The 57,671-nt window shown below is 70.3% G+C and carries 54 protein-coding genes (2 of these 54 only partly in view); 29 read left to right on the plus strand and 25 right to left on the minus strand.

Annotated features, from left to right (window positions below; all coding sequences use genetic code 11):
- Together DEJ06_RS10175 and DEJ06_RS18595 are read left to right on the plus strand one after the other, a co-directional pair.
- A protein-coding gene (locus DEJ06_RS10175) for a hypothetical protein (RefSeq protein ID WP_181437343.1) crosses the window boundary here: on the plus strand, positions 1-642 show its 3' portion. 579 nt of this gene lie to the left of the window's left edge; only the last 642 of its 1,221 coding nucleotides appear in the window; its start codon lies beyond the left edge, outside the window; the stop codon is at positions 640-642.
- A complete protein-coding gene (locus DEJ06_RS18595; RefSeq protein WP_258372433.1) occupies positions 635-1,129 on the plus strand; it encodes a DapH/DapD/GlmU-related protein in 495 nt (164 codons plus the stop codon). Before DEJ06_RS10175 ends, DEJ06_RS18595 begins: the two co-directional genes overlap by 8 nt.
- 79 nt (positions 1,130-1,208) lie before the next feature.
- Here DEJ06_RS18595 and DEJ06_RS10185 read toward each other — a convergent pair whose 3' ends face one another.
- The 4 genes from DEJ06_RS10185 to DEJ06_RS10200 form a co-directional block, all read right to left on the minus strand.
- A complete protein-coding gene (locus tag DEJ06_RS10185; protein WP_111039210.1) occupies positions 1,209-2,438 on the minus strand; it encodes an oligosaccharide repeat unit polymerase in 1,230 nt (409 codons plus the stop codon).
- 285 nt (positions 2,439-2,723) lie between these two features.
- On the minus strand, positions 2,724-4,991 hold the full coding sequence (locus tag DEJ06_RS10190) for a glycosyltransferase (RefSeq protein ID WP_181436773.1): 2,268 nt from the start codon (positions 4,989-4,991) through the stop codon (positions 2,724-2,726).
- Positions 4,992-5,005: 14 nt separating this feature from the next.
- The gene (locus tag DEJ06_RS10195) at positions 5,006-5,584 is read right to left on the minus strand and encodes an acetyltransferase (protein ID WP_111039212.1); all 579 of its coding nucleotides are present in this window, start codon (positions 5,582-5,584) and stop codon (positions 5,006-5,008) included.
- Positions 5,585-5,662: 78 nt separating this feature from the next.
- Entirely contained in the window at positions 5,663-6,808 is a 1,146-nt protein-coding gene (locus DEJ06_RS10200; protein WP_181436774.1) for a glycosyltransferase family 4 protein, read from the minus strand.
- A 111-nt stretch (positions 6,809-6,919) separates the two neighbouring features.
- Here DEJ06_RS10200 and DEJ06_RS10205 point away from each other — a divergent pair, with 111 nt between their 5' ends.
- From DEJ06_RS10205 to DEJ06_RS10225, 5 genes are all read left to right on the plus strand, one after another.
- Positions 6,920-8,185 (plus strand): glycosyltransferase family 4 protein, encoded by a 1,266-nt coding sequence (locus DEJ06_RS10205; RefSeq protein WP_181436775.1) that lies wholly within the window; start codon positions 6,920-6,922, stop codon positions 8,183-8,185.
- Entirely contained in the window at positions 8,182-9,210 is a 1,029-nt protein-coding gene (gmd, locus tag DEJ06_RS10210) for a GDP-mannose 4,6-dehydratase (protein WP_110864285.1), read from the plus strand. Before DEJ06_RS10205 ends, gmd begins: the two co-directional genes overlap by 4 nt.
- Positions 9,210-10,181 (plus strand): GDP-L-fucose synthase, encoded by a 972-nt coding sequence (locus DEJ06_RS10215; protein WP_111039215.1) that lies wholly within the window; start codon positions 9,210-9,212, stop codon positions 10,179-10,181. Before gmd ends, DEJ06_RS10215 begins: the two co-directional genes overlap by 1 nt.
- Positions 10,182-10,216: 35 nt before the next feature.
- Positions 10,217-12,037, plus strand: coding sequence for a DUF4012 domain-containing protein (locus tag DEJ06_RS10220; RefSeq protein ID WP_111039216.1), 1,821 nt, complete (start codon positions 10,217-10,219; stop codon positions 12,035-12,037).
- A gap of 379 nt (positions 12,038-12,416) precedes the next feature.
- Complete coding sequence (locus tag DEJ06_RS10225; RefSeq protein WP_110864288.1) at positions 12,417-12,980, plus strand: hypothetical protein; 564 nt, start codon at positions 12,417-12,419, stop codon at positions 12,978-12,980.
- Between the two features lie 69 nt (positions 12,981-13,049).
- Here DEJ06_RS10225 and DEJ06_RS10230 read toward each other — a convergent pair whose 3' ends face one another.
- Positions 13,050-13,514 carry a VanZ family protein gene (locus DEJ06_RS10230; protein WP_084740580.1) on the minus strand — a complete coding sequence of 155 codons (465 nt, stop codon included), beginning with the start codon at positions 13,512-13,514 and terminating at the stop codon, positions 13,050-13,052.
- Positions 13,515-13,773: 259 nt separating this feature from the next.
- Between DEJ06_RS10230 and DEJ06_RS10235 the strand changes: the two genes are divergently transcribed.
- The 3 genes from DEJ06_RS10235 (at position 13,774) to DEJ06_RS10245 (ending at position 20,360) form a co-directional block, all read left to right on the plus strand.
- Complete coding sequence (locus DEJ06_RS10235; protein ID WP_111039217.1) at positions 13,774-14,103, plus strand: hypothetical protein; 330 nt, start codon at positions 13,774-13,776, stop codon at positions 14,101-14,103.
- A 101-nt stretch (positions 14,104-14,204) separates the two neighbouring features.
- Entirely contained in the window at positions 14,205-14,534 is a 330-nt protein-coding gene (locus DEJ06_RS10240) for a hypothetical protein (protein ID WP_258372434.1), read from the plus strand.
- 318 nt (positions 14,535-14,852) lie between these two features.
- On the plus strand, positions 14,853-20,360 hold the full coding sequence (locus tag DEJ06_RS10245) for an Ig-like domain-containing protein (protein WP_146245830.1): 5,508 nt from the start codon (positions 14,853-14,855) through the stop codon (positions 20,358-20,360).
- An 86-nt stretch (positions 20,361-20,446) separates the two neighbouring features.
- Here DEJ06_RS10245 and DEJ06_RS10250 read toward each other — a convergent pair whose 3' ends face one another.
- The 3 genes from DEJ06_RS10250 to DEJ06_RS10260 form a co-directional block, all read right to left on the minus strand.
- Complete coding sequence (locus DEJ06_RS10250) at positions 20,447-21,178, minus strand: SOS response-associated peptidase (protein ID WP_110864292.1); 732 nt, start codon at positions 21,176-21,178, stop codon at positions 20,447-20,449.
- Between the two features lie 107 nt (positions 21,179-21,285).
- Positions 21,286-21,915: a hypothetical protein gene (locus tag DEJ06_RS10255; protein ID WP_111039220.1), complete on the minus strand. Its 630-nt coding sequence runs from the start codon at positions 21,913-21,915 to the stop codon at positions 21,286-21,288.
- A gap of 3 nt (positions 21,916-21,918) precedes the next feature.
- Positions 21,919-22,614 carry a hypothetical protein gene (locus tag DEJ06_RS10260; RefSeq protein ID WP_111039221.1) on the minus strand — a complete coding sequence of 232 codons (696 nt, stop codon included), beginning with the start codon at positions 22,612-22,614 and terminating at the stop codon, positions 21,919-21,921.
- Between the two features lie 236 nt (positions 22,615-22,850).
- Here DEJ06_RS10260 and DEJ06_RS10265 point away from each other — a divergent pair, with 236 nt between their 5' ends.
- The 3 genes from DEJ06_RS10265 to DEJ06_RS10275 are packed head-to-tail and all read left to right on the plus strand — an operon-like array spanning position 22,851 to position 24,661.
- On the plus strand, positions 22,851-23,276 hold the full coding sequence (locus DEJ06_RS10265; RefSeq protein ID WP_071404380.1) for an organic hydroperoxide resistance protein: 426 nt from the start codon (positions 22,851-22,853) through the stop codon (positions 23,274-23,276).
- Between the two features lie 10 nt (positions 23,277-23,286).
- Positions 23,287-23,673 (plus strand): YchJ family protein, encoded by a 387-nt coding sequence (locus DEJ06_RS10270; RefSeq protein ID WP_027465017.1) that lies wholly within the window; start codon positions 23,287-23,289, stop codon positions 23,671-23,673.
- 34 nt (positions 23,674-23,707) lie between these two features.
- Positions 23,708-24,661: an SDR family NAD(P)-dependent oxidoreductase gene (locus DEJ06_RS10275; RefSeq protein ID WP_111039222.1), complete on the plus strand. Its 954-nt coding sequence runs from the start codon at positions 23,708-23,710 to the stop codon at positions 24,659-24,661.
- A 31-nt stretch (positions 24,662-24,692) separates the two neighbouring features.
- Here the strand turns inward: DEJ06_RS10275 and DEJ06_RS10280 are convergent, their stop codons facing one another.
- Positions 24,693-25,559, minus strand: a complete 867-nt coding sequence (locus tag DEJ06_RS10280) for a shikimate dehydrogenase (protein WP_181436776.1) — start codon at positions 25,557-25,559, stop codon at positions 24,693-24,695.
- A gap of 58 nt (positions 25,560-25,617) precedes the next feature.
- On the opposite strand from DEJ06_RS10280, the gene DEJ06_RS10285 reads away from it, so the two are divergent.
- Positions 25,618-26,625, plus strand: coding sequence for an iron-siderophore ABC transporter substrate-binding protein (locus tag DEJ06_RS10285; RefSeq protein WP_071404382.1), 1,008 nt, complete (start codon positions 25,618-25,620; stop codon positions 26,623-26,625).
- Positions 26,626-26,751: 126 nt separating this feature from the next.
- Here DEJ06_RS10285 and DEJ06_RS10290 read toward each other — a convergent pair whose 3' ends face one another.
- A complete protein-coding gene (locus DEJ06_RS10290; protein WP_111024254.1) occupies positions 26,752-27,156 on the minus strand; it encodes a DUF1304 domain-containing protein in 405 nt (134 codons plus the stop codon).
- A gap of 60 nt (positions 27,157-27,216) precedes the next feature.
- Here DEJ06_RS10290 and DEJ06_RS10295 point away from each other — a divergent pair, with 60 nt between their 5' ends.
- Together DEJ06_RS10295 and DEJ06_RS10300 are read left to right on the plus strand one after the other, a co-directional pair.
- Entirely contained in the window at positions 27,217-27,540 is a 324-nt protein-coding gene (locus tag DEJ06_RS10295) for a chorismate mutase (protein WP_111024253.1), read from the plus strand.
- Complete coding sequence (locus tag DEJ06_RS10300) at positions 27,537-28,625, plus strand: beta-propeller fold lactonase family protein (RefSeq protein WP_111039224.1); 1,089 nt, start codon at positions 27,537-27,539, stop codon at positions 28,623-28,625. The genes DEJ06_RS10295 and DEJ06_RS10300 overlap by 4 nt, the downstream gene beginning before the upstream one ends.
- 16 nt (positions 28,626-28,641) lie before the next feature.
- On the opposite strand, the gene DEJ06_RS10305 is transcribed toward DEJ06_RS10300, so the two are convergent.
- The 4 genes from DEJ06_RS10305 to purS are packed head-to-tail and all read right to left on the minus strand — an operon-like array spanning position 28,642 to position 32,927.
- Entirely contained in the window at positions 28,642-29,562 is a 921-nt protein-coding gene (locus DEJ06_RS10305) for a 2-hydroxyacid dehydrogenase (RefSeq protein ID WP_111033674.1), read from the minus strand.
- 13 nt (positions 29,563-29,575) lie between these two features.
- Positions 29,576-31,957, minus strand: a complete 2,382-nt coding sequence (gene purL / locus DEJ06_RS10310; RefSeq protein WP_258372435.1) for a phosphoribosylformylglycinamidine synthase subunit PurL — start codon at positions 31,955-31,957, stop codon at positions 29,576-29,578.
- A gap of 17 nt (positions 31,958-31,974) precedes the next feature.
- Positions 31,975-32,670: a phosphoribosylformylglycinamidine synthase subunit PurQ gene (gene purQ / locus DEJ06_RS10315; RefSeq protein WP_027465024.1), complete on the minus strand. Its 696-nt coding sequence runs from the start codon at positions 32,668-32,670 to the stop codon at positions 31,975-31,977.
- A 5-nt stretch (positions 32,671-32,675) separates the two neighbouring features.
- Entirely contained in the window at positions 32,676-32,927 is a 252-nt protein-coding gene (gene purS / locus DEJ06_RS10320) for a phosphoribosylformylglycinamidine synthase subunit PurS (RefSeq protein ID WP_017886272.1), read from the minus strand.
- Positions 32,928-33,105: 178 nt separating this feature from the next.
- On the opposite strand from purS, the gene DEJ06_RS10325 reads away from it, so the two are divergent.
- Entirely contained in the window at positions 33,106-33,714 is a 609-nt protein-coding gene (locus DEJ06_RS10325; RefSeq protein WP_181433343.1) for a PadR family transcriptional regulator, read from the plus strand.
- Positions 33,711-35,255 carry a DHA2 family efflux MFS transporter permease subunit gene (locus DEJ06_RS10330; protein ID WP_111029803.1) on the plus strand — a complete coding sequence of 515 codons (1,545 nt, stop codon included), beginning with the start codon at positions 33,711-33,713 and terminating at the stop codon, positions 35,253-35,255. Before DEJ06_RS10325 ends, DEJ06_RS10330 begins: the two co-directional genes overlap by 4 nt.
- 103 nt (positions 35,256-35,358) lie before the next feature.
- On the opposite strand, the gene DEJ06_RS10335 is transcribed toward DEJ06_RS10330, so the two are convergent.
- Positions 35,359-36,180 carry a cytochrome c oxidase assembly protein gene (locus DEJ06_RS10335; RefSeq protein ID WP_111039227.1) on the minus strand — a complete coding sequence of 274 codons (822 nt, stop codon included), beginning with the start codon at positions 36,178-36,180 and terminating at the stop codon, positions 35,359-35,361.
- Positions 36,181-36,346: 166 nt separating this feature from the next.
- Positions 36,347-37,660, minus strand: a complete 1,314-nt coding sequence (locus DEJ06_RS10340) for an acyltransferase (protein ID WP_111039228.1) — start codon at positions 37,658-37,660, stop codon at positions 36,347-36,349.
- Between the two features lie 169 nt (positions 37,661-37,829).
- Between DEJ06_RS10340 and DEJ06_RS10345 the strand changes: the two genes are divergently transcribed.
- Both DEJ06_RS10345 and DEJ06_RS10350 read left to right on the plus strand, forming a co-directional pair.
- Positions 37,830-38,336: a Fur family transcriptional regulator gene (locus DEJ06_RS10345; protein WP_258372436.1), complete on the plus strand. Its 507-nt coding sequence runs from the start codon at positions 37,830-37,832 to the stop codon at positions 38,334-38,336.
- A gap of 95 nt (positions 38,337-38,431) precedes the next feature.
- The gene (locus tag DEJ06_RS10350; protein ID WP_035808050.1) at positions 38,432-39,949 is read left to right on the plus strand and encodes a catalase; all 1,518 of its coding nucleotides are present in this window, start codon (positions 38,432-38,434) and stop codon (positions 39,947-39,949) included.
- Positions 39,950-40,025: 76 nt separating this feature from the next.
- Here DEJ06_RS10350 and DEJ06_RS10355 read toward each other — a convergent pair whose 3' ends face one another.
- The 3 genes from DEJ06_RS10355 to DEJ06_RS10365 form a co-directional block, all read right to left on the minus strand.
- Positions 40,026-40,592: a GNAT family N-acetyltransferase gene (locus DEJ06_RS10355; protein WP_111039229.1), complete on the minus strand. Its 567-nt coding sequence runs from the start codon at positions 40,590-40,592 to the stop codon at positions 40,026-40,028.
- Positions 40,593-40,702: 110 nt separating this feature from the next.
- On the minus strand, positions 40,703-41,572 hold the full coding sequence (locus DEJ06_RS10360) for a VOC family protein (RefSeq protein WP_111039230.1): 870 nt from the start codon (positions 41,570-41,572) through the stop codon (positions 40,703-40,705).
- Positions 41,573-41,640: 68 nt separating this feature from the next.
- Entirely contained in the window at positions 41,641-42,426 is a 786-nt protein-coding gene (locus tag DEJ06_RS10365) for an SDR family oxidoreductase (protein WP_111039231.1), read from the minus strand.
- A 127-nt stretch (positions 42,427-42,553) separates the two neighbouring features.
- Between DEJ06_RS10365 and DEJ06_RS18600 the strand changes: the two genes are divergently transcribed.
- Genes DEJ06_RS18600 through DEJ06_RS10380 form a run of 4 tightly spaced genes read left to right on the plus strand, consistent with a single transcriptional unit; the run spans position 42,554 to position 45,484 of the window.
- Positions 42,554-43,129 (plus strand): hypothetical protein, encoded by a 576-nt coding sequence (locus tag DEJ06_RS18600; RefSeq protein ID WP_258372437.1) that lies wholly within the window; start codon positions 42,554-42,556, stop codon positions 43,127-43,129.
- Entirely contained in the window at positions 43,126-43,773 is a 648-nt protein-coding gene (gene lepB / locus DEJ06_RS18605) for a signal peptidase I (protein ID WP_258372438.1), read from the plus strand. Before DEJ06_RS18600 ends, lepB begins: the two co-directional genes overlap by 4 nt.
- Positions 43,770-44,588 carry a helix-turn-helix transcriptional regulator gene (locus DEJ06_RS10375; RefSeq protein WP_111039232.1) on the plus strand — a complete coding sequence of 273 codons (819 nt, stop codon included), beginning with the start codon at positions 43,770-43,772 and terminating at the stop codon, positions 44,586-44,588. The genes lepB and DEJ06_RS10375 overlap by 4 nt, the downstream gene beginning before the upstream one ends.
- A 38-nt stretch (positions 44,589-44,626) precedes the next feature.
- Positions 44,627-45,484: a helix-turn-helix domain-containing protein gene (locus DEJ06_RS10380; protein WP_111039233.1), complete on the plus strand. Its 858-nt coding sequence runs from the start codon at positions 44,627-44,629 to the stop codon at positions 45,482-45,484.
- A 96-nt stretch (positions 45,485-45,580) separates the two neighbouring features.
- On the opposite strand, the gene DEJ06_RS18060 is transcribed toward DEJ06_RS10380, so the two are convergent.
- A complete protein-coding gene (locus DEJ06_RS18060) occupies positions 45,581-46,120 on the minus strand; it encodes a hypothetical protein (RefSeq protein WP_146245832.1) in 540 nt (179 codons plus the stop codon).
- 282 nt (positions 46,121-46,402) lie between these two features.
- Between DEJ06_RS18060 and DEJ06_RS10390 the strand changes: the two genes are divergently transcribed.
- Both DEJ06_RS10390 and DEJ06_RS10395 read left to right on the plus strand, forming a co-directional pair.
- The gene (locus DEJ06_RS10390; RefSeq protein ID WP_111039235.1) at positions 46,403-47,134 is read left to right on the plus strand and encodes an alpha/beta fold hydrolase; all 732 of its coding nucleotides are present in this window, start codon (positions 46,403-46,405) and stop codon (positions 47,132-47,134) included.
- Positions 47,135-47,215: 81 nt separating this feature from the next.
- Positions 47,216-48,835: an MFS transporter gene (locus DEJ06_RS10395; protein WP_181436777.1), complete on the plus strand. Its 1,620-nt coding sequence runs from the start codon at positions 47,216-47,218 to the stop codon at positions 48,833-48,835.
- A 67-nt stretch (positions 48,836-48,902) separates the two neighbouring features.
- On the opposite strand, the gene DEJ06_RS10400 is transcribed toward DEJ06_RS10395, so the two are convergent.
- Positions 48,903-49,220 (minus strand): hypothetical protein, encoded by a 318-nt coding sequence (locus DEJ06_RS10400; RefSeq protein ID WP_071405843.1) that lies wholly within the window; start codon positions 49,218-49,220, stop codon positions 48,903-48,905.
- An 88-nt stretch (positions 49,221-49,308) separates the two neighbouring features.
- Between DEJ06_RS10400 and DEJ06_RS10405 the strand changes: the two genes are divergently transcribed.
- The gene (locus tag DEJ06_RS10405) at positions 49,309-50,514 is read left to right on the plus strand and encodes a PP2C family protein-serine/threonine phosphatase (protein WP_111039237.1); all 1,206 of its coding nucleotides are present in this window, start codon (positions 49,309-49,311) and stop codon (positions 50,512-50,514) included.
- A gap of 356 nt (positions 50,515-50,870) precedes the next feature.
- Here DEJ06_RS10405 and DEJ06_RS10410 read toward each other — a convergent pair whose 3' ends face one another.
- Positions 50,871-51,740: a phosphoribosylaminoimidazolesuccinocarboxamide synthase gene (locus DEJ06_RS10410; RefSeq protein ID WP_111039238.1), complete on the minus strand. Its 870-nt coding sequence runs from the start codon at positions 51,738-51,740 to the stop codon at positions 50,871-50,873.
- Positions 51,737-53,005, minus strand: a complete 1,269-nt coding sequence (purD, locus tag DEJ06_RS10415; RefSeq protein ID WP_110864321.1) for a phosphoribosylamine--glycine ligase — start codon at positions 53,003-53,005, stop codon at positions 51,737-51,739. The genes DEJ06_RS10410 and purD overlap by 4 nt, the downstream gene beginning before the upstream one ends.
- 57 nt (positions 53,006-53,062) lie before the next feature.
- On the opposite strand from purD, the gene DEJ06_RS10420 reads away from it, so the two are divergent.
- Positions 53,063-53,434 (plus strand): sterol carrier family protein, encoded by a 372-nt coding sequence (locus DEJ06_RS10420; protein WP_111039248.1) that lies wholly within the window; start codon positions 53,063-53,065, stop codon positions 53,432-53,434.
- A gap of 334 nt (positions 53,435-53,768) precedes the next feature.
- On the opposite strand, the gene DEJ06_RS10425 is transcribed toward DEJ06_RS10420, so the two are convergent.
- Positions 53,769-56,357 (minus strand): LuxR C-terminal-related transcriptional regulator, encoded by a 2,589-nt coding sequence (locus tag DEJ06_RS10425; protein WP_146245833.1) that lies wholly within the window; start codon positions 56,355-56,357, stop codon positions 53,769-53,771.
- A 108-nt stretch (positions 56,358-56,465) separates the two neighbouring features.
- Here DEJ06_RS10425 and DEJ06_RS10430 point away from each other — a divergent pair, with 108 nt between their 5' ends.
- Positions 56,466-56,867: a hypothetical protein gene (locus tag DEJ06_RS10430; protein WP_110858851.1), complete on the plus strand. Its 402-nt coding sequence runs from the start codon at positions 56,466-56,468 to the stop codon at positions 56,865-56,867.
- Positions 56,868-56,952: 85 nt separating this feature from the next.
- Here DEJ06_RS10430 and purF read toward each other — a convergent pair whose 3' ends face one another.
- Positions 56,953-57,671, minus strand: partial view of an amidophosphoribosyltransferase gene (gene purF / locus DEJ06_RS10435; RefSeq protein ID WP_027465037.1) — the 3' portion only. Its footprint extends 739 nt past the window's final position; only the last 719 of its 1,458 coding nucleotides appear in the window; the start codon falls outside the window, past its right edge; the stop codon is at positions 56,953-56,955.

The raw sequence follows: 57,671 nt of genomic DNA on the forward strand, positions 1-57,671 counted from the left end.
AAGGAGGCGCGTCAGCTGCTCCGTCTTGGTGTACTCGAGTGGGTCGTCTTCTTCATCATCAGTGTGGCGAGTCTTGCGCTGCTCGGGGCAGTTGGCGGGCCTGAGATCTTGGCCGGAGTCAGGCTGGGAGAAACGATCGCAGCGCCGATCGGTCTCCTCGGGAGCGCCCTTCCCTTCGTAGCGGCGGGTGCGCTCAGACAAGAGGACGCCCAGGCGACTCGTTGGCCTCGTTCACTCTCGTTGACGCTCCTTCTCCTCGTCGGCGTGACAGTCGTTTGGCTCGGTGCCGTGCAGATCGTGCCAGCGGCGACGCTCTCGCTCCTGGTCGGAGACCACGTCGAGCTCGCTCGCGGTGCTTCGCTCGGTCTAGCACTCGGCGCACTCGCAAGTCTCTTCGCGGAAACGGCGACACTCGTGGCCAAGAAGCGTGGGCGGATTCGGTTCCTCTCACGCCTCCGTATCGTCCAACTCGTCACGTTCGTCCCCTGCGTCGCGGCAGGAGCACTCACGGGCACGACCATGGGAGCGGGACTCGGAATCTCGCTCCAGCAAAGCGTGCCAGCGGCGGTTCTCGCAGCGGCCCACTGGCGCGACCTACGGCAACCCCCAGGTGAGAGAGCAGAGGGATCCCCTCTTGCGTGAACAAATCCGATGGCGAATCGACGCCGTGTTGAGAAGGCTGTCAGCGAGCGGACTGGTGCGGCCGAACGTTCGGAACCTGATTCTCCGCCGCGCGCGGGTCCATGTGAATTCCGCCCGCATCTTGAGCGGCCTGTCTGTCAGGGGCAGCGGCCTATCGGTAGCGGACGGGGTCTTCATCAACGTTGACTGCTTCATCGAGGCGGAGGCAGAAGTGGTGCTTGAACCGGGTGTCAGCCTCGCGATGGGAGTCAGGCTCCTCACCGTGACGCATGACATCGGCGAGCCCGACGCCCGCGCTGGCGCCATGCGCGTCAGACCGATCCGGGTGGGACGAGGGAGCTGGCTGGGAGCAGGCGTGACCGTGCTACCGGGGGTCTTGATCGGAGAAGGCTGCGTAGTAGCAGCGGGCACGATGGTCAACAGGGATATCCCGCCGAACATGCTCGTCGCCGGCGTGCCGGCCAGAGTAATCCGTCAGTTGTCCTAAATCCCTGGGTTGCGGACAAGCTGCCCCGAAAAAATGCAGTAGCCAGGCAGTATCGGGGAGCCACGTTGACGCGAACAAGTCATTGCAGAGCCTGAGTGCGGTTGGTCTCTTCGTCATCAGGGCGGAGCGGATGTCCGCTTCTCCGGGCGCCAGCCGTGACGAACCAACCCAAGACGAGGACAACCGCAAGAGAAGCCATAGCCTGGAGCAATGACCCCCGGAGAACGATCAGCAGGTAGAACGGGACAATGGAACCGAGCAACGTCGGGGTGCCGGTGGCGATGATCTGCGCGTCGAGGCGGCTATCCCACCGCCGAGCCGCGAAGCCGACCAAAATCATTCCGACCACGAGGAGCGGCCAGCTCCCGTTGATGAAGAACTCCGCCCAGAGCGGAGCAGACAAGTTCTGGAAGGTGTAACCGCGGAACTCCGCGAGTAGGACACCAGTATCTATGGCTTTGTCGGGCCACAGTGCCCGAGGAACCCAGAAGAACACCACTCCTAGGAGCTGGTCACCCCAGGTGATGCCTTTCGAGGCTACGAAGTACACGGTGTTGTTGATCTGGTTGAAGCTGTCGAAGTCACCCGAGAGGAGCGACTCGAGAGGGTTCTTGAGTGAAACCTTCGTGTCGAGACTATTGCGGAACGTCGATGCGATTGGGAATAGGAAGAACAAGGCTCCGAGGGTGCTCAGCCCAACAACCCGATAGCGCCGGAGAGTTCCCCACACTCCGACCGCCGCCAAGATGGCGAGGTAGACGGTTCCAATTGCGTAGCGAGCGCTGCTGATCGGGTTGACGACGAGGAGGAGCGTAGCGGCCGTGACCAGCAGGAGAAGTAACGGAGCACGGAGCCCTTGACGGCGGCGTTGTCGGAGCAGGGTGATCTGTGCGATTACAGAGACAAGCAAGCTCATGCTGGACACGCCGACGACGAGCGCCGCGGTCGTATCGTCCGGGAAAGCGACTGCGAGCTGTCCGCTGAACTCGAGACGAGGGCGGAAGAAGCTGTTCGGGCCTAACCTGCCGACGTAGTAGGCCGTGGCGCCGAACGCGAAGAGCGTGACTACCAGGACGCGGCCTGTGCGCAGCTCTTGTGGGGGTTGCACTCGCTTGGCGGCGTCGGGCGCTTTGATGGTTCCGAACAAGCTCCCGACGCAAACTGCGGCGAACCCGACGAGGATGAGAATCACTGTCGTACTCGAGTATTGGCTCATGAAGCCGGGGGTTGTCCCGACTTCTGCCCGGAGCCGAAGCTGCACGAGGGGCGCGATGCCTAAGAAGCCGTAGACGAAGATGTTGAAGACCATCTCGACCAGATGTCGCTGGCGTGAGCAGATCGTCCAGCTGAAGCGCGCGGCGCTGACGATTGCAATAACAGCGGCCCCTGGCCAACTCGCATATCCGTTGCCTGGCGTGGTCAGGACCACCAGGAGTGGGACAACCGCGCCGAGTGTGACGAACGTGAGAGTTCCCAGAAGCGGGCTCGGTCTCAATCGGCCTGCCGTGCTCGGTCGATTAAAGGGATGCCTGTCTCGCCCAGAATTGGAGTAGACAAAGAAGTGGCGCGCGCGGTGTTGTGTGCCAGCCATCGTCTAGGAAGCCGTCTCTTCGATGTCGGTATGTGTGGGCAGATTCCCGGTTGATGCTCTCGAAGCGCTTTCCGAGGATCGATACTCGACGAGGGCGTTGCGGAAGATCCGCGCAAATGACTCCGGATCATGGCTGAGGATAGCCGGGTTCCGGATCGGTGCCTTGTTATTGATGAGGCGTGCTTGGGCGGCGATGCCATCGGCCTCGGGGGTGGTGATGAAGACACCTTCCATGTGCTTGATCGACGGAGCCACACCTGCTCGATTGCTGACGATGACCCGAAGGCCGGCAGCGAGGGCTTCATTGACCACGAGCCCCCACACCTCTTCGAGGGCCGGGTGAACGAGTACATCGTGCTCGGCGAAGACCGAAGGCAATGCGTCCCCGGGGAGGTAGCCGGTGAAGCGGACCCGGTTCTCTACCTGAAGGTCCCGGGAAAGGGTTCGCAATTCATGTTCGAGGGGTCCGGAACCGACAACCGTCAGGGTTGCGTCACGTAGCCCGACCTCAGTGAGGCTCCTGATGACTTCGCCGACGTTCTTGCGCGAGATCAGCTGACCAACAACGAGGAGTCGGAGCCCTTGTTCCTGCTTCCCGCTCACGATCGCGCGAGCTGTCGCGGTGTCTCGGTGAATCGCGCGGACGTCGACCGCGTTGAAGCCGACGTAGAGCTTGTCGTGTTGGATGCCCTCAGCAAGCAGCGTGTCTCGTGAAGCCGCTCCCGGCACGACGACCGCATCGAGCGACTTGAAGAAGTGACGTCTGGCGGACGCCAAGAACCCTCTGCGGCTCTGTTGCGATAGGACATGTGACTCGTAGAACCCGACGAGCCGCACGCCGGCGCTTCGAGCGAGGTAGGACAGGACCCAGTACGCGGGGGAGTCCCAGCCGCCGATGAGCACGGCATGTACTCCTCGAAGCGGGCGGAGGCCAAGCCATCCGTTGATGTAGTGACGTGCTTCGCCGCGCCGTATTGAGATGGTTGGCAGAGTACGTACCTTGAAGTCGAACGTTCTACCCGCGACGGTCCAGTCGTCGCCCCTGTTGTTCTGGTCCTGCTGCAACGAACGGTCAGATTCCAGCAACCAGACCTCGAGGTCGAAGTCGTTCGCCAACGCGTTCCAAACCGGTATGCGGTATGGAGCGGCTTGATTGGTCACCCAGACGATCTTCGGGCGGTTGCTGTCGGTTACGGCCGCCCGGTACGCCGCCTGGACTCCGTCGACCATCGACGCGACTCCGAGATCCCCCTCGATGAGTTTGCGGCCTGCGCTTGCGCGTCGCGATCGCAGGTCGGCGTCTAGGAGTAACTCGGTCACGCCGAGCGCGAGACCCTCCGGTGTGCCGTCTGTGATCGAGGCAGCATCGGCCTGAGCGAGACGGTCGGCAATTCCGCAATCAGAGGTGAGGACGACGGGAGTGCTCGCAGAGAGCGCCTCCAAGACCGAGATCGGGAACACCTCGCCACGGCTCGGAAGAACGTAGATGTCCGATCGGGCGATCCTGCTGGCTCCGGAGCCCGGTGTGATCGGTCCCTCGTAAGACAGCGGGACAGTCGGATTGTCCTGGATGAAGGTCTCGATGTCGTCCAGATCACCTTCGTCTGGGCCGACGATCGAGAACGTGGCCTCGATACCACGCTCCGTGAGGATCCTGGCCATCTCCGCGAAGGCCGACGCTCGCTTCCGGGGGTGCAAGCGAGCGAGGAAGAGCACTTCTGGAATCTTGTGGTTTTCGCGGGAAGGCCGTTCGGACAACTCGAGCCCGTTGTGGACGGATCGGACGGTAGCCAGCGGCTCGACTGATCGGACCCCTCCGGCTTCGGTATCGGTCAGTGTGAGCACGGACGCGGCTTCGCGGAGTACAGGCCTGGTCACCACGCGGTCGAGAACGCGGGCGAACGGTCGCCGACTCGGCATCACCATTCCATGGGTCTGCAGGACGTAAGGGAGGTGAACACGCCGCGCCGTCACGGCAATCTCGAGATCGAAAGCATGGCGACCGGCGTGGACGTGTAAGACATCGATGTCGTTGCTGTGTTCTCGGAGCCACTTGGTGAGGTTGGGCGCTCGAACCCCGCTGAACCCGGTACCGGGTATGCGACGCCCTCGCGACAGAATGACTCGAACTCCTGGGATTTCAAGCTCAAGCTTGCCGTCCCAGGCGGCAAGGAGGGTGACCTCGTGTCCACGCGCCGCAAGCTCACGACATTGCGCGATCGCGACGGCCAGTGGCCCCCCGAACGCCCCGTCGGCCGAAACTAGGGTCACGGCTTGTGTGATCCTCATCGCCCTGGGCCCTGATCGAAGCGCCGACCGACCACCACTGCGGGGTTTCCACTCACAACTGATCCCTCGGGAACGTCGCCTTGGACGAGCGACATGGGGCGAACGAGAGCAGAACGGCCGATAGCGGAGCCCCCCAGGATCATGCATCGAGAGGTGACCCAGACGCCATCCTCGATGCGGATCGGCCGAGTCAGGAGGGCCATGTCTCGGCGATGAGCATGGCTGCCGGTGGTGATCAGCGTCTCCTGCGAGATGACGACATCGTGCCCGATTTCCACGAGATCTTGGTTGTGAAGCCAGACGCCCTCGCCGATCCAGGAGTGATCTCCGATCCGAAGCTTCCACGGGAAGCGCACCCGGGTTCGGGGTCGGAAGACGACTCCGGACCCAATTTCGGCACCAAATCGACGAAGCACCGCGACACGCAGCGATGACGAAATCTGCCATGGGTTCGTGACGAAGAGAAGCTCCGCGGCACCCCAGGCGTAGACCATCCACTTCGGCCGGTCCCAACTGGTTCCTTCGCCGGGGGCGGAGGCGAGTGGGATCACCGGTGGTTCAGCGCCGGTTGTCATAGCATCGTCTCCCCTCGACGCCGCGAAAACTCCTCAGCGCGCTCACGATCCTAGCGAGGACGATGAGGCGAAACACCTTCAGCTCCGCTGCTGCCTGCGCGCTTTGTCGCCGGTGAGGAGGTCTTCGATCGCTTCGTCCATCGCGGCAGCCATCGCCTCGATGGAGAAGCTTGATGCCCTCGCGGACAGCGCTCGACGCAGCCCGTCCATCTGCTCCGAATCCTGCGTCATGCGCTGCATTGTCGTGGCCAATTCGCTCGCAATGGGAGGGACCTCGACGGCGCTGACCCCTGGAACGAGGTACTCGTATTCGGGCGCGTGGCGCGTACCAGACGTCGTCACGATCGGAAGCCCGAGAGCCATGCTCTCGACAGCGATGAGTCCCACCCTCCCCGGGTTAAGAAGAGCGGTCGCAACACGGGCGATGGTGGCCTTGCGCTCGTCGTCTACGTACCCGAGCATCTTGACCTGCCCACGAAGTCGGGCCGGTGCGAACAGATCCTCCAACTCGCCGTGGCCACCGACGACCAGTTGAACGTTCGAGCTCGTTTGCCAAAGGTGGTCAAGAGCGGCTACCACCAGGTCGATCCTCTTGCTCTCATCCAGCCCGCCGATCATCGCAAAGACCGGTCCCGACCCGACGCCCAGAGACACTCTGGCGTTGGCCTCGGGCATCGTCCTTTGTCGCTCGACCGCTCGTCGCAAGCCTCGAACGTCAACCGTGTTGTTGAGGGCGGTGACGTTTGAGGGGTCGGCACCGAGCTGGACAGCGGTGGTTGCGCCGCCGTCGGTGTAGGCCAGAACGTGGTCCGCGTGGCGGACCTGCCATCTCTTCAGCATCGCCACGAGCCAGCTGTCCTCTTTCACGTAGGCCCCCACGTGCCCCCACACGCCGACCCGGATCCCGCGCGAAGCGAGGGCGCGGTAAGAGTCCAGCGAGCTCGCCGAAAGTTCGACTATGACGGCGTCTGCGGACTTCCAGACCTGTGCAGCAGACGAGAATCTCACTCTGAGCGGACCTGCGTGCAGGGAGCGGGTTCGTAGCGTCGCTTCTTCGACCCCTCTCACATGTGTTGCGTCCCCTCGCTGCAACTGAGTTCGGTCCGGTTCACCAGCGGCGATTACCAACCTGTGCCCACGCGATGCGAGACGCTTCGCAAGCTCGACGAAAAGGGGTACCCGGTACGCAGGTATGTAGGGCTGGACGATCACGACCTTCGCCACCAAGCCTCCTTGCCTCGTCACGGTTGACAAGAGACTCTCACGTCGGAGTCCTCCGCGGGCGGGTTCGGCCATGTGGCGCGCTCGTTCGCGAGCGGCTGTTATGTTCTGCGAGTGGAGAACCGCCTCTCGGTCCTGTTCGTCGGCATCAATTACTCTCCGGAGAGCACGGGGATCGCCCCGTACACCGCTGGGCTTGCGCGCGAGCTCGTTTCGCGGGGGATGAGGGCTCGCGTGATCTCTTCCTTCCCGCACTACCCGCAATGGGCTTTCCACGAGCGCACGCCGCCGCGATCTCGCGTCGGCGATGAAGAGGGGGTGCGAGTTGAGCGGCGTCGGCACAAACTCCCGTCTCGACCGGGCGGGATGGCTCGTGCTCTCTCCGAGCTTTCCTTCGGTCTCGCTGCCGTGACTGCTCGGTTCGGCCGACCCGACGTCGTGGTTCTCGTGTCTCCGGCGCTGATCTCCACAGCGATCGCGCTCCTGAAGGCGAAGTTCATCACCCGTCGTCCCGCGGTGATCTGGGTTCAGGACCTTTACACGTTGGGTCTACGTGAGCTCGGGGGGGCCAAAGCCGGGCTCGCCGCCAGGATGATCGGGTCTCTCGAGCGGTGGTGTCTTCGAGCGGCGGACCGTGTGGTAGTCATTCACGAGCGGTTCCGCGACACACTCGTGGAGGAGATCGGGGTCCCGTTCGCTGCCGTCGCTGTCGTGCGGAACTGGTCGCACCTCGAGGACCTCCCTTCCGCTGATCGAGACCAGGTGCGGAGGCGGCTCGGATGGGCGCCTGACGAGTTCGTCGTCCTTCATGCCGGGAATATGGGGGTGAAGCAGGGTCTCGAGAATGTCGTCGAGGCGGCACGCTTGGCAGCTGGCGAGGAACGCTCTGTGCGGTTCGTGCTCCTGGGTGACGGGAACCAGCGGCAGAGCCTTGCCGAGCTCGCGCATGGCGTCCCGGCGGTGTCGATGGTCGGGTCGTTGCCGGACGCCGAGTTCCGGGACGCGCTTGGTGCGGCAGACGCGCTCCTTGTGAACGAGAAAGCCGGCGTCGCGGGCATGGCTGTCCCGAGCAAACTCACCTCCTACTTCAGCACCGGCCTTCCTGTCATCGCAGCGACCGACTCCGGAAGCGTGACGGAGAGCGAAGTGCTCCTCGCAGAGGCCGGTCTTGTGGTCCCTGCTGCCGACCCTCGAGCGCTGCTGGACGCTGCGGAGGAACTCGCGGCAGATCCGCGCCGCGCTCGCGACTTCGGCGAGAACGGACGGCGGTTCAGGGCCACCACCCTCGCGCCCCGCGTTTCGTTCGATACGTTTACCCGACTGCTGCGGGAGTTGGCCGCCGAAGGCGGCTCCTCTTTCAAGAAATCGGGGACTGTATGACCAAGCGCGCGCTCATCACGGGCATCACCGGGCAGGACGGCTCGTACCTGGCCGAGCTGCTGCTCCGAAAGGGGTACGAGGTGCACGGACTCATCCGTCGTGCGTCCACGTTCAACACGTCGCGGATCGACCACCTGTACGTGGACCCGCACAACCCCGATGCCAAGCTGTTCCTGCACTACGGAGACCTCGGCGACGGCGCGCGGCTGGTCAGCCTGCTCAGCGAGCTGAAGCCCGACGAGGTCTACAACCTCGCGGCGCAGTCACACGTGCGGGTATCGTTCGACGAGCCGGAGCACACCGGTGACGTGACCGGTGTCGGCACGATGCGCATGCTCGAGGCCGTCCGCGTGTCCGGTATCCACACGCGCTTCTACCAGGCGTCCTCCTCCGAGATGTTCGGCGCCACCCCGCCGCCGCAGAACGAAGAGACGCCGTTCTGGCCGCGTTCTCCGTACGGTGCCGCAAAGGTCTACAGCTACTGGGTAACGCGGAACTACCGCGAGGCCTACGGGATGTTCGCCGTGAACGGCATCCTGTTCAACCACGAGTCACCACGTCGTGGTGAGACGTTCGTCACCCGCAAGATCACTCGTGCGGTCGCTCGGATCAAGGCCGGCCTCGAGGACCACGTGTACCTCGGCAACCTCGACTCCGTCCGCGACTGGGGGTACGCCGCCGAGTACGTCGAGGGCATGTGGCGGATGCTGCAGGTCGACGAGCCGGATGACTTCGTGCTGGCGACCGGCGGCGACTTCACGGTCAAGGACTTCCTCACCACGGCGTTCTCACACGCCGGGCTGAACTGGGAAGACCACGTCCGGTTCGACGAGCGCTACCTGCGACCGAGCGAGGTGGACGCCCTCGTCGGCGACGCCTCGAAGGCCAAGGAGAAGCTCGGTTGGGAGGCGACCGTCGACACCGCCGAGCTGGCGAGGATCATGGTCGACGCCGACATCTCCGCCCTCGAGCACGAGGGCCGTCCCTGGATCGACACCGTTCGTCTCGAGAGCTGGGGTTCCTGATGACCACGACCGACTTCACCCCCGGTCCGATCGATCGAGCTGACCGCGTCTACATCGCGGGGCACCGCGGCCTGGTGGGTTCGGCGGTCTGGCGCAAGCTCGAGTCGGAGGGCTTCACCGACGTGGTCGGACGGACCTCGTCCGAACTCGACCTGAAGGACCGCGGCGCGGTCTTCGCCTTCTTCGCGGACCAGAAGCCGAAGCACGTCGTGCTCGCCGCCGCCAAGGTGGGCGGGATCATGGCGAACAACACCTACCCGCACGATTTCCTGAGCGAGAACCTGCAGATCCAGGTCAACGTGATGGACGCCGCGGTGGAGCACGGTGTCGAACGGCTCGTGTTCCTCGGCTCGTCCTGCATCTACCCGAAGATGGCCGAGCAGCCGATCCACGAGGACGCACTGCTCACGGGCCACCTCGAGCCCACGAACGACGCGTACGCCATCGCCAAGATCGCTGGCATCCTGCAGGTGCAGGCCGTCCGTCGGCAGTTCGGCCGCCCGTGGATCTCGGCGATGCCGACCAACCTCTACGGCCCGGGCGACAACTTCTCGCCGACCGGGTCCCACGTCCTGCCGGCGCTCATCCGCCGGTACGACGAAGCTGCTCGCAGCGGTGCATCAACGGTTGAAAACTGGGGGACCGGGTCGCCGCGTCGTGAGTTCCTGCACGTCGACGACATGGCGGCAGCGGTGTTCCACCTGATGGAGCACTACGACGGTGCTGACCAGGTCAACGTCGGCACCGGGTCGGACGTCACGATCAAGGAGATCGCCGAGACGATCGGCAAGATCGTCGGGTTCGAGGGCGAGACGGTCTGGGACACCACCAAGCCGGACGGGACCCCGCAGAAGCTGCTCGACGTGTCGAAGCTCGCGGACGCTGGATGGACGGCGCAGATCGGCCTCGAGGAAGGGCTCCGCAGCACCGTCGACTGGTACCGCGAACACGCGGACTCCGTCCGTCAGTGACGGGTGTGGGACGTACGGAACCGTAGGATCGCCTCATGTCCGACGCGCCCGAGTCGCGACGCACTGCAGTACGCCGGGGGTCCAGGGCCCGGATCGTCCTGTGGGTCGTCCTCGCCCTTGTCCTGCTGCTGATCCTCGCCGTCGCCTGGGTCGGTGTCCGCGGCATGCTCGCAAAGGGGCACCTGGAGCGGGCCGTCGGGGACGTCGACACCCTCCGGTCGCAGCTGACCAGTGGTGACACCGGCGCCGCGCAGAAGACCGCGAGGCATCTCGAGGACGAAGCAGCGTCGGCTCGATCACTGACCGGCGACCCCGTGTGGGGCGCGGCACAGTCCGTACCCTTCTTCGGGACCAACCTGCGGGCCGTGCGCGACATCTCGGTGATCGTCGACGACGTCGCCAGCGATGCCGTCAGTCCCGTCGCCGGCGTCATCGACGGCCTCGGGTCGGATTCGTTCGCGCCGAAGAACGGCAAGATCAATCTCCAGCCGATCGAGGACGCGCAGCCGGCGGTCGCCGAGGCTACGAAGACACTCGAGCAGGCTCGTGCCGACGCGGCGCGGATCGACACCAGCGGAACGCTTTCGCCGGTCACCACCGCCGTGGGACAGCTGCGGAACGCGCTGTCGTCAGCTTCCGAGCAGGCGGTGGCGGCGAACCGCATCGTGCAGCTCGCGCCGGCCATGCTCGGTCACGACGGGGACCGGGACTACCTGCTGCTGTTCCAGAACAACGCCGAGTTGCGTGCGGGCGGGGGCATCCCCGGTGCCGTGGCGCTCCTGCAGGCGAAGGACGGAGCGATCAGCTTGGGCAGTCAAGCGTCAGGGGCGTCGTTCGGACCCTACGACAAGCCGGTGCTGCCGCTGACCGCCGACACGCGTGGGCTCTACGGAGAAATCACCGGCGAGTACATGCAGGACGTCACGCTCACGCCGCGGTTCGACGTCTCGGCGAAGCTCGCGCGGGAGATGTGGAAGCAGCGGTTCGGGCAGCAGGTCGACGGCGTGCTCGCCATGGATCCTGTGACGCTGAGCTACCTGCTCAGGGCGACCGGCCCCGTGCAGCTGCCGACCGGCGACACCATGACCGCGGACAATGCCGTCCAGCTGCTGCTGAGCGACGTGTACGCCAAGTACCCCGACCCGGTCGTGCAAGACGCGTTCTTCGCGTCCGCCGCCAGCGCGGTGTTCGACAAGGTCGCGTCGGGCGGGTTCGACACGAAGGCCTTCGTGTCTGCGCTGACCCAGAGCTCCAATGAGGGCCGCCTTCGCCTCTGGAGCGCCGACAAGGCGGAGCAGGGCCGGATCAGTGGGACACCGGTCGCCGGAGAGCTGCCGACGGCGACCACAGACTCGAGCCAGTTCGCCGTCTACCTGAACGACGGCACCGGCTCGAAGATGGACTACTACCTCCAGAAGCGTGTCTCGGTCGGCAGTTCGGTGTGCCGGAAGGACGGGCGACCGACATCTGTCGTCCAGATCACCATCAAGAACACGGCACCGGCCGACGCGGCGACCAGCCTGCCCGCGTACGTCACCGGCGGCGGGAACTTCGGTGTGGAGCCCGGCAAGATCAAGACCCTGCTCGCCGCGTACGCACCCGAGAACGCGATCTTCCTCGGGGCCACAAAGGACGGCAAGACCACTCCGGTGCAGACAGCGACCGACGGCGGGCACCCCGTGGCCCAGTTGCAGACCCTGCTCGCCCCCGGCGAGAGCCTGACCTACCGCGTCGCGTTCCTGGGGGATGCGAAGTACGCGAAGGCTCCGGTGCAGGCGAACTCGACTCCTGGCGTCCGCCAGACCGAGACGAAGCCGCTCACGTTCGACTGCGAGCAGCCGCTCGCCGCCGGCTGACAACGGAAGCTCCGCAAAGCGAACCGAGAGGGTGCCCCCACTCCGAGGGGCAACGGGCTCACCTGTCCGGGTGCAAAGGTCCTTCATTGGACGCACAGCGTGCTCCAGTTCGCCCTATCAGGGCCTCCCACCTGGGGTTTCTGATGCGTGAAGCCTCGATCGGCCGACGGTAGGGTCGTGCGACGGGCAGGTGACGTGGATGAACACACGTCGACCAATGAACAAAATCCACGTGATCTGGTATCAAGCTGGGAAACTCCGCTAGATTGAGACAACTTCGCCATAACAACCGCCATTTCTGTGGCTGGGGTCAACCACCGGCGAACAGCGGGCTCTGGGTGTCAGGGTCTGGATTTTCAGATCTTTAGGGGAACCATTCATGAAGAAGCTCATCGCAGCGGTGGTGCTGGCTGGCGCCGCACTGCTCGCCACTCCGGCCGTCGCCAACGCCGCCGGCTACACGCCTGACTCCGACGTCTCCGTCTCCGGCTCCGCCGTCGCCGGTGGCACCGCTTCGGTGAACTTCACCGAGGGCGCGTTCCAGGACAACGAGACCGTCAACGTCCAGGTCACCGGTGCCGGTGCGGTCACGCTCGGCGCGCTGCCGACCACGACCGTCTCGAAGACCTACACGGCCGCTTCGGATGGCTCGCTCGACGTCAACGTCACGTTCCCCCAGGGCGCCTCGGGCACCTACAACCTGACCGCCACCGGCGCCACCTCGGGCGTCGTCGGCTTCGCGGCCTTCACCGTCGCCCCGGCTGACGCTGCTGCGGTTCCCGCAGCTGGCGCCGGTGCGGGCAACGGCACCGACGGCACGCTGGCCTTCACGGGTTCGACCGTCTCCGCCCTGGCCCTCTGGGTCGCCGGCGGCGCAGTCGTCCTCGGTGGTGGCCTCCTGCTGGTCCGCGGCTCGGTCCGCCGCCAGCGCGAGTCCGTCTGAGTCTCGACGCACTGAACGAAGCCCCCGGAGCATCTGCTCCGGGGGCTTCTTCGTGTCCGGAGATCGTCCTCAGCGACGCCGGGCCGCACGGCTGAGCAGCAGGACACCCACCACGGCCCCCAGGAGCGCCCCCACGCCGTTCGCGACGACGTCGTCGATGGTCGCGGTGCGGGCGGGCAGGAACAGCGCCTGACCGGTCTCGATGCACGTGCTGACGACGAGCCCCGCGGCGATGGCGGCCCACCACCAGCGGGCACCGGCGAGCAGCACCACGAGCAGGCCGAGCGGCACGAAGTAGACCACGTTCGCCAGGGACTCAACGGTGGCGTAGTCGATGCGCTCCGGCAGGCCGTGCCGGTGCGCGGCAGCGAGGACACGGGTGAGCCACGGGGCCCCTGCAGCGTCGACGGGGGAGCCCCAGAACCCGACGAGCGCCAGGGCGACGCCGTAGGCGATCGCGAGCCCGGTCGCGAACCGACGGCTGCGCCAGGTGGCCGGGGCGCGGTCGTCGACGCGGGGCTTGTCGGAGGTCACGTGCCGACGCTAGCGAGTCGCGCCTCCAGGCAGGTGTCCGCACCATCTCGTCCCCCGATCCCGGCAATCCGGAAAACGAGTACCCCGATCCTGGCGCTGTACCCCGGAAGTGCGACGCACCTGCCCGGAAATCCGGGGCTGCCCGATGGATGGCATTGACGAAACCCGTGAATCGACGGGCCTGGCTGGCGATCCCCTCGGCACTTCTCGTAGCGTTCTGGTGTCAGCAGATGTACCCCGGATCGTGAAGGAGAGCGACATGAGCATCACCGTGAACAACGCGACGCAGGCCGAGGTCACCCTCGACACCGACACCGTGGACACCATCGCGATCCTCGAAGCCGATGCAGCGCTCTCGTCGCGTCCCAAGCGCGCCAAGGTCACCTGGGTGCAGGAAGACCAGGGCGAGTGGATCGCCGGCTACGGCGGGTACTTCGGCGGCAGTGTCGACAAGCGCGACGACCGCTACGTGGCCTCCGACACCTTCGGGCTCGTCGTGGGCAAGTTCTCCTCCCTCGAAGAGGCACAGACCAAGCTCGAGGACCAGCTGCACGTCATGCTCCCGCCGGTCATCCGGCCGGTCGAGTGACGACGACGGACACCAGCTCCACGGGCGTCGATCGCGACGCCCGCACCACCCGGAACCACCGGCACCACCCAGTACGCAGCACAGCACGAAGGAGCAGCACCATGAGCACGACCGTCGCCCACCGCCAGCAGGCCGAGGTGACCCTGGACACCCAGACGATCGAGGTCATCGCCGAGATCGAGGCCCAGGTCGTGGCTCCCGTGCAGGCAGCCCCTGTCCGCATCTCGTGGGCCCAGGCCGACACCGGTCTGTGGGTCGCGAACTACGGCGGCTACTACGGCGGCACCGTCGACCGCCAGGGCACCCACTTCTTCGTCTCCGACACCTTCGGTGAGTACGTCGGGGACTTCCGGTCCCTCGACGAAGCGAAGGCGCGTCTGTCCGAGCGCCTGCACGTGCTGCTGCCGGACGTGATCCGTCCGACCGAGTGATCCACTGCTGATCGCTCGCTGATCCTCGAACCCCCGCCGGCCTGCCGGCGGGGGTTCTTCCGTGCGCCCGGGGCGCGAACGGGGCGCGAACGGGTCGCGACGACGGGCCGTGGCGCTTCGTGGCGTGCCGGATGCGGCGTGACCCCTGAACGAGTGGTCCCCCCTATTGGGGACCCGGATTGTCCCCATCCGAACACGAGGAACTGCCAGGATCAACCTGGCGCCAACGACCGTTCTCCCTGATCCTCCGGTCGGTCTCGGTGCCCGCATCGTCTCGACCCGAAAGTGATCATGCAGCGTACGAACCAGGGCACCGCTGTGCCCAGAAGCCGTCCCGGCCTGCGCGCCGTCGCCATGCTCGGCGCCGCGCTCCTCGCCGGCGTCGGTCTGACCCAGGCCGTCGTGGCCGACCCCGCCGCCGCAGCCGGCGCGTTGTCCTGCGACCAGAACACGCTGTACGGCATCAACACCGCCGCGAACCAGCTCGCCGCCATCGACGCCACCACCGGTGCCGTCACGAACGTCACGAGCATGGCGCCGGGCGACAACGCCCTCGCGGTCGCCCGCAACGGTGTCGCCGCGTACGCGTCGATCAACAACGGCAACACGATCACCGGGTACGACGCGGTGAGCGATGCCCGGATTGCCGACGTGACCGCCGCGGACCCGAACGGCAGCCACCAGCTGCTCCGTGGTGCGATCAACCCGGCGACCGGCATCTACTACTACGCGAGCGGCGCGAACCCCGCGTACCTCGGTGCGTACGACACGAAGACCGGCGCGAAGATCGGCCAGGTCGGCACCATCGGCAACCTGCTCACCAACAAGAACGGTGACATGGCGTTCAGCACCCGCGGGCTGCTGTTCGTCGTCACCGGCAACGAGATCCGTCGCGTCGACACCGAGACGGTCCCGACGACCGCGGGCACCACGGCTCTGACGACCTCGAAGGTCGCGACCCTGCCGATCGACGCGAGCACGAGCGGCAGCCCCGGCATCGCGTTCTCGTCCGACGGCTACCTGTTCGCCTCGGTCGGCTCGACCATGTACAAGATCGATCCGGGTTCGGGCGCGCAGGTCAGCACGTTCACGATCGCGAACGGCTACTCGCCGAGCGACCTGGCGTCCTGCAACTACGCCAACACCCTGGCGGCGCAGTCGAGCGTCGACCAGCGGTGGAGTCCGTCCGACCAGTTCGGCCTGGCGGTGACCGGTGGCGGCGTCTCGACCGGCAACACGGCCACGACCAACGGCACGGCCGCCGGCACGCAGCCCCAGAAGGCGGGCGCGGTCCTGTCGACCCCGAACAAGACCTACACCGCCCGCCAGACGGCGGTGGGGACCACCGACCTGTCGAACTACACGACCACGTGGAAGGCCGTGAACCTGAACAGCGACGCGGTCGTCGCCAGCGGCACCGGCACCACGGGGACCTTCACGTTCCCGGCAGCCACCACCGCGGACGGCACGGACGTCCTGGTCACCTTCACGAACACGCTGCAGGCCACACACGTCACCACCAGCAGCGACACCGCCACGACGCCCACCGGCACAGCGCTGTCGGTGCCCGCATCCTCGGGTGTGCTCGCGAACGACCAGGGGACCGGCCTGTCCGTGGTCTCGAACACGACGCCGGCGCACGGCACCGCCACGGTCGCCGCCGACGGCTCGTACACGTACACCCCGGCCGGCGGGTTCTCCGGCTCGGACACGTTCCAGTACACGGCGAAGGACTCCTCCGGGCAGACCTCGACCAGCACCGTGACCGTCACCGTCGCACCGAAGGGCTCCGACGACGCCTACAGCGTGCACGCGGGCACCGTGCTCACGGTGAACGCCGCGGACGGCGTCCTGACGAACGATCGCGGGTCGGACCTGACCCTCACCGGTCACGGCCGGCCGTCGCACGGTCTGGTGAAGATCGCCGCCGACGGGTCGTTCTCCTACGGTGCCGAGAAGGGGTACTCCGGCCCGGACTCGTTCACGTACACCGCGAAGGACGGCTCCGGCGCGACCGTCACCGCGACGGTGCGGCTCACCGTCCTGCCGACCGCGACGGCCGATGCCGCCACCGCGACGGCCGGGTCGTCGACGACCGGCAACGTGCTCGACAACGACCTGGGCACCGGCCTGACGGTCACGGGCAACAGCACTCCCGCGCACGGTTCGGCGACGGTGCGTCCGGACGGCTCGTACTCGTACACCCCGGCCGCCGGGTTCTCCGGCACCGACTCCTTCACGTACACGGTGACCGACGGCAGCGGCGGGACCGACACCGTCACGGTGACCGTGCAGGTCGCCCCTGCGGCACAGGACGACTCCGTCAAGGTCGCCGCGGGCGGCACCGCCACCGCCGGCACCAGGGCGACCGGCGTGCTCGGCAACGACTCCGGCACCGGGCTCACCGTGGCGTCGAACACGTCCCCCTCGCACGGTGCGCTGACGCTCGACAAGGCCACCGGCACCTTCACGTACACGCCGGCCGAGGGCTACTCCGGCCCCGACGCGTTCACGTACACGGCGGTCGACGGCTCCGGTTCGCCGAGCACCGCGACCGTCACCATCACGGTCAACCCGACCATCGGCGCCGACACCGCGTCGACGGACGCCGGCACCCCGGTGACGATCGACGTGCAGGCGAACGACCGTGGTGCGGACCTCGAGACCACGATCGTCGCCGGCCCGTCCCACGGCACGGCCGTCGTCGCAGCGGACGGCTCGGTCGAGTACACGCCGACCGCCGGCGCGTCCGGCAACGACTCGTTCACCTACACGGTGACCGACGGCAGCGGTGTCACCACCGGTGCGGCGACCGTCACGATCACCCTGCGACCCGTCGCGACCGCCGACACGGTGTCGACCCGGGCCGACGAGGCGCTGACGATCGACGCCGCCACCCTGACCGGCAACGACCGGGGCACGGGGCTGACCGTGACCGACGTGACCGCAGGCGGGGCCGCCGGCAGCGGCACCGGCAACAGCACCGGCGAGACCGGCACCGGCACCGGCACCGGCGAGACCGGCGCCGCCCGCGGCACCGTCACCCTCGACCGTGCCACCGGCCGCGTCGTCTACACCCCGGCCGACGGCTTCTCGGGCACGGACACCTTCACCTACACGGTGGTCGACGGAGCAGGTCGCTCCACCACCGGCACGGTCACGGTCGTCGTCGGCCCCCGCGCCACGGCCGACACCGCCACCGCCACCGCCGGCTCGACGCTGACCGTCGCGAAGGGCGACGGCGTGCTCGCGAACGACCGGGGCACCGGCCTGACCGCGGCCGTCGACCAGCAGCCCGCACACGGCACGGTCGAGCTCGCCGCGAACGGCTCGTACACGTACACGCCGAAGGACGGCTTCTCGGGCACGGACACCTTCACCTACACGGCGACGGACCCCGCCGGTCGCACCACCACCGGCACCGTGACGGTCACGGTCCGCCCCGGCACGGAGCCCGACACCATCACGGTCGCGGCGGGCGGCAGCACCACGGTCACCTCCGGCGCCCTGACGGGCAACGACCACGGCACCGGCCTGACCGTCGTGTCCGTCACCGACGGCAAGAACGGCACCGCGACCCGCAACGACGACGGCACGATCACGTACACGCCGAAGGACGGCTTCTCCGGCACGGACACCGTCACATACACGGTGACGGACCCGTCGGGCGCCACGAACACCGGCACCGTGACGGTCACCGTCACCCCGGTCGCCGGTGGCGGGTCGACCTCGGCCGAGGCCGACGCCACCACCACCGTGCCGGCCGGCACCGGACTGCTCGACGGTGCGAAGGGCACCGACCTGGCGGTCACCGACCACACCAAGCCCTCGCACGGCGAGGTCACGGTCGACGAGGACGGCTCGTACACGTACAAGCCCGAGCCGGGTTACTCCGGCCCGGACGAGTTCGACTACACGGTCACCGACGGCTCCGGCGGGACGACCACGGGCACCGTGACGATCGTCGTCGCCCCGAAGGCCGCCGCGGACACCGCGACGACGAGCGCAGCGACCCCGGTCGCCGTCGCCGTCACCGGCAACGACTCGGGCACGAAGCTCGCCGTCACCGCCGTGTCGAAGCCGGGCCACGGCACCGCCACGATCACCGACAGCACGACGGCAGGCGGAACCGGCGGCGGCGCAACCGGCGGCCCGGCAGGTGCGAGCTCGGTCACGTACACGCCCGCCGACGGGTTCTCCGGCACGGACACGTTCACCTACACGGTGACCGACCCGACCGGCGGCACCGCGACGGCGACCGTCACCGTGACCGTCACGCCGACCGCGGTCGCCGACGCCCTGCGCACCGCGGCGAACACCGCGCTGCCGATCAGCGGCGCGACCCTGACCGGCAACGACCGCGGCACCGGTCTCGCCGTCACCGCGCACGGCCGCGCCGAGCACGGCACCGTGACCGAGGGCACCGAGCCCGGCTCGCTCGTCTACACCCCGGCGAAGGGCTTCTCCGGCGCGGACACGTTCGAGTACACGGTGACCGACGGCGCCGGACGGACCTCGACCGCGACGGTCACGGTCGTCGTCGGCGTCGCCGCGGTCGACCACTGGCACACCATGTCGACGAACCGCAGCATGCGCATGACCGCCGACAAGGGCGTGCTGGTCGGTGACTCCGGTCGTGGGCTCTGGGCCGCCATGGAGACGAAGCCGTTCAACGGCACACTGTCGCTCGAGAAGGACGGCTCGTACGTCTACACGCCCACGTCGAACTGGTCCGGTCGTGACTGGTTCACCTACTCGGCCAACGACGCCGACGGCACCGCGGCGTTCGCCCGCGTCGTCATCGACGTCGCCCCCGCCGCGAAGGACGACAAGGCCACGACCACGGCCGGCAAGACGGTCCGGGTCGCCGGCCACGGCGTGCTCGGCAACGACCACGGTGACGCCCTGACGGTCGTCGCGGTGGGTCAGGCCCGTCACGGCACGGCCTCCATCGCCGCCGACGGCACGTTCGTCTACACCCCGGCGAAGGGCTTCTCGGGCACCGACATCGTCACGTACCGTGCGCAGGACTCGATGGAGCAGCAGGTCGACGCCACCGTCACGATCACGGTCGGCATCGCCGCGGCGGACGACTCCGGGCACACCGTGTCCGGCACACCCGTCACCCGCGACGCCCGCCACGGCTTGCTCGCCGACGACCAGGGCACCGGCCTCACGGCGGCCCCGGCCCGGAAGCCCGCCCACGGCACCGTGACGATCCAGCGGAACGGCGCGTACGTCTACACGCCGGCCGCCGGCTTCACCGGCAAGGACACCTTCACCTACACGGTGACGGACGCCTCGGGGCAGACGGCCACCGCCACCGCGACCATGACCGTGGTCGCCGCGGCGGTCGCCACCGACGACTCCGCCACCGGGATCGTCGGACACCGGGTCGTCGTGGATCCGCTCGACAACGACTCCGCCTCCGGCGGTGCCACGTTCGAGCCGGGCACGCTGCACCTGCTCCACCCCGAGTCCGGCACACCGACCGACCGTGTGGTCGTCGACGACCAGGGCACGTGGACCATCCGCGACGGCCGCGTCGTCTTCACCCCGCAGGAAGGCTTCACCGGAACCACCTTCGTCGGTTACGAGGTCAGCGACAGCGCGGGTCAGACGGTCAGCGCGACCGTCACCGTCCGGTTCCCGACCGGGCTCGCCGCGATCGTCCACGGCACCGAGCTCGCCTTCACGGGCGTGACCGGGCTGGTCGGCCTCGGGCTCGCGGCACTCGCGCTCATGCTGGCGGGCGTGCTCCTGGTGACCCGACGACGGATCGCGGTCCGCGTCGCGCCGGGCATCCGCCGCAGCGCACGTCCGTAACAGGGCACCGGACAGGAGGCCCGGATCACCGCAGCACACCCGCTGCGGTGATCCGGGCCTCCTGTCCGCGCGCGGGGCGCGACCGCCTACGCGACGGGCGCGATGAGCTGCGGTCCGTCGTTCCGCACGCTGTTCACCGTGCGGGAGACCTCGTACTGCGCAAGGCCCGCGGCCACCGCCAGCGACTCGTGGTCGAGCAGGGCAAGCAAGTCGTCTGACCGGAGGTCGCCGCCGAGCCAGTCGTCGTAGCCGTCCGGCGTCAGGAACGCGGGCATGCGGTCGTGGACCTCGCCCGGGGCGACGTGCGCGTCACGGGTGATGATCGCGAGCGACAGCCGCCACTTGTCCGGGTCGCCCTCGGGCTTCGTGGGGTCTGGCCAGGCGCTCACGACGCCGGCCATCGCCAGGGCGCCGCCGGGTTCGTGCACGAAGTGGGGTTCCTTGCCGTCCTCGCGCACGACCCACTCGTAGTACCCCTGCGCCGGGACGATGCAGCGGTTCGTGGCGAAGGCCCGCTTGAACATGCCGCTCGTCGCGACCGTCTCGATGCGGGCGTTGATCGGCTTCGGGCGCTGCTTCTGGAAGTCCTTCGCCCAGCTCGGCACGAAGCCCCAGCTGATCTGCGGCAGTTCCCGTTCGCCGTGCCGCTGGCGGACGGCGTACACGGGGTCGGTCGGGGCGACGTTCCAGCTCGGGGCGAGGCCGGGGTGCACCTCGCCGGTGTCCTCGTCGACGTGCTCGGTCCGGGCGGCGAGCTCGCCCATGAGCTCGGGCAACAGATCGGCCGTGGTGTCGGAGACGACGAACCTTCCACACATGCGCCCAGTGTGCCCGTCGCCGCCGACAGTGGTGCGCGTCGGGGTGTCCTGTTCCGCTTCGTGAGCAGGAATGGTCGAGTGCCCCACAGTGACTCGACCGCTTCTGCTCACGAAGTGGGGCGTGCGGGCGTCTCGGGTGCGGGCTCGAGGGACTCGGCGGCCAGGCGGGCTCGTTCGGAGCGGCCGAGGCGGATGACGTACTCCGACAGCCCGATCGTGTACACCGCGATCAAGAGCACCTGGAACCCGCTGGCGGCCCCGAGGACGAACGCCCCGAGGACGGCGACGAGACCCGAACCGAGCAACGGTGCGACGCGGGCGAGCGTGCCGATCAGCCCCCGCCGCAGCAGGACCGTGTCGGTGCGGACGATCTCGCGGTGCTCCGGCAGGACCGGCACCGGCCGACGCTGCACGTACAGCTGCGTGGCTCCTCGGGCGGCGAGCTGCCACGAGGGCCGCACCTGCCGACCGTTGATCGTCGTCGAGGGGTCCGGCGGTTGCCACGTCGGGATGCACGCGAAGGCGAGCAGTCCGACGCCGAGCGCCAGCAGCACCATCGCGACCACGCTGCGGACCGGAGTGGTCCCCGTCCAGTCGACCCGGGCATCCAGGACGGCCATGCCGACCAGCGCGACGACCGCCGCGATGCCGGACCACAGGGCGGCACGACGGACGCGTGCCGGATCCAGCACGTCCGTGACGTGCCGGCGGAAGACCTGCCAGCCGAGCGTGAACACGGGTCACTCCTCCGGCAGGGCGAGCTTGCTGCCGCTCCGCGCGCCGGGACGGCCGCGGGGTGGCACGGGCGGAGGGACCGGCGGGAGCGCTTCAGCCTCGACGCGGAGCTGCTCCTGGCGGCCGAGGGTGCGCAGTCCTCCGACCCCCGTGGCCGACCCGGTGATGCCCAGGAAGAACCAGAACCATGGCAACCGGGGCAGGCCGGTACCAGCCGAGATCGCGGCGACGTCGACGATCACCACGGCGAGGAGGGCGGCCGCGCACCCGGTCAGGAGCAGGAGGCCGCCGAGCGCCGAGCGGACGAGCAGGTCGCGGCTCTCCGGCAGGCGGTCGAGGACGGCGTCGCGGTGCTTCGGGTCGACCGGGGGCGGGTTTCGGCGGTAGTACCGGGCGACCGCCTCCTGCGTGCGCCACCCGATGCCGGGGATCGGCGCGATCGCCCACCCCTTCGGCCCGGACGGGACGCAGGCGGCAGCGAGGCACCCGAAGCCCACGGACAGGAGCAGGCCGACGACGACCGTTCCGGCCGATGGGAGAGGTGTGGCGTCGAACACGTCCGTCGTCAGCGCGAGCACCACCAACCCGACGAACGCCACCACCACCCCGATGATGCCGACGACCACGACACGACGGCGGTACTGCGGCCCGATGAGTGCGGGGAGGCGCTCGCGGAACACCTGCCACCCGATCTTGAACACTCATCATGTCTACCCGGTGGGGGTGCTGCGTGCCCGGGCGGTCGATCGTCCTCTCGTTCGTGAGCAGAAGATGTCGGGTGCTGGCGGGGGACTCGACATCTTCTGCTCACTCGATGCACGGCGCACCCGCAGCCCCCACCCGGACACGCCCGAGCGCTCCCCGCCCGGAGCTGCTGCACCCGCGACGTGGTGCTGCCGCTCAGGATTCGTCCAGGCGAGCACGGTGACCTCGGACCATGAGTCTCGACATCGTCTACACCGCCGCTGCCCACGCCACCGGAGGCGGCCGCGACGGGCACGTCCGCAGCGAGGACGACCGGCTCGACCTCGACACCCGCCCGCCCAAGGAGATGGGTGGCAGCGGCGAGGGCACCAACCCCGAGCAGCTCTTCGCCGCCGGGTACGCCGCGTGCTTCCTCGGCGCCCTGCACGCCGCCGGCAAGGAGCTCGAGGTCGACACGACTGGCGCCGAGGTCTCCGCCGAGGTCGGCATCGGCGGCACCGGCGACGGCGCCTTCGGCCTCGCCGTGGAGCTCGACGTCTACGCCCCGAACGCCCCGCAGGAGCAGCGCCAGCGACTGGCCGAGCGTGCACACGAGATCTGCCCGTACTCGAACGCCACCCGCGGCAACATCACCGTCACGCTGTCCATCGTCGACTAGCGTTCGGCCGGTGGTCACCGACACGACGCGCTGCCCCTGCCTGAGCGGCAACCCCTACGGGGAGTGCTGCGGCCCCCTGCACGCCGGGGCCGTGGCGCCGACCGCGGAACGGCTCATGCGCTCCCGCTTCAGCGCCTTCGCGCTGGGCCTGCCGGAGTACCTGCTGCTCACCTGGCACCCGCGCACCCGCCCTGCGGGTCTCGAGTTGGACCCGACCCAGCGCTGGACCCGGTTGGACGTGCTGGCGACCACCTCGGGAGGCCCGTTCGACTCCCACGGCACCGTCACGTTCCGCGCGTGGTGGCGTTCCGACGACGAGCGCGGCACGCTCGAGGAGACGAGCGACTTCGTCCGCGAGCAGGGACGATGGTTCTACGTGGACGGCGTGGTCGCCTGACGACTGCGCACCACGCCAGCTGACAGGAGCCCACATGCCCGCACGCGACCTCACCCGCTTCGGTGACCGGACCACGGCCGCCGAGGTCGTCGACGGCCTCGACCTGACGGGGCGCACGGCGATCGTCACCGGTGCTGCGTCCGGCATCGGCGTGGAGACCTCCCGAGCACTCGCCGGAGCCGGGGCACGCGTGACGCTCGCGGTGCGGGACGTCGATGCCGGCCGACGGGTGGCGGACGACATCGCCCGGACGACCGGGACGGAAGCACCGGCCGTCATCGAGCTGCACCTGGACCGGCCGGCTTCCGTCGAGGCCTTCGCCGCAGCGTGGTCGGGGCCGCTCGACGTGCTCGTCGCCAACGCGGGCATCATGGACGCACCCGAGTCGTACACGCCCGCCGGGTGGGAGTCACACTTCGCGACGAACCACCTCGGGCACTTCGCCCTCGCGCTCGGGCTGCACGACTCCCTGGCCGCCTCGGGTTCGGCACGGATCGTCTCGGTGTCGTCGAGCGGACACGGTGGTTCGCCCGTCGTGTTCGACGACCTGTTCTTCCGCCGGCGTCGCTACGAGCCCGGACTCGCGTACGGGCAGTCGAAGACCGCCAACGCGCTGTTCGCCGTCGCTGCCGCCCGCCGGTGGGCCGCCGACGGCATCACCGCGAACGCCCTCATGCCCGGCGGGATCTGGACCGGGCTGCAGAAGCACTGGGACCCGGAGGTCCTGGCCGCCACGAAGATCGCCGCGGCCGATGCCGTGAAGTCCCCGGAGCAGGGAGCCGCGACCTCGGTCCTGCTCGCCACCGCGCCCGAACTCGACGGGGTCACGGGCCGGTACTTCGAGGACTGCCACGAAGCGTCGGTGGTGGAGCGGATCGAGGACGGCCTGCACGGCGTGGTGCCCTGGGCCCTCGATCCGGACCAGGCCGATCGGCTGTGGGACGTCTCCGTCGCGCTGCTCGACGCCGAGGCGCGGTCCCGCGGCTGAGCGAGGGCGTCGCCAGGGTCGTCGTCGTCGGCTAGCTGCCGATGACGGCGGGCAGGTCGACCGCGGTGCGCATCGCCCGGCGGACCCCGGCCTCGTCGGGGAGCAGCTCGTCCTCGTCACCGGTCAGGAAGAACCGGATCTGTCCGATCGCCTGCTCGGTGAGCATGTCGAGGCCGTTCAGCACGCGGCCCCCGGCGTCGGTCCAGCGGCTGGCGACCGCGGTGGGCCACGGTTCGTAGGCGACGTCGAACAGCACGGCCTCGGGCCCCGACGGACCGAACTCGAGCGGGTCAGCTGCACCGCCCGGCAGCGTCGAGAGGACGAACCCGTGGTGCGTGCCGTCGAGTTCGGTCAGGGGGTGCACCTCGAGCGTCACCCCGAGCCGGACGGCCAGGTCGACCAGCGCACGGGTCTTCGCGGTGTCGCGGACGAACACCCGGACGAGCGATGCCCCGAGCCGGACGGCAGCGGTCAGGGCGCTCGCCGCGGTGGCTCCGCCGCCCAGGATCGTGGCCTCGCCGGGAAGGTGTCCGAGTGCCTCGACCGGGCGGACGAGCCCCTGCACGTCGGTGTTCGCGCCGGCTCGGACGATCGTGGAGCCCTCGTGGCGGAACGCGACCGTGTTGGCGACCCCGAGCTCGTCGACGAGAGGGGTGGTGCGGTCGAGCAGCGGCAGCACCTCGCGCTTGAGCGGCATCGTGAGGCTCAGCCCACGCCATTCCGGACCCAGCCCCGCGACGAACGCGGCGAGCTCGCCGGACGCGACTTCGTGCCTCCCGTAGGTGAAGGGCAGGTCGAGCGCATCGTAGGCCGCTGCGTGGAGCGTGGGCGAGAGCGAGTGCGCGATGGGGGAGCCGAGCACCGCGAGGTGCGTGCGGCCTGGATCGGTGAACGCCACGGTCACCCAGCCTAGCCAGCCGTTTTCCTGCGCACCCCGTTAGGTTAGGCTACCCTTCGTGAACCGTTCTCCCTTGCGTCTCCGACGCGTGCTCGCCGCAGCCGGCGCCGTCGTCGCAGCGTCCCTCGTCCTCGCCGGCTGCGCGTCCGGCTCCGGCTCCTCGACCGACTCGGCGTCGTCGGGGTCGTCCGACGCCGCGTTCCCGGTCTCGATCACGACCGGCCTCGGCACCACAACCATCGAGTCGGCACCGAAGCGCGTCGTCGCGCTCGGGTGGGGCGACGCCGAGACGGCGCTCGAGCTCGGTGTGCAGCCGGTCGGTGCGAGCGACTGGCTCGCGTTCGGCGGCGACGGTGTCGGTCCGTGGCTCAAAGGTGCGTACGACAAGTCCCCGAAGATCATCCAGACGCTCGAGCCGAGCTACGAGGACATCCTCAAGCTCAACCCCGACGTCATCCTCGACGTGAAGTCCTCGGGCGACAAGGAGCGGTACGACAAGCTCTCCGCGATCGCGCCGACCGTGGCGATCCCGAAGGGCGGCGCGAACTACCTCGCGTCGACCGAGCAGCAGACGACCATGATCGCGAAGGCGCTCGGCAAGGAGTCCGAGGGCAAGAAGCTGCTCTCCGGCCTCGACGACGCCTACGCCGCAGCACGCAAGGCGCACCCGGACTTCGAGGGCAAGACGGCCGTCGTCGGTGCCTACAGTTCCGAGGGCTTCGGGGCGTACGCCTCCACGGACAGCCGTTCGACCTTCATGCGGAACCTCGGCTTCGAGATCCCGAAGGCCATCGACGAGCAGGCCGGCAAGGAGTTCTCCGTGCACCTGTCCGACGAGAACCTCGACCTGCTCGACGCCGACCTGACGCTGATCCTGCCGATCTACGTCGATGCGTCAGAGGCCTCGTCGAACAAGCTGTTCCAGAAGGTGCCGTCGGTCGAGGCCGGACACTCGATCGTCTTCGACGACAAGGACGTCTCGTCCGCGTTCTCGATGGGCACCACGGCTGCGATCGAGTGGGCGCTCGACAAGCTGCCGGCGCAGTTCGAGGAGAAGCTCGGCTAGGGCAGGTCGTCGCTGCTGGCCGGCTCCGCTGGTCAGCACCGCTGGTCAGCACCGCGAAAGCGACAGGGTGCCGCCGATGTTCGGTGGCACCCTGTCGCTTTCGCAGTTCGGGGGAGGAGCGCGGGGCTAGACGCCGATGGTGGAACCCAGCAGCGCGAAGAGCAGCGCGATCAGGGGGAGCGTGCCCTGCTTGAACGCGGAGTTGACGTACTTGCGACCCGAGCCGATCAGGATCACCGCGGCACCGAGCATGCTCGCGGTCGAGAACACCACGAGGGTCCAGCCGCTCACGGTGTTGCCGGCCAGCACGAGCACGACGCCGAGGATCGCCCCGATCGCCAGGAACAGGTTGTAGAAGCCCTGGTTGAAGGCGAGCGAACGGGTCGCCACGGCTTCGGTCTCGGAAGCGATGCCGAAGATGCGGCGCGCTTGCGGACTGGTCCAGATGACCGATTCGAGGAAGAAGATGTACACGTGGATGAGGCCCGCGAGGACCGCACAGACACCCGAGATCACCAGCAGGACCGACATGTGCACATTCTCGCAGCAGCGGGCCGGGTTCCGCTGCACGTCCGCCAGTAGGCTCGGACCATGAACGACGACGTCACCCTGTCCGAGGCCGACGCGAGCGCCGTCGCCGAACTGCGGAGCATCCGGCAGAGCATCGACAACATCGACGCCGCCGTGATCCACATGCTCGCGGAGCGCTTCAAGTACACGCAGCGCGTGGGGCACCTGAAGGCCGAGTCGGGCATGCCCGCCGCCGACCCGGACCGCGAACGGATCCAGGTCGCACGGCTCCGGTCGCTCGCCGCCGACTCCCACCTCGACCCTGCCTTCGCCGAGAAGTTCCTCAACTTCATCGTCGCCGAGGTCATCCACCACCACGAGCGCATCGCGGGTCGCGACGAATGAGCGCCGAGCTGCCGTCGCTGCTCATCGGGTCGTACACGGCGACCGGTGGCGGCAACGCCACGGGCATCTCGCTGGTCGACGCCGGACCGGTCGGAGCCGTTCCGGCACCCCGGACCGTCGCGGTGCTCGACGACCCCTCGTTCCTCGCCGTCTCGGGTGACCGGGTCTACGCGGTCTCCGAGACGAACGACGGTGCCGTGTCGGCCTTCCGGCTGCAGGGCGGCGCACTCGAACACCTGTGGGACGCCCCCGCCGGCGGAGACGCCCCGTGCCATCTGCGGGTCGACCCCTCGGGCGCGCTCGTCGTCACGAACTACGTCTCGGGCACGGTCACGGCGATCTCCCTCGCGCCGGCCGAGTCACACGCCGCCTCGGTGACCGCCAGCGACGGCGTGGTGCTGCACGGGGACGCCGACCAGCGTTCGGCGCCGGCCGAGGCCGTCGCGGTCGCCGTGCTGCCCGACGCCACGGGTCCTGACGACGACCGCCAGGACGGCCCGCACGCCCACCAGTCGATCGCCACCCCGGACGGCACGGTGCTCGTCGCCGACCTCGGCGGCGATGCCCTGCACGAGTTCCGCGTCACGGTGTCGCCCGACGGGGTCCCCGCCATCGAGGCGCTCCGCGTGCACCACGTGACCCCGGGCGCCGGCCCGAGGCACATGGCCTGGATCGACGGTGACTTGCTCGTCGCCGGTGAGCTCGACGGGCACGTGCACCGGCTGCGCCGCGACGACTCCGGGTCGTTCGTGACGATCGCTGCCGTGCCCACCTTCGACGGTGCGGTGGGGGAGTCGCTGCTCAGCCACATCGAGGTCGACGAGGCTGGCCGCGTGTACGTGGCGGTGCGGGGGCGGGACCTGCTCGTGGTGCTCGACGCACGTGACGGCGGGCTCGCCGTCGTCGGGTCGGTGCCCTGCGGTGGGGTCTGGCCGCGGCACTTCGCTCGGGTGCCCGGGTTCGTCCTGGTGGCGAACCAGATGTCCGACGCCGTCGCCGTGCTGCCGCTCGACGCCGAGGGCATGCCCGGCGAAGCCGTCGCGCAGATCCCGGTCGGCACGCCGACCTGCGTCGTCCCGCTCTGACGCCGGGACCGGCCGGCTAGAACTCGATCAGGTTCTCGAACGGGCGGCCCTCGGCCAGTGCGGCGACCTGCTTGCGCATCAGCTCGATCGACCGCGGCACGCTCAGGTCGGTGTTGCCGCCGACGTGCGGGGTGAGCACGGTGTTCGGCGTCGTCCAGAGCGGGTGTCCGGCGGGCAGGGGCTCCGGGTCGGTGACGTCGAGGGCCGCGAACAGCCGCTCCGACCGCAGTTCGGCGACCAGGGCGTCGGTGTCGACGACCTTGCCGCGCGCCACGTTCACCACGAGGGCACCGTCCGGCAGCGCCGCGAGCAGCTCCGCGTCGACCAGGCGTTCGGTCTCGGCGGTGAGCGGCGCGATGAGCACGAGGACGTCGGTCGTCGGAGCCAGCTCGGGCAGCTCGCCGAACGCGTGCACGTGCCGGCCGTCCTGCTCGCGCGCGGTCCGGGCGACCACGGTCACCTCGGTGCGGAACGCCTCGAACCGGGTGGCGATCGCGGACCCGATCGCCCCGTAGCCGACGACGGTCACCCGGCGGTCGGCGAGCGATCGGGTCTCGCGGGCGTCCCAGACGCCGTTGGCACGGTCGACCTGGAACGCCGAGATCTCACGGAGCGACGTCAGCGCGAGGCCGACCGCGAGCTCGGCGGTCTCGTCGTCGTGGATGCCGCGACCGTTCGCCAGCTGCGCGTGACCGGGCACGTGCGGGACGGCGTGCTCGTACCCGGCGCTCGGCAGCTGCAGCAGCTGGAGCTCGGGCAGGTCGTGCACGAACTGCCAGCGGTGCCGCCCCTCGAAGTAGAACGGCAGGAACGTGATCGCGACGTCGTCCGGGCGACCGTACGGCGACTCGACGTCCCAGACGTCCAGCTCGATGCCGTCCGGCACGGGGCCGAACCGGTCGACGAGCTCGGCGAAGGGCAGGGTGACGATCGGCATCCGCGACCCGGGCCTAGGCGTCGGTGCGCGGCGAGAAGGCACCGTCGGAGTCGAGCGGCCCGCGGCCGACGTACCCCTCGGTGACGTCCTCGACGATCACGTCGCCGAAGCGGGCCGGCAGCGTCGCGGCGTGGGTGCCGCGCAGCTCGTCGACCGTGGCCTCGAACGCGCCCTGGACCTCGAGCGTGCTCGACGTCGCGTCGGTCACGCCGATGCGCAGCACCGGGAAGCCCCGGCCGTCGCACATGCCCTGGAACCGGACGTCGTCCTCGCGGCGGACGGTCACGATGACGCGGCCGGTCGACTCGGAGAACAGCGCGGTCGCGGTGTCGATGCCGTCGCGGGTCTCGAGGTCGTCGAGGACCACGCGGGCGCCGATGCCGAAGCGGAGCACGGACTCGGCGAGCGACTGGCCGAGGCCGCCGTCCGCCAGGTCGTGCGCGCTGGTGAGCAGCTGCTCGCCGGACGCCGCGTACAGCAGCTCGGCGAGGGCCTTCTCGCGCTCGAGGTCGACCGCCGGGGGACGCCCGCCCAGGTGCCCGTGCACGGTGCCGGCCCACGCGGAACCGTCGAGCTCGAGGCTCGTGGTGCCGAGCAGGTAGATGTTGTGGCCGTCGTCCTGCCACCCGGACGGCACGCGCTTGGCGACGTCGTCGATGATCCCGAGCACGCCGACGACGGGCGTCGGGTGGATGGGGGTCGAGCCGGTCTGGTTGTAGAACGACACGTTGCCGCCGGTGACCGGGATGCCGAGCTCCATGCAGCCGTCGGCCAGGCCCTCGACCGCCTCGGAGAACTGCCACATGACCTCGGGGTTCTCGGGGGAGCCGAAGTTCAGGCAGTCGGTGACGGCTGCGGGGACGGCACCGGTGACGGCGACGTTGCGGTACGCCTCGGCCAGGGCCAGACGGGCACCCTGCTTCGGGTCGAGCTGGCAGTAGCGGCCGTTCGCGTCGGTGGCGATGGCGACACCGAGGCCCGTTTCCTCGTCGACGCGGATCATGCCGCCGTCGTCGGGGAAGGACAGCGCGGTGTTGCCGAGCACGTAGGTGTCGTACTGGTTCGTGACCCAGTTCTTCGACGCCAGGTTCGGCGAACCGAGCAGGCTGAGGAACTGTGCCTTCAGCGCGGGGCCGTTGGCCGGGCGGTCGAGCGAGGCAGCGGTGTCGGCCTGCAGCGCGTCGATCCAGGTCGGGTAGGCGACCGGGCGGTCGTAGACCGGGCCGTCGACGGCGACGGTGCGCGGGTCGACGTTCACGATCTCCTGGCCCTGCCAGTCGATGACGAGTCGGCCGGTGCCGGTGACCTCGCCCAGCACGCTGGTCTCGACCTCCCACTTGCCGACGACGGCCAGGAACTCGTCGAGCTTGTCGGGGCGGACGACCGCCATCATGCGCTCCTGGCTCTCCGACATCAGGATCTCTTCGGCGGTGAGCGTCGGGTCGCGGAGCAGGACGTCGTCGAGCGAGATGTGCATGCCGCCGTCACCGTTGCTCGCGAGCTCCGAGGTGGCGCAGGAGATGCCCGCGGCGCCGAGGTCCTGGATGCCCTCGACCAGGTCCTTCTGGAACAGCTCGAGGCAGCACTCGATCAGGACCTTCTCGGCGAAGGGGTCGCCGACCTGCACGGCCGGGCGCTTGGTCGGGCCGCCCTCGGTGAAGGTGTCGGACGCCAGGATCGACGCGCCGCCGATGCCGTCGCCACCGGTGCGGGCACCGAACAGGACGACCTTGTTGCCGGCACCGGAGGCGTTCGCCAGGTGCAGGTCCTCGTGGCGGAGCACGCCGACCGCGAGGGCGTTGACCAGCGGGTTGCCCTGGTACACCGGGTCGAAGTAGGTCTCGCCGCCGATGTTCGGCAGGCCGAGGCAGTTGCCGTAGAACGAGATGCCACCGACGACGCCGTGCACGACGCGTGCGGTGTCCTCGTGGTCGATCGCGCCGAAGCGGAGCTGGTCCATCACGGCGACGGGGCGGGCGCCCATCGAGATGATGTCGCGGACGATGCCGCCGACACCGGTGGCCGCGCCCTGGTACGGCTCGACGTAGGACGGGTGGTTGTGCGACTCGACCTTGAAGGTCACCGCCCAGCCGTTGCCGACGTCGACGACACCGGCGTTCTCGCCCATGCCGACCATCAGGTTCTTCGTCATCTCCGGCGTGACCTTCTTGCCGAACTGACGGAGGTAGTTCTTCGAGGACTTGTAGGAGCAGTGCTCGCTCCACATCACCGAGTACATCGCCAGCTCGCCCGACGTGGGGCGGCGGCCGAGGATCTCCTTGATGCGGGCGTACTCGTCCGGCTTCAGGCCCAGCGCGTCGTACGGCTGCTCCTTGTCGGGGGTGGCTGCCGCGTCCTGCACGGTGTCGGGCTTCGGGCGAACGGGTGTCGTCACGGTGTCGTTGTTCCCTGTCACTTGACGAGCGCGTGCTCGATCACGGAGGTGAAGAAGGTCAGGCCGTCGGTGCCCGAGGCCATCGCGGCGGGGGTGTCCGGGCCGAAGCCGGCCTCGGTCGCGTGCTCGGGGTGCGGCATCAGGCCGACGACGTTGCCGCGCTCGTTCGAGACGCCGGCGATGTCGTCGATGGAGCCGTTCGGGTTCACGCCGACGTAGCGGAACACGACCTGGCCGTTGTCCTCGATGCGCTTGATGGTGTCGGCGTCCGCGACGAAGCGGCCGTCGGCGTTCTTCAGCGGGATGGTGATCTCCTGCTGGGCGCTGAAGCCGGAGGTCCAGGCGGTCGCGGTGGTCTCGACGCGGAGCTTCTGGTCGCGGCGGATGAACTGCTGGTGCGCGTTGCGGGTGTGTGCCCCGGGGACCAGACGGGCCTCGGCCAGCATCTGGAACCCGTTGCAGATGCCGAGCACGGGCATGCCCTTGCCGGCGGCGTCGATGACCTCGGCCATGATCGGGGCCTTCGCGGCGATCGCGCCGGCACGGAGGTAGTCGCCGTACGAGAACCCACCGGGCAGCACGATGGCGTCGACGCCCTGCAGGTCGTGGTCGCCGTGCCAGAGGGCGACGGGGTCGGCACCGGCGAGACGGACGGCGCGCTGGGCGTCGCGGTCGTCGAGCGAGCCGGGGAACGTGATGACGCCGATGCGCATCCGGGTCACTGGCCTTCGACGGTCACGGACACGACGTCCTCGATGACCGCGTTCGAGAAGACGTCGGCTGCGATGTCGCGGACCTCGGCGAGCTTGGCGTCGTCGACGGGGCCGTCGACGGTCACCTCGAAGCGCTTGCCGATGCGGACGTTGGTCAGGTCGGCCTTGCCGAGGCGGGCCAGGGCGTTGCCCACGGCCTTCCCCTGGGGGTCGAGGATCTCGGCCTTGGGCATGACCTCGACGACGATCGTTGGCACGTGTTCTCTCCAGCACTTCAGGGGTGGGGGGACGCGACCAGTCTACGGGGCGCGCGCGACACGCCGGGACGGCCACCGGCCTCCAGACCGGCCCGTGCTGTGCGGTTGTTCATGTCTGTTCCAACGCGTATATTCCACTTCGAATAGTCAACAACGAACAAGCGGACTGGAGGCACGTGTGCCGTCGCTCACGCCACTCGCGTTCGCCGCGCTCGGGCTCCTGGCCGAGGGGCCGACGCATCCCTACGAGATGTTCCAGACGATGACGCACCGACGGGACGGTCGGAACGTCAAGGTCCGGCCCGGCACCCTGTACCACCAGGTCGGCCGCCTGGTGGAGCTCGGCCTCGCCGAGATCGTGGGGACCGACCGGGCGGGCAACCGTCCGGAACGCACCACCTACGCCATCACGGACGAGGGGTGGACGGCCCTGCACGACGGGCTCGTCCGGCTGATCGCCGAACCGGCCGAGGAGTACCCCGTCTTCCACCTGGCCGTCGCCGAGATCGAGAACCTGTCGGTCGACGAGGCCGAGTCCGCACTCCGGGCGCGGGCCGTCGCACTCCGGGCCCAGCGCGACGAGGCGGACGAGATCCTCGGGGTCGTCCGTGCGAAGGACCTGCCCGAGCGGTACTGGCTCGACGTGTCGTACGTGCGTGCCATGCTCACGACGCAGATCGAGTGGCTCGCCGCCACGGCCGACCGGATCGCCGCCGGCCACATCTCCTGGGACGCCTCCGTCGCGTCCGCAGACACCACCACGAACAGCAAGGAAACCACTCGATGACCACCGTCACGCCTCCGCGGACGACCGAGAAGAAGCCGTGGCCTGCCCTGTGGGCACTCGTCGTCGGGTTCTTCATGATCCTCGTCGACTCGACCATCGTGTCGGTCGCCACCCCCACCATCGCCCAGAAGCTCGACGCGGACATCAACTCCGTGATCTGGGTGACGAGCGCCTACCTGCTCGCCTACGCCGTGCCGCTGCTCATCACCGGCCGGCTCGGTGACCGCTTCGGCCCGAAGGTCATGTACCAGATCGGCCTCGTGGTCTTCACGCTCGCCAGCCTGTGGTGCGGCCTGGCCGGCTCGATCGAGGTGCTGATCGTCGCCCGCGTCGTGCAGGGTCTCGGCGCCGCGATGATGAGCCCGCAGACCATGTCGGTCATCACGCGCATCTTCCCGCCGCAGAACCGCGGCGCGGCCATGGGCCTCTGGGGCGCCGTCGCCGGTGTCGCGTCGCTCGTCGGTCCGATCGTCGGCGGCCTGCTGGTCGACGGCTTCGGCTGGGAGTGGATCTTCTTCGTGAACGTCCCCGTCGGTGTCGTGGCCTTCGTGCTCGCGCAGCGCTTCGTGCCGTCGTTCGAGCGGCACGGACACCGCTTCGACTACCTCGGCATCTTCCTGTCGGCAGCGGGCCTGTTCCTGCTCGTCTTCGGCATCCAGGAGGGCGAGACCTACGACTGGGGCGTCATCGCCGGCCCGATCTCGGTGTGGTCGCTCATCATCGTCGGCCTCGTGGTGCTCGCCGGCTTCGTCGTCTGGCAGGGCGTGCAGAAGGGCGAGCCGCTGCTGCCGCTCGGCCTGTTCAAGGACCGCAACTTCACGCTGGCCAACGTCGCCATCACGGCCGTCGGTGTCGCGATCGCCTCGTTCGCGCTGCCGATCATGCTGTGGGCACAGGACGTCCTGCGCTTCTCGCCGACCCAGGCCGCACTGCTCCTCGTGCCGCAGGCCGTGCTGTCCGCCGCGCTCGCGCCGATCGTCGGCAAGAACCTGAACCGCTGGAACCCGCGCTGGGTCGCCTCGTTCGGGCTCGCCTGCTTCTCCGTCGGCCTGTTCTGGTTCGGCGCCCTGCTGTCGAGCGGTGCCGAGTGGGGCTGGGTGCTCCTGCCGAGCGCCCTCCTCGGTCTCGCCAACGCCTGCATGTGGGGACCGCTGTCCGTCTCGGCGACGCGCAACCTGCCGCCGAAGCTGGCCGGTGCCGGCTCGGGCGTCTACAACACCACCCGCCAGATCGGTGCGGTGCTCGGTTCCGCCGGCATCGCCGCCCTGATGGAGGCCCGGATCACCGCGAACTTCCCGGCGTCGTCCGGTGGGGCCTCGGCCGGTGGCGCCGAGCAGCAGGTCGGCGCGCTGCCGGGCTTCCTGCTCGAGCCGTTCTCCAAGGCCATGGGTGAGTCGCTCTACCTGCCGGCGATCGTGCTGATCGTGGCCATCGTCGCGGCGCTGTTCCTGGCGAAGCCGAAGCAGACCGTCGCGTGGCAGCAGACCGGCTCGGTCACCACGCAGCCCGACGCCGAGCCCGCGGGGGCCCCGTCGAAGTAGGGCACGAGCGCTTCGGCGCCCAACGAGTGAGCAGAAGAAGTCGAGTCACCTCCGGGTACTCGACTTCTTCTGCTCACTCGTGTCGCGGACTCACCCCCGCCCGTCAACTGCGGCGCTGCAGGTGCGCTCGGGTGAGCTCGTCCATCTGCTCGTCGGTCAGGGCGTCGACGTCCCGGGCCTCGCGGCGGTCGGTCCGCTGCCACCGGAGGAACAGGGCGACGAGCACGGGGATGTCCGCCACCTCGGCGATGAACCACAGCAGGTCGCCCGCCAGGTGCTGGTCCTGCAGGGGCGACGGGTACCAGGCCCGCCCGACCATGGGCACGAGGGACCCGTCGAGCACATGGTTCGTGATCCGCAGCACGATGCCGGGCACCGCGTCGATGACGAGCTCGACGAACGCGAGCAGGAACTCGGCCGTGGCGAACGTCGACGAGACGAGCACACCGACCTCGGACAGCGGGGCGAGCAGGCCGAACCCGAGCGCCGGCACGGTCACGGTGATGACGGCGGCCCAGGCGGGGGACTCCCGGATCACCGCCGAGAACGGGGTGAGCAGGACGGCGAACAGCGCGAGCGCGACCAACGGGGCGACGATCGCGTTGCCGAGCAGCCGCACCGGACGTGACCCCATGACCGCGTCGGCGACCTGCGCGAGGCGAGCCGGGCCTCCGATCCGGAGCAGTGCGACGGGCGCACCGAGCGCGGCGAAGGTGGGGACCGCGAAGAACAGCAGCGCGGCCCGCAGGACGAACGCCCAGCGCAACCGCTCGTCGTCGACGCCGACGATGCCGAACTGCAGCACGCCGAACAGCACGAGCGCCGTGACGAAGGCGAGCGTGCGCCACCACGGCCACCGGGCACCCCGTCGGACCGCTCCGACGACCCAGCGGCCGTAGGCGAGCGCGGCGACGACGAGGAGCACCGCCGCCAGGGGGTCGAACCGCCAGGTGCTCCAGAACTCGGGTGTCGACGGCGTGGGGAGCCTCCTGGGGATCAGGCGGACTCGTCCTTCGCGCCGCCGGAACCATCCTCCGTCCGCCCGACGTCCGCCGGGGGGCCGTCGTGGCCCCGCGACGGTGAGAACCGGTTCAGATCCGGGCGACCCCGGGTGCCGGGACGGTCCGTGACAGCAGCCAGACGCCCACCGGCACGGCCACGGCGCCGACGAGCGCGACGCCGAACGACAGGTGCAGCTGCATCACGAGGAACGCCGGGCCGATCGTGCAGAGGGCGGCGACCGCGACGACCGGCCACGACGGACGGTCGGCCGACGGCAGCAGCCGGGGGAGCGGCCGGTCGAACCAGCGCAGGGCCCGGGCCACCCCGATCGCGACGGCGAGCACCACCACGAGTGCGACGATGCGCGACGCCCACCACGGACCGGAGCCCGGTGCCGGGAACGGCACCCCGACGAGCAGGGCGATGCCGTTCAGCGCGATGAACAGCGGCAGGTGCCACAGGTAGATGGTCATGCCGTCGCGGCCGAGGACGAACACGGCCCCGAGGGCGGCCCGCGTGCGCATCAGTCGGGTGAGCGGCGCGTGCACGAGCTGGACCAGGCAGGCCTGCGCGATCGCCAGGAACGCCAGCGGGAGCATCGGCGGGTTGAGGTCCTGCAGCATGTCCGGTGCCCAGAGCCCGATCGAGGTCATCGGCACGAGCACGGCGTACGCGGCGACGGCGATGCCGAGCAGGAGCACCTTCGAGCGGCGAGCGAACCAGCCGTCGGCCCAGAGGAACCCGAGCTGCTGCGCGAAGAGCCACACCGGGCCGAGGTTGAGCAGCCCGACCTCGGCGACCCCGGTGGCCAGGCGGACGGCGTCGACCGCCCCGGCGAGCACGAGCAGCACGGCGAGGGTGGCCCACGGTGCTCGCTCGTGCAGGCGCATCATCACGGGGACGCAGCACTGGGTGATGCCGTAGGCCGCCAGGAACCAGAGCGGCGAACCGATGCCGAACGCGACCTCGGCCAGCAGCTCCGGCGGCGTGCCAGCGGCCGTGGCGACCCCGAGCCCGAGCGCGAGGAACACGAACAGTGGCACCGCGGGCCGGAACAGCCGCACCAGGCGGGTGGCCAGGTAGTCGCGGGCGGGGCTCGGCGCACCTCGGGCGACGGTGCTGCGCCAGCCGACGGCACTCGCGAACCCGCCGACCACGAAGAACAGCGGCATCACCTGCCCGACCCAGGTGGCAGCGACGTACCAGGGGAGTTCCTGCAGCGGGCTCGTGACCCGCACCCCCTGGTCGTCGGCGGCGACGCCGACCATCGTGACGTGCACGATGACGACGAGGACGACGCAGGCCGTCCGGATGAGGTCGACGACCAGGTCCCGCTTCGCGATGATCCCCCGGACGTCCGCGGTGCTGTTCGCCTGTTCAGGCAGACCCTGGCTCGTGGACATGTCCGGACGTTAGCGTGCGGAACGGTCGGTCCAGTGTCGTCCCAGCTGATCGCGACCGGATCGTGACACTTCGTATTCCGGTAGCGGCATGTGAGTCCTCGCTGGTCGGCAGCAGAAGCTCGTGTACAGTGAACGCGTTGTCTTGATTCCTGCAAAAGAAAGGCTCAGCATGGACGCCGACGCCGATCTGCTCCGTTCCTCGGGGCTCCGGGTCACGACCCCACGACTCGCGGTGCTCCGCGCGACGGACTCGATGCCGCACGCCACCGCGGACGACATCGTCACCGCGCTCGCCGTGGAGCTGCCGACCACCAGCCACCAGGCCGTCTACGGCGTGCTGAACGCCCTGACCGGCGTCGGGCTCGTCCGCCGCATCGAACCGGCTGGCAGCCCTGCCCGGTACGAGCGCCGAACCGGTGACAACCACCACCACATCGTCTGCACCCTGTGCGGCGCGATCGAGGACGTCGACTGTGCGGTCGGCCACTCGCCCTGCCTGACGCCGTCCGAGACCCACGGCTTCGCGGTCACCACCGCCGAGGTCACCTACTGGGGCATCTGCGAACGCTGCGCGGCGGCAGAGCGCGACGACGCAGAACACGACGTCGCAGAGCGCGATCACCCAGACGCGCCCGGCGCGAACGCGCAGGCCCCCGGAGCCCACACGCCCGCCTGACGGCGACCGCCCACCGCACCGGCCGCACGACGCGCCGGACCCCGAACCACCCGAGCACCCCTGACCGAACCAACGTCCCACCTCCAGGAGGAACCGTGTCCGACCAGAACACGCCGACCGGCACCCCGACCACCACGACCAACAGCGGCGCACCCGTCTCGAGCGACGAGCACTCGATGGGCGTCGGGGCCGACGGCCCCCTCGCGCTGCACGACCACTACCTGGTCGAGAAGCTCGCCCAGTTCAACCGCGAGCGCGTCCCGGAGCGGGTCGTGCACGCCAAGGGCGGCGGCGCCTTCGGTACCTTCACCGTCACGCAGGACGTCTCGCGCTTCACCCGCGCCGCGTTCCTGCAGCCGGGCAAGCAGACCGAGATGCTGGCCCGCTTCTCCTCCGTCGCTGGTGAGCAGGGCTCCCCGGACACCTGGCGCGACCCCCGCGGCTTCGCGCTGAAGTTCTACACCGAAGAGGGCAACTACGACCTCGTCGGCAACAACACCCCGGTGTTCTTCATCCGCGACGGCATCAAGTTCCCCGACTTCATCCGCTCGCAGAAGCGCCTGCCGGGTTCGCACCTGCGTGACCACGACATGCAGTGGGACTTCTGGACCCTGTCGCCCGAGTCGGCGCACCAGGTCACGTGGCTGATGGGCGACCGCGGCCTGCCGGCGAGCTGGCGCGAGATGGACGGCTTCGGCTCGCACACCTACCAGTGGATCAACGCCGAGGGCGAGCGCTTCTGGGTGAAGTACCACTTCATCACCGAGCAGGGCCACAAGACCCTGACGCAGGAGGACGCCGACCGCATCGCCGGTGAGGACGCGGACTTCCACATCCGTGACCTGCACGCCGCGATCGAGCGTCAGGACTTCCCGCGCTGGACCCTCAAGGTGCAGGTCATGCCCTACGAGGACGCCGCGACCTACCGCTTCAACCCGTTCGACCTGACGAAGGTGTGGCCGCACGCGGACTACCCGCTCATCGAGGTCGGCACGATGGAGCTCAACCGCAACCCGGAGAACTACTTCGCGCAGATCGAGCAGGCGACCTTCGCCCCCTCGAACTTCGTGCCCGGCATCGCGGCGAGCCCGGACAAGATGCTCCTGGCGCGCATCTTCAGCTACGCGGACGCGCACCGCTACCGCGTCGGCACGAACCACGCCCAGCTGCCGGTGAACGCCCCGAAGAACGAGGTCCACTCGTACTCGAAGGACGGCGGCATGCGCTTCGACTTCCAGAAGTCCGAGGTGCCGGTGTACGCGCCGAACTCGCTCGGTGGTGCGCACGCCGACCCGAACGCGACCGACGACGCCCCGGGCTGGGAGTCCGACGGTGCGCTGCAGCGTTCCGCCGCGACCCTGCACCCGGAGGACGACGACTTCGGCCAGGCCGGCACGCTCGTCCGCGAGGTCCTGGACGACGCCGCCCGCGAGCGCCTGGTCGGCAACATCGCCGGTCACGTCTCGAAGGTGACGCGCGACGACCTGCGCGAGCGCGTGTTCGCCTACTGGACGAACGTCGACGCCGACCTGGGTGCGCGCGTGCGCGCCGCGGTCGCGCCGAGCGCGCCGGGCTCCAACGAGGACCCGGAGAAGGTCGCGGTCGAGGCGTAAGCCCCGCTGCACGACCTGACGGACGGGAGGCCCGGTACCAGCTGGTACCGGGCCTCCCGTCCGTTGGTCGTTGCGTCTAGACCTGCTGGCCGTTGAGCCAGATCGGCCCGGCGGGCCAGTCCTCGAGCTGCGCTGCCACCGGCAGCGCCATCCAGCCGCCCTGCTCGGTGTTGCTGACGCCCGCGCCCTCGGCGGTGAACGCCGAGAAGGTGCCGACAGCCTCGGGGAACTCGTGCCAGCCGAGCTTCGTGTAGAAGGGGATCCGGTCCTCGCCCGCGCCGAGGAACCCGAAGGGCACGCGGAGTCCCTCGAGGACCGCCGCGGTCCGGGTCATCAGCTCGCGGCCGACGCCGGTGCCCTGCAGTCGGGGCGACACGGCGACCAGGCCGGTGTCGCCGACCAGGACGTCTTTGCCGCCGACGGAGATGTACATGCGGCGGATGCCGACGTGGGCCAGGACGACCCCGTCGGCGTCGTGCGCGAGCACCCGGCGTTCCGGCTGCATGCCGGACCAGCTCCGGCCGCCCACGTACCAGTGCGACCAGTCGGGGAAGGCCTGCCCGAGCAGCGCTGCGATCGCTTCGTGGTCGGGGAGCGACAGCGTGCTCTCCTCGACCACCTCCCACCGGATGTCGTCAGTCACGGGTCCATCCTGCCGGTCCGGCGGTCGGTGTGGGGAGGTTTCGCGCTGGGCGACACCTCGCGGGTCCGGGCGCGCGTGGGGTGTCGGTCAGCGCGAAGTGCCGCGACGCGTCAGCCGCGACCGGGCGTGGTCACCTCGATGCGGTTCGCCCAGGGGTCGTCGAACGCGACTGTCCGGCCGTCGTCGGCGAGCTCGACGCCGCCGTGCCGCATGCGTTCGGTCAGGGCGCCGAGGTCGTCGGCCGCGGGGACCTCGATGCGCACGAGCCCCAGGCCCAGTGCGAGCTGTCGACGCCCGGCGCCGCGGGAGTTCCACGTGTTCATGGCCATGTGGTGGTGGTACCCGCCGGCGCTGACGAACAGTGCCTCGCCGAAGCCGGCGGTGGTCTCGAAGCCGAGGGTGTCCACGTAGAAGGAGCGCGCGGCGTCGACGTCGCCGACGGACAGGTGCACGTGGCCGACCTTGCCCGGGCGTGCCGCGGCGGTCTCCAGGGCGTCCTGCGTCAGGTGGGACTGCAGGAACGCGTTCGGGTCGACGTACTTCGTGTCCATGTCGACCATGCCGTGCGTCCACGACCACTCGGTGCGGTCGCGGTCCCAGTACAGCTCGACGCCGTTGCCCTCGGGGTCGGTGAAGTAGAACGCGTTGCTCACCAGGTGGTCGGCGCTGCCGGTGAAGCCCGCCGGGTACTGCGTGGCGACCGAGTACAGCGCGGCGGCCAGGTCGGCACGGGTGTCGAACAGGATCGCGGTGTGGAACAGTCCGGCCTCGCGTGGGCCGGCGTGCTGCATCGCGGGCGCGTGCTCGAGGATCACGATCGGCGTGCTGCCGCGACCCAGCACGGCGACGCCGCCGTCGTGGGAGAGCAGCGACAGCCGCACGCCGTCGCGGTAGTACCGGATCATCGCGTCGAGGTCGGCGACGCGGAGCGTGACGGCGCCCATCCCGGTGTCGGCGGCGAGCAGTTCGTGCGTTTGCATGCACCTAGTGTGCGCCCGATTGGTTGACGCGTCAACCAATTCGATGACGCGTCAACCAGATGGGTGCATCAGGCGCTGTTCGAGATCCCGCCGTCCGACTTCAGCAGCTGCCCGTTCACCCACGCGCCCTGCTCCGAGCAGAGGAACCCGACGAGTGCGGCGGTGTCCGACGGGCGTCCGAGCCGGCCGAGCGGGGTGCCCTCGACGGCCCACCCCTTGACCTCGTCGGACATCCAGCCGGTGTCGTTCGGGCCCGGGTTCACCACGTTGGCGCTGACACCGAGGCTGCCGAGCTCCTTCGCGGCGCCGAACACGATCCGGTCGAGCGCGCCCTTCGACGCCCCGTACGGCAGGTTGTACGCGATGTGGTCGCTCGTCAGGGCCACGATCCGGCGGCGGTCGCGCGGTGCGGCCTCACCCGCGCGCTCGAGCCCGGCCGCGTAGGCCTGCACGAGCAGGAACGGTGCGCGGGCGTTCACGGCGAAGTGGCGGTCCCACGACTCGACCGTGGTGGTGCGGAAGTCGGAGTCGACGGACTCGCAGTGCGACATGACGAGGGCGGAGACGGGGGCGCCGGCTTCCGTCTCGGCGCGGCCGACGAGTGCGGCCGCCTGCTCCGGGTCCTCCAGGTCGACCGGGAGGCGCGTCACCCGTGCTCCCGCCGCCTCGCACTCCTGCACCACCGACTCGACCCCGTCCGGGTCCGCCCCGCCGCTCACGCGGTCGTCGTAGGGTCCCCACCACGAGATGGCGAGGTCCCATCCGTCTGTTGCCAGCCGGGTGGCGAGCGCTGCGCCGATGCCGGCTCTGCGGCCCACCCCGGTCACCAGGGCGAGTGGTCGTGCGGACGTCATCCGTGCCTCCTGTCCGGCGCTCCGTCGCACCGATCGGCACCCAGTCTGCCGGAACCGGCCACCCGTGTGACCATCGCACCCGGTGTCCTGTCGGCGGACGGCCGACCACGGGGGCCAAGATGGACGGATGCCACGCACACGATGGCCCTCCCGACCGGGGCGCGGACCCCGCGGCGGTCGCCCGGACCCCCGCGACCTGCCGCTCGAGCACGTCCGCGACCGGATGTCGTCGTACATCTACGGCAACATCACGGTGCTCGCCGTCGCGATCGCGGTGAACCCGGAGCAGATCCACCACGGCGCCGCGGTGGCGACCGTCCTGGCGACCGCGGTGCTGACGTACCTGGCGCACGTGCTCGCGCACCTGGTCGCGCACGGGCTCGGCGACGACGGCGAGGAGTCCGCTGCGGACCGCGCTGCGCGCCGCGACTCGGTCGCGACGATCGTCCGGAACGCCAACCCGATCGCGACCTCCGGCATGATCCCGGCGGTCCTCTACGCGGCTGCCTGGATCGGGTGGCTGCCGGCGGAGTGGGCACAGGTCGCGGCGACCGTGATCCTGGTGGTGCGCATCGGGCTGGTGGGCGTGTTCATGCAGCGGTTCAGTGGGAAGCAGCCGACGTTCCTCGGGCTGTGGGGCGGCATCGTGCTGGCCGCGGTGGCGTTCGTGATCGGTCTCGTCAAGGTGGTGCTGACGCATTGAGCGACACGCATGCCCACGCCGGACCCCCGTCCGAGCCAGCGGCCGAGGACGAGCCGAAGCGCGGCGGGCTGCGGTTCCTGCGTGACCTCGTCATCATCGTGGTCGTGGCGCTGTTGGCGTCCTTCCTGGTGAAGGCGTACCTGGTCCGTTCCTTCTACATCCCCTCGGCCTCGATGCAGAACACACTGCTCATCGGGGACCGGGTGCTCGTCAACGAGCTCGTGCCCGGGGTCGTCCCGCTGCAGCGCGGTGACGTCGTGGTGTTCCAGGACCCAGGCGGCTGGCTCGGCATGGGCCAGGGCGACGACCTGATCAAGCGGGTCATCGGCCTGCCGGGTGACACGGTGTCGTGCTGCGACGCCCGGGGTCGCCTGTCGGTGAACGGGCACGCGGTGGACGAGCCCTACGTCGTGCTCGAACGCGGGTCGGACCGTGTCGCCGGGAAGGACTTCGAGATCACCGTGCCGAAGGGGCGCATCTGGGTGATGGGCGACAACCGCTACGACTCCGCCGACTCGCGCGTGCACGGCACCGTGCCGGTCGACGACGTCGTGGGGCGCGCCTTCGTGACCACGTGGCCCGTCTCGCGGTGGTCGGTGCTGTCCCGGTACGGCGACGAGTGGGACCGGGTCCCGACGCCGTGACCGCGGACGACGAGGGCTTCGGCTACGAGACCGGCGGGGACGACGATCTGTCGATCCACCGGATCGCGACACCGGGCAAGCGGTCGGGGACGATCGGTCCGCGCCCCGACCACGTCGTGTTCTGGCTCGCCGACGGCCGGGCCAGCCTGACCGCCGACGACGGCGAGCACTGGGAGGTCGGTGCCGAGCGCCCGATGATGCTCTCGGCGTCCGTCGCGTACGGGTTCGAGACCGACGCGACCGCCACGACGCTGCTGCACCTGTCGCCGTCGCTGCTCGGCGACACGGGGGAGTCCTCGGTGTTCGGGCAGCCGGACGCGGCCGATCCCGCACTCGAGCCGCTGCGGGCACTGCTGCGCGAGGCCTCCGGGCGCATCCTCGACCCGGCCCTGCCCGCCGACGACCGTGCGGCCCTGAACCGGCGGATCGCGACCGTCGTCCTGTCGACCTTCGCCCGGTCGCGATCGGACGTCGCGGACCGGATGCGGCGGGCGATCGGCTTCGTGCACGACCACGCCGACCGGACGCTGACCGTGGCGGACGTCGCGGCGGCCTGCGACCTGAGCGAGCGCGGCCTGCAGGACCTGTTCCGCCGTCGTCTCGGCGTCACGCCCATGCAGTACCTGCGTGAGGTCCGGCTCGACCGGGTGCACCTGGAGCTGGGGCGGCCGGGTTCCCGCGCGCTGCTCGTCAGCGAGGTCGCGCGGCGGTGGCGGTTCACCCACCTGGGGCGGTTCGCGGCGTACTACCGGGAACGGTTCGGGGAGCCGCCGCACCAGACCATCGCGCGGAGCGGCACACCCGGAGAACGGTAGTTCTCGCGTTCTTTGCGGATTCCGGCTATCCTGCTCGCGTGGATGCGCGACGGTCCGAACTGGGGCAGTACCTCCGCGCCCGTCGGGCACTCGTCCAGCCCGAGGACGTCGGCCTCACCCGCGAGCCCGGACGACGAGTGGACGGCCTGCGCCGTGAAGAGGTCGCGCGGCTCGCGGGCATCAGCCCCGAGTACTACCTGCGGCTCGAACGCGGCCGCGATCACCAGCCGTCCGACCAGGTGCTCGTGGCGCTCGGCCGGGCCCTGCGGCTCGACCACGAGGCGGTCGACTACCTGCGCCGCCTCGCACACGCCGAACGCCGCCGCCCCGAGGGGGCCGTGCCGCCGGGGCTCGACGACTCGGTCCGGTCGCTCCTGGCGCAGTGGTCGCACACCCCGGCGTTCGTGATGGACCGCAACCAGGACATCATCCTGTCCAACGCCCTGGCGAGCGCCCTCGGCCCCGGCTACATGGAGCCGGGCGCGAACCTCGTCCTGCAGATGTTCTCCGAGGCGTCCCGGCAGCACGCGGCCGAATGGGACCGCACCGCGCACCGGGTCGTCGCCGCGCTCCGGCTGCACGCCGAACCCGAGGACCCCCGGCTGCAGGAGATCGTCGGCACCCTGACCCTGCAGGACCCGGACTTCGCCCGCATCTGGGCGCGGCACGACGTCGCCGTGCAGCGCACCGGGGTCTCGCGGCACTGGATCGACCCGATCGGGTGGGTCGAGTTCCGCTGGCAGAACCTCGCGATCCCGGGCAGCTCCCACGTGCTCGTCACCTTCTGGGCCGACCCCGGCACCCCCGCAGCCGCGGCCGTCGCGTACCTCGCCGCGCAGGTGCAGCAGGGCACCGCGCGCCGGGAACCGGTCGCGGGCGAGACCGCGGTGGGCTAGCCAGGCGGTCGCAGTGGTGGCTGCGGTCGCCGCGGTCGCCGCGGTCGCCGCGGTCGCCGCGGTCGCCGCGCTCGCCGTGGTGGCCGCGCTCGCCGGTCAGGCGGTCGTCGCGCCCTCGTCGAGCAGTCCCCGGAGCGTCGTGAGCCGCGCGGCGGACTCCTCGTCCGCAGCCGTCCACACCACGAGCACGTGCTCGGGGTCCTCCAGTCGACGCAGCTGCTCCCACCGCAGGTCGATCCGGCCCACCAGCGGGTTCTCGAACGCCGACTCCCCGCGGCGAGTCGGCCGGACCGCTCCGCCGGCCCACTCGGTCGCGAACGTCGTGCTCCTGGCCATCAGCTCGCCCAGGAGTTCCTGGAACCGGTCGTCGGCGTCGTGCTCGTCCAGCGAGTCCCGGAGCATCGCGGCGGTGCGGTGCGCCTCGGCCTCCCAGCCGTCCACCGAGTCCTCGACCCAGGGGTTCAGGAAGGTGAACCGCGCCAGGTTCGTGCCGACGGTGAGGGACGCGGACAGGGCGCCGGCGATCCGGTTCGCCGCCACGACGTCCAGGTGGCGGTCGAAGACCACGACCGGTTCGGCGAGCGCGTCCACGAAGTCCTGGGCCGACGTCGTCGTCGTGCCGTCTTCGTGTTCCATGCGATCACGCTAACCGGCCGCGCCGTGGAGCAGGGGGGAGAAGGGGGCCCCGGCGGGGACCCCGTCGCGGAGCCTCCGCCCCGCAGGGGGACCCCGGCACGGTGTGTCCGACCGTCGGAGCGCACCGTGCGCCGCACCCGGGGCCGCCGGCACGGGCTGTCGTCGGGGGTGACGGGCAACGACAGGGACACGACGACGCAGCACCCCCAGCCCTAGCGTGACGACGCCGGGACCCCCGGTCCCCGCACCACCCCAGACGTTCGTCACGAAGGAGACCCGCACATGGCTGCACCCACCATCGTCCTCGTCCACGGCGCGTTCGCCGACTCCGCCAGCTGGGCACCCGTCACCCGCGAGCTGCTCGACCGCGGCCACACCGTCCTCGTCCCGCCGGTCTACAACCGGAGCCTCGCCGAGGACGGCGCCTCGATCCGCGCCGTCGCCGAGCACGTCGACGGGCCGGTCGTCCTCGCCGGGCACTCGTACGGCGGGGCCGTGATCACCGTCGCCGGCGAGGCCGAGAACGTCGTCGGACTCGTCTACGTCTCCGGCTACGTGCTCGAGGTCGGCGAGAGCCTCGGGCAGCTGCAGGGCGGGTTCCCCGACTCGGACCTCGCCGCGAACCTGGTGTACACGCCGTACCCGGTCGCCGGCGCCGAGGACGGCACCGACGTCTCCGTCGCGATCGACGCGTTCCCGCAGGTCTTCGCCGCCGGGGTCGACCCGCGCGTCGCCGAGGTCCTGGCGGTCTCGCAGCGCCCGCTCTCCGGCGCGGCGTTCGGCGAGCCGGCCTCCGCCGCTGCGTGGAAGACCACCCCCGCGTGGGCAATCGTCTCGTCCGACGACCACACCATCAACCCCGAGGTCGAGCGCTTCGGCTACACCCGCGCCGGCATCACCGACGTGACCGAGCTCGCCGCCCCGCACCTCGTCATGCAGACCCACCCGAAGGACGTCGCCGACGTCATCGAGCGGGCCGTCGCCGCGACCAGCGCGACCGACGCCGCCGCCTGACCCGACCATCCCTGGAGGCGCGGCGTGCGCCCGGCGCACACCGCGCCTCCAGGATGTCCCCGTCCCACCCCAGGAGGCGACGTGACCACGGAACGCACCACCAAAGCACCCCGCGGCGGCGCCCTGGCGCCGCTCGCGATCCCGGTCTTCCGCGCCCTGTGGATCGCGGTGCTGGTGAGCAACATCGGCAGCTGGATGCAGACCGTCGGCGCGCAGTGGCTGCTCGTCGACGAGCACGCCGCACCCGTCGTCGTCGCCCTCGTGCAGACCGCGTCGAGCCTGCCGGTGCTGCTCGTCGGGATCCCCGCCGGGGTGATCGGCGAGTTCGTCGACCGACGGAAGCTGCTCATCGGGGTGCAGGCGTTCCAGGTGGTCGTCGGCGTCGTGATGACCGTGCTCACCGCGACCGGCGACATGACCCCGGCGCTCCTGCTCACCGTCACGTTCCTGCTCGGGACCGCCTCGGCGCTCCAGCTGCCCGCGTACCAGGCGCTCGTGCCCGAGATCGTGCCGCGCGCCGCGATCACCGACGCCGCGGCGCTCAGCTCCGTCGGCGTCAACGTCGCCCGGGCGATCGGACCGGCGCTCGCCGGGGTGGTGATCGCGCAGCTCGGCGTGCCATTCGTGTTCGCCGCCAACGCGCTGTCGTTCGCGCTCTTCCTGGTGGTGCTCGTCGCCTGGCGCGGCTACCAGCGCCCCGAGACGCGGGCCGAACCGTTCATCGACGCCACCCGCGCCGGGCTGCGGTACGTCCTGCACGCGGCGGTCGTCCGCCGGCTGCTCGTGCAGCTCGCCGTCTTCATGGTGCCCGCGAACGCGCTGTGGGCACTCCTGCCGCTCGTCGCCGACGGCTCGCTCGGCCTGTCCTCCGGCGGGTACGGACTGCTGCTCGCCGCCGTCGGCATCGGGTCCGTCGGCGGGGCGTTCCTGATGCCGGCGGTCCGTGCGCGGCTCGGCATCGGCCGCACGGTCGGCATCGCCTCGGTGGTGTTCGGCGTCTGCACCACCGTCGTCGCGCTCGTCCCCGTGCTGGAGGTCGTGCTCGTCGCGCTGCTGGTCGGCGGGGTGGCCTGGATCGCCGTGGTGACGACCCTGAACGGCACCGTGCAGGCGTTCCTGCCCGCCTGGGTCCGGACCCGCGGGCTCGCCGCGTACCAGCTCGTGCTGTTCGGCTGCACCGCGATCGGTGCGGCGCTCGCCGGCGCGGTCGCCACGCCGCTCGGGGTGACGGGCGTGCTCGCCGGGGCCGGCGTCCTTACCGCGCTCAGCGCCGCAGTGCTGCTCGTGTCCGGGTTTCCGGTGCTCACCGACCGGCAGCGCGCCGTGACGCCGATGCCGTTCGGGGACGAGGTGTTCGTGGCGGACGACCACGGCGCGGCGACGGGGGAGACCCTCGTGCTGCTGCACTGGACGGTCCCGGCGGACGCGGTCGACGAGTTCCGGGCGCGCGCCGAACGGCTCGGGCGGAGTCGTCGGCGGACCGGTGCCCGTGACTGGAACCTCTACCGGGACGTCGCGACCGGGCCGGACGCCTGGGTGGAGGCGTTCCGGGTGGGGTCGTGGCAGGAGCACGTCGACCAGCACGAGGTCCGGCAGACCGGGGACGACGCGCGGACCCTGCAGGCGGTGCGCGAGGTCGCGGGCGAGCCGCGTGTCGAGCACCTGGTCGCGGAGGGGGTCGGCAGCCCGTCGTCGGGGTGACGGGTGGGGTCAGCGGCCGGTCGTGGTGGCGGGTGGTGTCAGCAGCCGGTCGTGGAGTCGGGTGGTGTCAGCAGCCGGTCGTGGTGAGGGTCACCGTCGCGACCGTGCCGTCGGACACCTTGGTCGTCTGCGGGCAGAGGTCGCCGGCGCGGACCGTGACCTTGCCGAGGGGAACGCCCGCGAAGTCGGCCGTGCCGCCCGGGAACACCCGCTGGTGCTCGGAGAGCTTGCCGGTCGAGGCGAACACCTTGACCTCGTAGGGGTGGTCGGCGGCGTTCGACGACACCGTGACCGACACCTGGCCGGTGGAGTCGTGGGCGCCACAGCCGGCGAGGGCCAGGAGCGCGGCCACGCCGAGGACGGTTGCGGGGACGACTCGGAGCACGACGACCAGGGTACGCCGCCGCGCCCGACCGCTTGCGCCCTCCGGACTGGGGCCAGGCCCTGTCCGTTCAGCGCGTTACCGTGGGAGCATGCAGCCGGAAACCGCGATGTCCGTGCCCGCGCCGACCGGGGCCGATGCCGTCCGGCGAGCGGCGCTGATCGCGGCACTCGACGTGGTCGACGGTGGCGTCGAGGAACGGTTCGAACGGATCACCCGCATCGCGCGCGAGGCCCTCGGGGTCTCCGGCTCCTTCCTCAACCTGGCCGGCGAGACCACCCTGACGATCAAGTCGCAGCAGAGCGACGACGCCTTCGGGCCGGTCATCCCGCTGCAGGACACCTTCTGCGGACGGACCCTGGGCGAGCAGGGGCCCGTGGTCGTCCCGGATGCCCGCGAGGACGCCCGGTACGCGGACCTGCCGATGGTGCTCGGCGACCCCAACGTCCGGTTCTACGCCGGTGTCGGGCTCCGGGCAGGCGACGACGACCTGAAGGTCGGTACCCTCTGCCTGATCGACCCCGAGCCGCGCACCCTCGACGCCGACGAGCTCGAACTGCTGCAGGAACTCGGCGTCTGGGCTGAGCGTGAGCTCCTGGCCGGAGCCGACGAGGACCGCCTGCGCACCGTGCTCAACGGCCTGCAGCCGACCGAGGTGCAGGTTCCCGGGTACCGGATCACGGGGATGTCGATCCCGCACGGGCTCGTCTCCGGTGACTTCCACGACTGGCACCGCTCCGGCGAGGACTCGATCCACCTGACCGTGTCGGACGTCATGGGCAAGGGGATGTCCGCCGGGCTCCTCGCCGCGAACATCCGCGGAGGGCTGCTCGCCCGCGGCGACCAGGACCCGGGCACCGCCGTCGCCGAACTCGAGGCGCAGGTCGCCCCCGAGCTCAGCCGTGCCGAGTCCTTCGCGACGATGTTCCACGGCCGGCTGACCCCGTCCACCGGGCGACTCGACTTCGCCGACGCCGGCCACGGGCTCGTGCTGCAGCTCCGTGACGACGGTGCCGAGCGGATCCTGCGGTCGTCGGACCTGCCGATCGGGCTGCACCCCGCCGGGATGCCCCGCGCGGCCGGGTCGCTCGTGCTCCGGCCCGGTGACGTGCTCATCGTCGTGACCGACGGCGCGCTCGAGCTCTGGGACTCCACGCTCGCGTCGCTGTCGGAGCTCGGGTCCCTGTACCGGGAGTCCCCGGACGTCGAGACGTTCCTGCAGCGGGTGCGCGCACGCGTCGCCGAGCACGACCCGGGCGACGACCTGACCGTCGTCGTGGTGGCGCGCGAGGCCTGACCGGTCGAGAACTGTCCGGCTCGTCGGCGGTCGCGCGGCGGGTCGTCGCCGGCCGAGTGGTCGCGACGTGTCGTGCCTGGGGCGCCGAGTGGTCGCGAACCGTCGGTTGGCGGGGCCTCGGGCGACGGTTCGTGACCGTTCGCCGGACCTGAGCGGGGTGTCGTGACCGTTCGGCCGGCGACGGGCGTCACGCGGCGAGGGGTCGCGACGTGTCGTGCGTGGGGCGCCGAGTGGTCGCGAACTGTCGGCTGGCGGGGCGTCGGCCGACGGTTCGTGACCGCCCGACGGACGTGAGCGGGGTGTCGTGACCGTCCGGGTCACGCCACGCCACGCCACGCGCCGCGCTGGGCGCGGCGTCAGGCGCCGAGGCGCTCGATCAGCTCGGCGTAGCGCGCAGCCGTGCGCTCGACGATCTCGTCCGGGAGCACCGGCGGCGTGCCCTGGCGGTCCCAGTGCGCGCTGAGCCAGTCCCGCACGATCTGCTTGTCGAACGAGTCGGTGCGGTCGGCGGAGCGGGCGTCCCAGTAGCGGCTGGAGTCGCTCGTCAGGACCTCGTCGGCGATGCGGATCCGGCCGGTGGCGTCCTGCCCGAACTCGAACTTGGTGTCGGCGATGACGACGTCCCGCTCGAGGGCGATGGCCGCGGCCTCGGTGTAGACGTGCAGCGAGAGCTCGCGCAGGGTGGCCGCGGTCTCGGCACCGACCAGGTCGACGGTCTGCTCGTACGAGATGTTCTCGTCGTGCTCGCCCTGGGCCGCCTTGTACGCCGGCGTGTAGATCGGTTCCGGCAGGCGGTCACCGTTGGACAGGCCCGCGGGGAGCGCGACGCCGCACACGCTGCCGGTCTCCTGGTACTCGGCCCAGCCGCTGCCGACCAGGTACCCGCGTACGACGCACTCGACGGGGAACATCGTGAGCGGCATGACGTGCATCGACCGTGCCTCGACCTCGGCGGGCACCGGGGTGCCACCGGAGGACGGGCCGATGATGTGGTTCGGGACGTCGCTCAGCTGGGTGAACCAGAACCGCGACAGGCGGGTCAGCAGCTCGCCCTTGCCCGGGATCGGCGGCTCGAGCGCGAAGTCGTACGCGCTGACCCGGTCCGAGGCGACGAGCAGCAGCTCGGACGCACTCGCCAGGTCGGCGGTGCCCTCGGGCACGTAGAGCTCGCGGACCTTGCCGGACGAGACGTGGTGCCAGCCGGCGATCGGCGCAGGGGCGGTCACTTCGCGACCTTCGCGGCGATGTCGGTGCGGAACTGCGCGCCCTCGAGCGTGATGTCGCCGAGCCCGGCGTAGGCACGCTCACGGGCCTGGGCGAAATCCGACCCGGTCGCGACGACGCTGAGCACCCGGCCGCCCGTGGCGACGAGCGTGTCGTCGAGGACGCCGGTGGCGGCGTGCGCGACCGAGACGCCGTCGCGGGCGTTCGCGTCGTCGATGCCGGTGATCGGTCGGCCGGTCTGCGGGTTCTCCGGGTAGCCCTCGCTCGCCAGGACGACGGTCACGGCGACCTCGTCGCGGAACACGGGTGCGGGCACGGCACCGAGCTGCCCGGTGGCGGCGGCCAGCAGGAGTTCGCTGAGCGGGGTCGCCAGGCGGGGGAGCACGACCTGCGTCTCCGGGTCACCGAAGCGCGCGTTGAACTCGATCACGCGGACGCCCTGCTCGGTGACGATGAGGCCGCAGTACAGGAGCCCGACGAACGGCGTGCCCTCGTGCTCGAGGCGGCGGACGGTCGGTAGCGCGACGAGCTCGGTGACCTCGTCGACGAAGGCCTGCTCGGACGGCCAGCGGTCGGCGAGCCACGGCAGCGGCGAGTACGCGCCCATGCCGCCCGTGTTCGGTCCGAGGTCGCCGTCGGCCAGGCGCTTGTAGTCCTGCGCGGGGCTGAGCGCGCGGACGTCGTGCCCGTCGCTCAGGAAGAACAACGAGACCTCTTCGCCGTCGAGGAACTCCTCGACCACGACGTGCCCGTGCTGGAGCCAGTAGGTGGCGTGGTCGATCGCGGCCTGGCGGTCGTCGGTCACGAGCACGCCCTTGCCAGCGGCGAGCCCGTCGGCCTTGACCACGTACGGGGCGCCGAGCTCGTCGATCGCGGCGACGGCTTCGTCCGCCGTGCCGGCGTAGACCGGGCGCCCGGTGGGCACACCGGCCTCGCCCATGATCCGCTTGGCGAACGCCTTCGAGCCCTCGAGCTGTGCGGCGGCCTTGCCCGGCCCGAACACGGGGATGCCGCGGGTGCGCACCGGGTCGGCCACGCCGGCGATGAGCGGGGCCTCGGGGCCCACGACGACGAGCTCGACGTCGTTCTCGATCGCGTACTCCGCGACGAGCGCACCGTTGGTGGGGTCGAGGGAGACGGTCTCGACGTCGGCGGCGATGCCGGCGTTGCCGGGCGCTGCCGTGATGACGTGACCGGCATGCTCAGCGAGGAGGGCCGTGATGATCGCGTGCTCGCGGGCACCGGAACCGAGGACGAGGATTCGCACCCGATCACCCTACCCAGCCCGACTCGCCGCCCGCGATGCGAGGGCTAGCCTGTGGAGATGCCACCCAGGAGGATCGAGGACGCCGACGGGCGAGCGGCACTTGCTGCCGTGCGTCATGGGGAGACGGCTCGACCGGCCGTCGCGACCGCGGTTCGGTGGACGTTGCAGTGCCTGGCGGACGAGGTCCCGGGCAACAGCGTCGAGGTGCGGGTGCCGCCCTTCGCCGCCGTCCAGGCCGTGCCCGGACCCCGGCACACCCGTGGCACGCCGCCGAACGTGGTCGAGACCGACGCCACCACGTGGCTCGCCCTTGCGTCCGGCGAGCTGACCTGGGCCGAGGCGGTCGCGCAGTCGCGCGTCAGCGCCTCGGGCTCGCGCGCCGACCTGACGGCGTTCCTGCCGGTCCGGCTGCCCGCCCCCGGCGCCTGACCCTGCGAGCCGCCGGCACCGATCCGCCGGCACTGATCCGCCGGCACTGATCCCCCAGCACCGAGCCGCCGCGGCGAAAGCGCCTGCGGAGAACTCCCACGCGAATTAGGTAGTGCCTACCGATGCGCCCGCATCGACCGGGTTCCTAAGCTTGAAGTCGCCGGGATTCGGACCCGACCCGAACGGGTCCGAACCCGGCGACAGGCACCAAGGTACGCGATGTTCCACACAACGTGTCAATCGCAGCGGCGCGTCGTGCTGCAATCCGCAACGTTCTTGCGTGCGCGACAGCCGACGCGGAACGCGGAGCCGGCCGCGCCGAGTACCTAGCAACTCAGAGCAGCTCGCTGAGCTCCGACCGCGCGTGCAGGTCCCACTTCGCGAAGACGCGCGACAGGTGCGCGTCGATCGTCCGCGTCGAGAGCCCGAGGGACTCCGCGATCCGCCGGTTGCTCAGCCCCTGCGCGGCGAGCTCGGCGACCTCGTACTCGCGCTTCGTCAGCGGCGGTTTCGAGCGCCCGGCGGTCACCGAGACGCCGTGCGCCGCGAGCACGCCCTGCGCCGCGATCACCCGCGTCCGGTCGCCGGCGCGTACGGCGTCGGCGTACTCGATCACCGCGGCCGCGAGCGGTCCGTCGACGCGGGTGGCGGCCTCGCGCATCCGCTCGAGCGAGCCGGTCGAGTCGCGCCCCTGCGCCATGCCGACCGCGTGGTGCAGGGCGTACCCGTACATCACGTGCGTCCACGAGCCGTTGGCCGTACTGCGTTCGATGATCTCGTCGGCGTGCTGCAGTCCGGCCGGGTTGCCGAGCACGGCCTCGGTCCAGGCGATCGACACGCCGACCTGCTCGCCGGTGATGCGCATCGCCCGCTGCGGGGTGGTCCGGGCTCGTTCGAGCGCGCTGGCGGCTGCTTCCGGGCGTCCGCCGTACGCGAGCGCCAGGGCCAGACGTGCCCAGGGGTAGGCCGCGAACCCGCCGTGGTCGGCGATGTCGTACCGTTCGCACGCCGCCGAGAACGCGGCGACGGCGTCGTCCCAGCGGCGCTGTGCGATCGCCAGGTTGCCCTGGCCGATGAGCTCGAGCGTGAAGTCGTACTTCAGGTAGGGGCTGGACCGACCCGCGGGCACCTCGATGATCAGGTCGTCGAGGTCGCCGCGCCACATCTGCACCTGGTGCAGGACGGAGGAGTTCTCGCCGACGCTCCAGGGTGCTGCCTCGACGTGGGCCACGGCGGTGGCCAGGGCGCGGTGACCGAGCGCGGACGCGTCGTCCAGCCGGCCGGCGGTCGCCAAGGCCATCACGGCACAGGGGGCGACGGCGAGGAACGACATCGGCATCGTCGGGGCGTCCACGATGCCGCTGCGCTCGATCTCGGCCCGGACCTCGGCGAAGTCCCCGCCCCAGCCCTGGTGCGCCATCCGCAGCAGCCGCAGTCGCTCGACGGCCTCGTCGGACACGACCAGGCGCGTGGCGGCATCGGTCAGGGCGACCGCCGCCGTGACGTCGTCGTCGTGGAACTGGCGGATGTTCGCCAGGGTCTCGCACGCTTCGATGACGGCCTCGTCGGTGACGTCGCCGACGTGCCGCTTCGCCACGCTCCAGGCGGCTTCGGCGTCGGCGCGGCCGGCTTCACGGCCGTCCGAGTACGAGTACGCCAGCGAGCGGAGGCAGTGCGCCGCGACCTGCTCGGTCGGGGTGAGTGTCGTGCGGAGCGCTGCCGAGGCCAGGGCGATCCCGCTCTCGTGCTCCTGCAGCCGCACGGCGACCTGTGCCGCGTCGAGCAGCTGGTCGACCGACGGCAGGACCCCGCACTCGAGCGACCACAGTGCGGCACGCAGGCGTGCGGCGGGCGGTGCGCCCTCGGGCCGGTCGGTGCGGAAGGCGTTGGCGCGCGCGAAGAGTGCCGTTCGCCGGGCCACCGGCACCAGGGTCCGGATGACCTCGCCGACGAGCGGGTGCGACGGCCGGACGACCGCGGCACCGTCGTCGAGCGAGTCGATGCGGACCAGGCCGAGCGCGACGACCCGGTCGACGTCCCCGCCGGTCACCAGGCCGAGCAGGCGCGCGAGCGGGATCGGGTCGGCGAGGGCGACGATGTCGACGACGTCGCGCAGGTCCTCCGGCAGCGACCCGAGCTCGGTGCGGTACATGTCCGCGAGGCTGTCCGACGCGGTCACCCGCCCGCGCCAGTACCACCCGGTCGCGGTGTGGTCGAGGGCGCCGGAGACCCGCGCCGCACGGACCACCTCGCGCAGGTACAGCGGGTTGCCGGCGGTGGCGCGGTGGACGCGCTCGGCCGAGGCGTTCTCGAGCGGCGACCCCAGCGCCTCGGCCACGAGCGCCGCGGTCTCGTGCAGCGCGAGGGGCTGCAGGTCGATGCGCTCGAGCAGGTCGTCCTGCCACAGCGCGCGGAGCGGCTCGGGGAGCGCCGTGAAGTCGCGGCAGGTCAGGACGAGCCGGGCGCCCTGCCGGCGGACCAGCCAGGCGACGTACCGCGCGGAGATCGCGTCGAGGTGGTCTGCGTCGTCGACGCGGAGCAGGACGTCGCGGTCGACGAGGTCCTCGATCGCCCGGAAGCGCTGCTCGGCGCCGGTGTCGTCGGACAGCTCCGAGATGGACGCCGGCAGCTCGCCGAAGCGCTCGGCAACGGCGCCGAAGGGCATCGACCGGCTCGCGGCCACCGCCGTGATCGGCACGACGACCGTGCGGCCGGTGCCGTCGCGACCGGCGACGCGGTCGGTGACCCGCGCCGCAGCGGTGCTCTTGCCGATGCCGGGGGCACCGACGAGCGCGACGCTCCACCGGTGCTCGGCGACGACGGCGACGGCGCGGTCCTCTTCCGCGCGCTGCGCGACGGGCCAGGCCACGCGGGCGGGGGCGGCCGGTCGGCGTCGGCGGGCGGGTGCGGTTCGTTCACGCATCCGACACACCTCCTCCGCTTGGGATACCGACCAGTAGCGACCATCCTCTCCCGGATCGGTCGCCGCGCACAGGCCGCGGGACGTCCCACAGTGGGGGACAATGGACGGGTGAGCAACACCGATCAACCCGACGAGCAGCCGCTCCCCACGCCGGCACCGGCTCCCAGCGCGGTCGCCAGCCCCGACGAGGTCACCATCCGCCGTGCACCGAAGTTCGGCGTGTTCATCGTCGGCGGTGCCGTGCTCGGGTTCCTCGCGACCCTCGTCGTGGTCGCCCTCACCATGAACCTCGGCGGCCAGCGGGACCAGACCAGCTTCGGCAGCCTGGTCGGCTACTTCAGCCTGTGGGGCGTCACGATCGGCGCCTTCGTCGGTGCGGTCGTCGCCGTCGTGTTCGACCGGGTCTACGCCCGGCGGTCGGCCCGCCTGACGGCGGAGCGCGTCGAGGTCGAACTGCCGCCCGAGACGGTCGACGGTGAGCTCGACGACCACGGTGACCAGCGGCCGTAGCCGCTCCCGATCAACGGACTGGAGGCCCGGTGCCAGCTGGCACCGGGCCTCCCGTCCGTCTGGTGGTCGCGATCGCGACCCCCACTCAACTGAGCTGGTTGGCCTCGACCCAGGACAGGTACTCCGGGCTCACGGTGCCCGTGACGTACTCGCCCGTGAAGCAGCTCATCTCGAGGTCGGTCACGTCCGAGCCCTCGATGATGGCGTCGCGCATGTCCCCGACCTCCTGGTAGATCAGGTGGTCGCTGCCGAGCACGCGGTTGATCTCCGGGATCTTCCGGTCGTGCGCGATGAGCTCCGCACGCGTCGGCATGTTGATGCCGTAGACGTGCGGGAACCGGACAGGAGGAGCGGCGCTCGTGAACGTGACCTCGTTCGCGCCGGCGGCCCGGGCCATCTCGACGATCTCGCGGCTCGTGGTGCCGCGGACGATCGAGTCGTCGACGATCAGGATGTTCTTGCCCTTGAACTCGGACGACATCGCGTTGAGCTTCTGACGCACCGAACGCTTGCGTTCCGCCTGCCCCGGCATGATGAAGGTGCGGCCGACGTAGCGGTTCTTGTAGAAGCCCTCGCGGTACTCGATGCCGAGCTTCCGGGCGACCTGCATGGCCGCCGGACGGCTCGAGTCCGGGATCGGCATGACCACGTCGATGTCGCCGGTCGGCGCGTACTGCTCGATGGTGTCGGCCAGGCGGTTGCCGAGGCGCAGACGCGCGTCGTAGACCGAGATGCCGTTCATCACCGAGTCGGGACGCGCCAGGTAGACGTACTCGAAGGAGCACGGCACCAGACGCGGGTTCT

The organism is Curtobacterium sp. MCLR17_051 (assembly GCF_003234395.1).
Lineage (GTDB): Bacteria > Actinomycetota > Actinomycetes > Actinomycetales > Microbacteriaceae > Curtobacterium > Curtobacterium flaccumfaciens.

Coding starts and splice junctions, on each gene's coding strand:
- DEJ06_RS10225 (WP_110864288.1), top strand. CDS start 12,417: ATGAAGAAGCTCATCGCAGCGGTGGTGCTGGCTGGCGCCGCACTGCTC.
- DEJ06_RS10405 (WP_111039237.1), top strand. CDS start 49,309: ATGCAGCCGGAAACCGCGATGTCCGTGCCCGCGCCGACCGGGGCCGAT.
- DEJ06_RS10290 (WP_111024254.1), bottom strand. CDS start 27,156: ATGTCGGTCCTGCTGGTGATCTCGGGTGTCTGTGCGGTCCTCGCGGGC.
- DEJ06_RS10215 (WP_111039215.1), top strand. CDS start 9,210: ATGACCACGACCGACTTCACCCCCGGTCCGATCGATCGAGCTGACCGC.
- DEJ06_RS10340 (WP_111039228.1), bottom strand. CDS start 37,660: ATGTCCACGAGCCAGGGTCTGCCTGAACAGGCGAACAGCACCGCGGAC.
- gmd (WP_110864285.1), top strand. CDS start 8,182: ATGACCAAGCGCGCGCTCATCACGGGCATCACCGGGCAGGACGGCTCG.
- DEJ06_RS10275 (WP_111039222.1), top strand. CDS start 23,708: ATGCCCGCACGCGACCTCACCCGCTTCGGTGACCGGACCACGGCCGCC.
- DEJ06_RS10390 (WP_111039235.1), top strand. CDS start 46,403: ATGGCTGCACCCACCATCGTCCTCGTCCACGGCGCGTTCGCCGACTCC.
- DEJ06_RS10295 (WP_111024253.1), top strand. CDS start 27,217: ATGAACGACGACGTCACCCTGTCCGAGGCCGACGCGAGCGCCGTCGCC.
- DEJ06_RS10185 (WP_111039210.1), bottom strand. CDS start 2,438: ATGGTCTTCAACATCTTCGTCTACGGCTTCTTAGGCATCGCGCCCCTC.
- DEJ06_RS10365 (WP_111039231.1), bottom strand. CDS start 42,426: ATGACGTCCGCACGACCACTCGCCCTGGTGACCGGGGTGGGCCGCAGA.
- DEJ06_RS10250 (WP_110864292.1), bottom strand. CDS start 21,178: ATGTGTGGAAGGTTCGTCGTCTCCGACACCACGGCCGATCTGTTGCCC.
- DEJ06_RS10345 (WP_258372436.1), top strand. CDS start 37,830: ATGGACGCCGACGCCGATCTGCTCCGTTCCTCGGGGCTCCGGGTCACG.
- DEJ06_RS10305 (WP_111033674.1), bottom strand. CDS start 29,562: ATGCCGATCGTCACCCTGCCCTTCGCCGAGCTCGTCGACCGGTTCGGC.
- purQ (WP_027465024.1), bottom strand. CDS start 32,670: ATGCGCATCGGCGTCATCACGTTCCCCGGCTCGCTCGACGACCGCGAC.
- DEJ06_RS18060 (WP_146245832.1), bottom strand. CDS start 46,120: ATGGAACACGAAGACGGCACGACGACGACGTCGGCCCAGGACTTCGTG.
- DEJ06_RS10240 (WP_258372434.1), top strand. CDS start 14,205: ATGAGCACGACCGTCGCCCACCGCCAGCAGGCCGAGGTGACCCTGGAC.
- DEJ06_RS10195 (WP_111039212.1), bottom strand. CDS start 5,584: ATGACAACCGGCGCTGAACCACCGGTGATCCCACTCGCCTCCGCCCCC.
- DEJ06_RS10330 (WP_111029803.1), top strand. CDS start 33,711: ATGACCACCGTCACGCCTCCGCGGACGACCGAGAAGAAGCCGTGGCCT.
- DEJ06_RS10420 (WP_111039248.1), top strand. CDS start 53,063: ATGCCACCCAGGAGGATCGAGGACGCCGACGGGCGAGCGGCACTTGCT.
- DEJ06_RS10265 (WP_071404380.1), top strand. CDS start 22,851: ATGAGTCTCGACATCGTCTACACCGCCGCTGCCCACGCCACCGGAGGC.
- DEJ06_RS10360 (WP_111039230.1), bottom strand. CDS start 41,572: ATGCAAACGCACGAACTGCTCGCCGCCGACACCGGGATGGGCGCCGTC.
- DEJ06_RS18600 (WP_258372437.1), top strand. CDS start 42,554: ATGCCACGCACACGATGGCCCTCCCGACCGGGGCGCGGACCCCGCGGC.
- DEJ06_RS10220 (WP_111039216.1), top strand. CDS start 10,217: ATGTCCGACGCGCCCGAGTCGCGACGCACTGCAGTACGCCGGGGGTCC.
- DEJ06_RS10425 (WP_146245833.1), bottom strand. CDS start 56,357: ATGCGTGAACGAACCGCACCCGCCCGCCGACGCCGACCGGCCGCCCCC.
- DEJ06_RS10235 (WP_111039217.1), top strand. CDS start 13,774: ATGAGCATCACCGTGAACAACGCGACGCAGGCCGAGGTCACCCTCGAC.
- DEJ06_RS10300 (WP_111039224.1), top strand. CDS start 27,537: ATGAGCGCCGAGCTGCCGTCGCTGCTCATCGGGTCGTACACGGCGACC.